The organism is Longimonas halophila (assembly GCF_002554705.1).
Classification (GTDB): domain Bacteria; phylum Bacteroidota; class Rhodothermia; order Rhodothermales; family Salinibacteraceae; genus Longimonas; species Longimonas halophila.
The window spans coordinates 345708-403378 of the sequence record NZ_PDEP01000001.1 but is presented as its reverse complement, the minus strand read 5'-3'; the positions used below and the strand labels follow the sequence as shown (position 1 = coordinate 403378).

46 protein-coding genes (1 of these 46 only partly in view) are annotated in these 57671 nt (G+C 60.7%); 15 read left to right on the top strand and 31 right to left on the bottom strand.

Going from position 1 to position 57671, the window contains the following annotated elements:
* The first annotated feature begins 439 nt into the window (after positions 1–439).
* From CRI93_RS01605 to CRI93_RS01585, 5 genes are all read left to right on the top strand, one after another.
* Positions 440–1780 carry a quaternary amine ABC transporter ATP-binding protein gene (locus CRI93_RS01605; RefSeq protein ID WP_098060847.1) on the top strand — a complete coding sequence of 447 codons (1341 nt, stop codon included), beginning with the start codon at positions 440–442 and terminating at the stop codon, positions 1778–1780.
* Between the two features lie 83 nt (positions 1781–1863).
* Positions 1864–2760, top strand: a complete 897-nt coding sequence (locus CRI93_RS01600) for an ABC transporter permease (RefSeq protein WP_098060846.1) — start codon at positions 1864–1866, stop codon at positions 2758–2760.
* 215 nt (positions 2761–2975) lie between these two features.
* Complete coding sequence (locus CRI93_RS01595; protein ID WP_098060845.1) at positions 2976–3950, top strand: glycine betaine ABC transporter substrate-binding protein; 975 nt, start codon at positions 2976–2978, stop codon at positions 3948–3950.
* 134 nt (positions 3951–4084) lie between these two features.
* Positions 4085–5350, top strand: a complete 1266-nt coding sequence (locus CRI93_RS01590; RefSeq protein ID WP_098060844.1) for a hypothetical protein — start codon at positions 4085–4087, stop codon at positions 5348–5350.
* Positions 5351–5502: 152 nt separating this feature from the next.
* Positions 5503–5823, top strand: a complete 321-nt coding sequence (locus CRI93_RS01585) for a YhbY family RNA-binding protein (protein WP_098060843.1) — start codon at positions 5503–5505, stop codon at positions 5821–5823.
* Positions 5824–5893: 70 nt separating this feature from the next.
* On the opposite strand, the gene CRI93_RS01580 is transcribed toward CRI93_RS01585, so the two are convergent.
* The 7 genes from CRI93_RS01580 to gltX all read right to left on the bottom strand — a co-directional run bounded on the left by CRI93_RS01580 (position 5894) and on the right by gltX (position 12501).
* Positions 5894–6475 carry a carboxymuconolactone decarboxylase family protein gene (locus tag CRI93_RS01580; protein ID WP_098060842.1) on the bottom strand — a complete coding sequence of 194 codons (582 nt, stop codon included), beginning with the start codon at positions 6473–6475 and terminating at the stop codon, positions 5894–5896.
* A 63-nt stretch (positions 6476–6538) separates the two neighbouring features.
* Positions 6539–7114, bottom strand: a complete 576-nt coding sequence (locus tag CRI93_RS01575) for a carboxymuconolactone decarboxylase family protein (protein WP_098060841.1) — start codon at positions 7112–7114, stop codon at positions 6539–6541.
* Positions 7115–7281: 167 nt separating this feature from the next.
* The gene (locus CRI93_RS01570; RefSeq protein WP_098060840.1) at positions 7282–7923 is read right to left on the bottom strand and encodes an AlbA family DNA-binding domain-containing protein; all 642 of its coding nucleotides are present in this window, start codon (positions 7921–7923) and stop codon (positions 7282–7284) included.
* 133 nt (positions 7924–8056) lie between these two features.
* A complete protein-coding gene (locus CRI93_RS01565; protein WP_098060839.1) occupies positions 8057–9076 on the bottom strand; it encodes an NAD(P)H-dependent glycerol-3-phosphate dehydrogenase in 1020 nt (339 codons plus the stop codon).
* Positions 9077–9135: 59 nt separating this feature from the next.
* Positions 9136–9813, bottom strand: coding sequence for a glycerol-3-phosphate 1-O-acyltransferase PlsY (gene plsY, locus CRI93_RS01560; RefSeq protein ID WP_098060838.1), 678 nt, complete (start codon positions 9811–9813; stop codon positions 9136–9138).
* A 126-nt stretch (positions 9814–9939) separates the two neighbouring features.
* Positions 9940–10941 carry a phosphoribosylformylglycinamidine cyclo-ligase gene (purM, locus tag CRI93_RS01555; protein WP_098060837.1) on the bottom strand — a complete coding sequence of 334 codons (1002 nt, stop codon included), beginning with the start codon at positions 10939–10941 and terminating at the stop codon, positions 9940–9942.
* A gap of 63 nt (positions 10942–11004) precedes the next feature.
* Positions 11005–12501: a glutamate--tRNA ligase gene (gene gltX, locus CRI93_RS01550; protein WP_098060836.1), complete on the bottom strand. Its 1497-nt coding sequence runs from the start codon at positions 12499–12501 to the stop codon at positions 11005–11007.
* Between the two features lie 209 nt (positions 12502–12710).
* Here gltX and CRI93_RS01545 point away from each other — a divergent pair, with 209 nt between their 5' ends.
* The 5 genes from CRI93_RS01545 (at position 12711) to CRI93_RS01525 (ending at position 18745) form a co-directional block, all read left to right on the top strand.
* Positions 12711–14381, top strand: a complete 1671-nt coding sequence (locus tag CRI93_RS01545) for a peptidylprolyl isomerase (RefSeq protein WP_176521611.1) — start codon at positions 12711–12713, stop codon at positions 14379–14381.
* 52 nt (positions 14382–14433) lie between these two features.
* Positions 14434–15300, top strand: coding sequence for a peptidylprolyl isomerase (locus CRI93_RS01540; RefSeq protein ID WP_098060834.1), 867 nt, complete (start codon positions 14434–14436; stop codon positions 15298–15300).
* Positions 15301–15467: 167 nt separating this feature from the next.
* Positions 15468–16844 (top strand): peptidylprolyl isomerase, encoded by a 1377-nt coding sequence (locus tag CRI93_RS01535; RefSeq protein WP_425436950.1) that lies wholly within the window; start codon positions 15468–15470, stop codon positions 16842–16844.
* A gap of 68 nt (positions 16845–16912) precedes the next feature.
* Positions 16913–17923 carry an AAA family ATPase gene (locus CRI93_RS01530; protein ID WP_098060832.1) on the top strand — a complete coding sequence of 337 codons (1011 nt, stop codon included), beginning with the start codon at positions 16913–16915 and terminating at the stop codon, positions 17921–17923.
* Between the two features lie 48 nt (positions 17924–17971).
* The gene (locus CRI93_RS01525) at positions 17972–18745 is read left to right on the top strand and encodes a ferredoxin--NADP reductase (protein ID WP_098060831.1); all 774 of its coding nucleotides are present in this window, start codon (positions 17972–17974) and stop codon (positions 18743–18745) included.
* A 416-nt stretch (positions 18746–19161) separates the two neighbouring features.
* On the opposite strand, the gene CRI93_RS01520 is transcribed toward CRI93_RS01525, so the two are convergent.
* Complete coding sequence (locus CRI93_RS01520) at positions 19162–20220, bottom strand: glycosyltransferase (protein WP_098060830.1); 1059 nt, start codon at positions 20218–20220, stop codon at positions 19162–19164.
* A gap of 179 nt (positions 20221–20399) precedes the next feature.
* Complete coding sequence (locus tag CRI93_RS01515; protein ID WP_098060829.1) at positions 20400–21455, bottom strand: NAD(P)/FAD-dependent oxidoreductase; 1056 nt, start codon at positions 21453–21455, stop codon at positions 20400–20402.
* A 142-nt stretch (positions 21456–21597) separates the two neighbouring features.
* Here CRI93_RS01515 and CRI93_RS01510 point away from each other — a divergent pair, with 142 nt between their 5' ends.
* Positions 21598–22188, top strand: coding sequence for an FxsA family protein (locus CRI93_RS01510; protein ID WP_098060828.1), 591 nt, complete (start codon positions 21598–21600; stop codon positions 22186–22188).
* On the opposite strand, the gene CRI93_RS15015 is transcribed toward CRI93_RS01510, so the two are convergent.
* From CRI93_RS15015 to CRI93_RS01415, 19 genes are all read right to left on the bottom strand, one after another.
* A complete protein-coding gene (locus tag CRI93_RS15015) occupies positions 22072–22845 on the bottom strand; it encodes a DUF6992 family protein (RefSeq protein WP_245850253.1) in 774 nt (257 codons plus the stop codon). The two genes, CRI93_RS01510 and CRI93_RS15015, sit on opposite strands and share 117 nt — an antisense overlap.
* A 331-nt stretch (positions 22846–23176) precedes the next feature.
* Positions 23177–23977: a TerB family tellurite resistance protein gene (locus tag CRI93_RS01505; RefSeq protein ID WP_098060827.1), complete on the bottom strand. Its 801-nt coding sequence runs from the start codon at positions 23975–23977 to the stop codon at positions 23177–23179.
* A gap of 14 nt (positions 23978–23991) precedes the next feature.
* Positions 23992–24630, bottom strand: a complete 639-nt coding sequence (locus CRI93_RS01500; protein ID WP_217992484.1) for a thioredoxin family protein — start codon at positions 24628–24630, stop codon at positions 23992–23994.
* Between the two features lie 498 nt (positions 24631–25128).
* Positions 25129–25614, bottom strand: coding sequence for an RES family NAD+ phosphorylase (locus tag CRI93_RS01490; protein WP_176521609.1), 486 nt, complete (start codon positions 25612–25614; stop codon positions 25129–25131).
* Positions 25615–25639: 25 nt separating this feature from the next.
* Complete coding sequence (gene parS / locus CRI93_RS01485) at positions 25640–26104, bottom strand: type II RES/Xre toxin-antitoxin system antitoxin (RefSeq protein WP_098060824.1); 465 nt, start codon at positions 26102–26104, stop codon at positions 25640–25642.
* Positions 26105–26258: 154 nt separating this feature from the next.
* Entirely contained in the window at positions 26259–28391 is a 2133-nt protein-coding gene (gene brxL / locus CRI93_RS01480) for a BREX system Lon protease-like protein BrxL (RefSeq protein ID WP_098060823.1), read from the bottom strand.
* A 264-nt stretch (positions 28392–28655) separates the two neighbouring features.
* Entirely contained in the window at positions 28656–31241 is a 2586-nt protein-coding gene (gene pglZ, locus CRI93_RS01475; RefSeq protein WP_098060822.1) for a BREX-1 system phosphatase PglZ type A, read from the bottom strand.
* Positions 31242–31362: 121 nt separating this feature from the next.
* Complete coding sequence (gene pglX, locus CRI93_RS01470; protein WP_098060821.1) at positions 31363–35169, bottom strand: BREX-1 system adenine-specific DNA-methyltransferase PglX; 3807 nt, start codon at positions 35167–35169, stop codon at positions 31363–31365.
* 65 nt (positions 35170–35234) lie between these two features.
* Entirely contained in the window at positions 35235–38855 is a 3621-nt protein-coding gene (brxC, locus tag CRI93_RS01465; protein ID WP_098060820.1) for a BREX system P-loop protein BrxC, read from the bottom strand.
* A gap of 75 nt (positions 38856–38930) precedes the next feature.
* The gene (locus tag CRI93_RS01460) at positions 38931–39563 is read right to left on the bottom strand and encodes a BREX protein BrxB domain-containing protein (RefSeq protein WP_098060819.1); all 633 of its coding nucleotides are present in this window, start codon (positions 39561–39563) and stop codon (positions 38931–38933) included.
* Between the two features lie 80 nt (positions 39564–39643).
* A complete protein-coding gene (locus CRI93_RS01455; protein WP_098060818.1) occupies positions 39644–40267 on the bottom strand; it encodes a BrxA family protein in 624 nt (207 codons plus the stop codon).
* 210 nt (positions 40268–40477) lie between these two features.
* Entirely contained in the window at positions 40478–41278 is an 801-nt protein-coding gene (locus CRI93_RS01450; protein ID WP_098060817.1) for a squalene/phytoene synthase family protein, read from the bottom strand.
* 107 nt (positions 41279–41385) lie between these two features.
* Entirely contained in the window at positions 41386–43209 is a 1824-nt protein-coding gene (locus CRI93_RS01445) for a hypothetical protein (protein WP_098060816.1), read from the bottom strand.
* Between the two features lie 165 nt (positions 43210–43374).
* Complete coding sequence (locus tag CRI93_RS01440) at positions 43375–43704, bottom strand: Smr/MutS family protein (RefSeq protein ID WP_098060815.1); 330 nt, start codon at positions 43702–43704, stop codon at positions 43375–43377.
* Positions 43705–43829: 125 nt separating this feature from the next.
* Positions 43830–44429, bottom strand: a complete 600-nt coding sequence (locus CRI93_RS01435) for a peptidoglycan DD-metalloendopeptidase family protein (protein ID WP_098060814.1) — start codon at positions 44427–44429, stop codon at positions 43830–43832.
* Between the two features lie 222 nt (positions 44430–44651).
* Positions 44652–46172 (bottom strand): RagB/SusD family nutrient uptake outer membrane protein, encoded by a 1521-nt coding sequence (locus CRI93_RS01430; protein WP_098060813.1) that lies wholly within the window; start codon positions 46170–46172, stop codon positions 44652–44654.
* Positions 46173–46261: 89 nt separating this feature from the next.
* Positions 46262–49150 carry a SusC/RagA family TonB-linked outer membrane protein gene (locus CRI93_RS01425; protein ID WP_176521608.1) on the bottom strand — a complete coding sequence of 963 codons (2889 nt, stop codon included), beginning with the start codon at positions 49148–49150 and terminating at the stop codon, positions 46262–46264.
* A gap of 189 nt (positions 49151–49339) precedes the next feature.
* Positions 49340–50413 carry a lysylphosphatidylglycerol synthase transmembrane domain-containing protein gene (locus CRI93_RS01420; RefSeq protein WP_176521607.1) on the bottom strand — a complete coding sequence of 358 codons (1074 nt, stop codon included), beginning with the start codon at positions 50411–50413 and terminating at the stop codon, positions 49340–49342.
* Between the two features lie 43 nt (positions 50414–50456).
* Positions 50457–51098, bottom strand: a complete 642-nt coding sequence (locus CRI93_RS01415; RefSeq protein WP_098060810.1) for a LolA family protein — start codon at positions 51096–51098, stop codon at positions 50457–50459.
* A gap of 200 nt (positions 51099–51298) precedes the next feature.
* On the opposite strand from CRI93_RS01415, the gene CRI93_RS01410 reads away from it, so the two are divergent.
* From CRI93_RS01410 to CRI93_RS01400, 3 genes are all read left to right on the top strand, one after another.
* A complete protein-coding gene (locus CRI93_RS01410; RefSeq protein ID WP_098060809.1) occupies positions 51299–51847 on the top strand; it encodes an adenine phosphoribosyltransferase in 549 nt (182 codons plus the stop codon).
* Between the two features lie 189 nt (positions 51848–52036).
* Positions 52037–52225, top strand: a complete 189-nt coding sequence (locus CRI93_RS01405) for a KTSC domain-containing protein (protein ID WP_217992483.1) — start codon at positions 52037–52039, stop codon at positions 52223–52225.
* Positions 52226–52247: 22 nt separating this feature from the next.
* Positions 52248–52934: a hypothetical protein gene (locus CRI93_RS01400; RefSeq protein WP_141491517.1), complete on the top strand. Its 687-nt coding sequence runs from the start codon at positions 52248–52250 to the stop codon at positions 52932–52934.
* A 73-nt stretch (positions 52935–53007) separates the two neighbouring features.
* On the opposite strand, the gene CRI93_RS01395 is transcribed toward CRI93_RS01400, so the two are convergent.
* Both CRI93_RS01395 and purD read right to left on the bottom strand, forming a co-directional pair.
* Positions 53008–54018 carry an NHL repeat-containing protein gene (locus CRI93_RS01395; protein WP_141491516.1) on the bottom strand — a complete coding sequence of 337 codons (1011 nt, stop codon included), beginning with the start codon at positions 54016–54018 and terminating at the stop codon, positions 53008–53010.
* A gap of 91 nt (positions 54019–54109) precedes the next feature.
* Positions 54110–55393: a phosphoribosylamine--glycine ligase gene (gene purD / locus CRI93_RS01390; RefSeq protein WP_098060805.1), complete on the bottom strand. Its 1284-nt coding sequence runs from the start codon at positions 55391–55393 to the stop codon at positions 54110–54112.
* A gap of 125 nt (positions 55394–55518) precedes the next feature.
* Between purD and CRI93_RS01385 the strand changes: the two genes are divergently transcribed.
* Positions 55519–56784, top strand: coding sequence for a BamA/TamA family outer membrane protein (locus CRI93_RS01385; RefSeq protein WP_141491515.1), 1266 nt, complete (start codon positions 55519–55521; stop codon positions 56782–56784).
* 182 nt (positions 56785–56966) lie between these two features.
* Here the strand turns inward: CRI93_RS01385 and CRI93_RS01380 are convergent, their stop codons facing one another.
* A protein-coding gene (locus CRI93_RS01380; RefSeq protein WP_098060803.1) for a UvrD-helicase domain-containing protein crosses the window boundary here: on the bottom strand, positions 56967–57671 show its end. Its footprint extends 2418 nt past the window's final position; 705 of the gene's 3123 nt are visible here — the last part of the coding sequence; the start codon falls outside the window, past its right edge — the gene reads right to left on this strand; it ends in the stop codon at positions 56967–56969.

Here is a 57671-nt window from a genome sequence, read left to right as displayed (position 1 = left end):
AGATGCGAACATAAATGAAGAGCCTCGGCAGGCCATGTGGTGGGCAGTCAACGATACAGAAAGCGTGCCCGACTGTCAGAATATGACGACAATGGCTGGCCCTCTTGATCAGGTTTCATCGCAATATACTGTACCGCCGGAGCACATGCTTTCGTATGCGTCCCAAACCTTTCTCTATATGTCTCATGCCTTTAGAAACTGTTTGGGGTTTGGTTTGACGGCGAGAGCGAGCGCCGCTGGAGCGAAACGAGGACCACGATAGAGGTTCGTAGCACCAGAGGCATGACCTAAAGGCCCCCGGGGCTACGGGCCGAGATCGGGGGCTCGTGACTTACAGAGTTATCACATGCAGGCAAAACACCTGTTGGCATGCCTCGTTGGCGCAACAGTCATGTCAAGGTTACCCCTGCTCGTATGCTGCTCATAACCGCTTGCTTACATGCCTGACTCGGATACACCTGCTGCAAACACACCTGCGGCCATTGAGGTGCGCAACCTGTACAAAGTCTTCGGCGACGCGACCGACGAGGCGCTCGACATGCTCCGCAACGGCCACTCCAACGAGGAAATTCTGGAGCAAACCGATTGCACCGTTGCCGTCAATGACGCATCGTTTACGGTAAACGAGGGCGAAATATTCGTCCTGATGGGCCTTTCCGGCAGCGGGAAGTCCACACTGCTTCGCTGCATGAACCGGCTTGTTGAGCCTACAAAAGGCGAGGTGCTTGTGGATGGCGACGACATCACCCAGATGAACGGGGCCGAGCTGCGCGCGCTCTGCGAGAAGGTGTCGATGGTGTTTCAGCACTTCGGGCTCCTGCCGCACCGCACCACGCAATCGAACGTTGAGTTTGGACTGGAGGTGCGCGGCGTAGACCAGGAGACGCGCAGCAAGCGTGCTAAAGAGGCTATCGACCTGGTGGGCCTGAGCGGCTACGAAGACCACACGCCCGATACCCTCTCTGGCGGTATGCAGCAACGTGTGGGACTGGCCCGCGCCCTGGCCAACGACCCCAGCATCTTACTCATGGATGAGCCCTTTAGCGCACTCGATCCGCTCATCCGAAGCGAGATGCAGAACGAGCTGCTCAACTTGCAGCAGGAGATGCAGGAAACGATCGTGTTCGTGACGCACGACCTGGACGAAGCCCTCAAGATTGGCGACCGTGTGGCTATCATGAAGTCTGGACGGGTCGTGCAGATAGGCACGCCCGAGGAAATTCTTACTGAGCCCGCGGATGAGTACGTGCGCTCGTTCGTGCAAGACGTAGACCGCACACGTGTCATCCAAGCCTCTACGCTCATGCGGTCGTATCCCACTGTACACCTGGCCGAGGCCACGTCCGAAGAGCAGCCGCACGGTCCGGCTGTCGCTATTCGCAAGATGCGCAGCGAAGGCACCCCACTCGTCTACGCGGTGGATGCCGACCAGCGCCTCTTGGGCGTTGTGCACCTCGACGACGCCGTAGATCTGCGCACCCAGGACCGCTCCGACTTGCACGAGGCCCTTACCCGCGACGTACCCACGGCCCACGAGAACACGCCTGTGGCAGCGCTCCTGCCCGTCGTGTTTGAAGCCGACCTCCCGGTGGCTATTCTCAACGACGACGATGAACTCGTAGGCGTAGTAGACCGCGCCTCCATCCTGTCGGAAGTCACAACCAACATCGAGAACCTGATGGAATCAGGTGCCCTTAACAAAGACGCCACCCCCGAGAAGGCGCACGTCAGCCGCACACTCGATGGCGAAGCATCTGCTCCCGCAGCCGAGTCTGCATAACGTTTCTCCTTCCACGCATCCCGCTGTGCCAAACTGCCGGATGTTTATGTGTTGTTACTTGCAATAACGAATAAAAATGTGCCGTGATCGAATTTGATATCGGAAAAGAGTTTGAGTCGCTCATTCAGTGGCTCACAGCCAACTTCTCTCCGTTCTTCGACGCCATTACGCAGTTTATTACACTGCTCATTGACGGACTGGAAGCAGTGCTGCTCTATCCGCCCAGCTACGTGATGATTGCGCTCCTGACAGCGCTGGCGTGGTGGATCTGCTCGCGGGGCATGGCTGCGTTTAGCTTTGTAGGCCTGTTGCTCATTGACCAAGTCACCATCCCGCTTCCGTTCTGGGATACCGCTCTCGTCTTTGGCATGGGCTTCTGGGACCTGCTGATGCAGACCGTAGCGCTTACCCTTATTGCTACGCTGCTCTGTCTGGTCATCGGCATTCCCGTGGGTATCTGGGCTTCAAAGAATCAGGCCGTGAATCAAAGCGTGCGCCCGGTGCTCGACTTTATGCAGACCATGCCTGCCTTCGTGTACCTGATTCCCGCCGTGCTGCTCTTTGGTCTTGGCAAGGTCCCCGGCGTCATTGCAACCTTCATCTTTGCTACGCCGCCTGTGGTGCGGCTTACCAATCTGGGCATCCGCGAGGTACCCGAGGAGGTCGTTGAAGCCTCTCGCTCTTTTGGCGCCACCACCCGACAGACGCTGCTCAAGGTGGAATTGCCCGTGGCGCTGCCAACCATCATGGCAGGCGTAAACCAGACCATCATGCTGGCGCTGTCAATGGTCGTCATTGCCGCACTCATTGGGGCGGAAGGACTGGGCGGTCCGGTCGTACGGGGCGTTACCCAGCTTCAAATTGCTGACGGATTCAACGGCGGACTCGCTATTGTCATCCTGGCTATCTATCTCGATCGCATTACGCAGTCGATAGGCGAGCAAGCAGCTACAGCAAACGGAGGAACCGAATCTTCATGATTTCCCGCATTCGCACTCCCTGTACGCTCCTGGTGCCATACAACCGTTATTCATTCGTAACACGCTGAAATATGTGCGGGGATTATACAAAGTTTACGTTATTAGATAAACTATTTGAGGATGCGTTCATTGCGTGGTAGCGGACAAGACGGACGGTCTGCTCTACGCGCCGTGCGTCCTGCTCATTTATCTGTCGCACAGACCCCTTTTTTCGCATGATGAACTCTGCACACGCTTCGCACCCTTCCTCGTCCTCCTGGACGACGCTGGTGGCTGTTTTCCTACTTGCAGGCGGCCTGCTCTTTACCGGATGCAGTAGCTCCTCTGACGGTGATGCCAGCGGCGAGCGCGAATCCATTCGCCTCGTCTACGTGAACTGGGTTGAAGGCATTGCCATGGCCCACGTAATGCACGAACTGCTCCAAGACAGCCTGAACGTAGAAGTCGAACAGATGAGCGAGGTCACCGGTGGCGGCACGGCCTTCACCTCCGTTGCCTCGGGCGGATCCGATGTGTTTGTGGAAGCCTGGCTTCCCACGACGCACAGCGCTTCATGGGAGCAGCACAGCGGCGACCTCCAGAAGATTGGGCAGTGGTACGACCGCACTACCGTGGGGCTTACTGTTCCCACCTACACCGATCTTGAAAGCGTAGAAGATCTGGCTGAACACCGTGAGGCGCTGGACGGGCGCATCCACGGTATTGAGTCCGGTGCCACGGTCAATCAGCAGACGCGTGACGTGCTGGCGGAAAACAACATCGAAGGCTTCGAGGTGCTCGCCTCCAGCGGACCCGCCACCTGGTCTGAGTTGCAGCGCGCCATCCAGAACGAAGAGCCCATTGTCGTCACTGGCTGGCAGCCGCACTGGAAGTGGGGGCGCTACGACCTGCGCTACCTTGAAGGTGCTCAAACCGGCCAGTCTGACGTATTCGGCGAGCCAGAAGATATCTTCGCCGTAGCACGCACCGACTTCGAGGAAGAATTCCCCGAGCGCGTGGTGCAGTTCTTCGACAACGTAAAGGTAAACAACGAGCAGATTAGCTCGCTCATGCAGCCGTTCCGCCCCGACGCGGATACTGACGATCCCTATGCAGCTGCACAAGATTGGATCCAGAACCACCCTGACCTCGTCAGCAGCTGGATTCCTGAAAATGCCGATGCCTCTACGGCAACGGCCTCTGCTCAGTAACACAACACGCCTTGGCCTCTGCTGCTCTCCATGCTCGCGCAGGTGCGCACAGAGGCCTTTGCTTTGTCTTGTTTTTCGTTTCGGCGGCCTCCTGTCGCCGTTTCGTTCTCTCTGTCCCTAACGCCCCGTACTTCATGATTCGACACGTTACCTTTCTCGGCGTCTTCTGCCTCAGCCTCCTGATGGCTCCACTGGCCACCGCACAGTCCACCGACGACGGTGCGGAAGCGGCCTCCAACGAGGCCACCACCGAGGCGTCAACATCCGCTGCGCAGGAAGAGGAACCCAGCCTCGACGTCAACTTCACCGGCTCGCTGCGCTTCAACGCGCTCTTTCGCGCCTACGGTGCCAACACCGGCTTTGAACAGAAGGCCGACCGCAAGCTCGGCAATGGCGGCTTTACCTTCGATACCTTTCGCATCGGCGCGAATGGCTCGTACGGCGACCTGATTTTCGATGCCGAGTACGCCATCTACCCGGATGCCTTCGGCGGACTCTTCATCCACCACGGCTGGGCGGGCTACAACTTTAGCGATGCGCTGCAAGCCCAGGTAGGCGTCAGCCAGGTGCCGTTTGGCATCCAGCCCTACGCCTCCAGTAGCTGGTTCTTCAACAATACGTACTACGTCGGCCTTGAAGACGACTACGACGCCGGCATCAAGCTGATGTATCAAGACGGCCCGTGGGACGTGCAGGCGGCCTACTACATGAATGCGGAAGGATCGACCTTCTACGGCAGCACCAACGCCTCCCGCTACTCCTACGACGTGGTGCCGAACGGAAGCGATGCGCGCGATAACCTGAGCGAAGAAAATCAGTTCAACGGAAAGGTCGCATACTCCTTCGACTACGGCGACCAGGGCTTCACGAAAGTGGGCGTGTCCGGTCAGTACGGACAGTTGCTCAACGAAACGACCGGAGCCACCGACTCCCACTATGCCTACGCGGGTCACCTGCAGAGCCGCTATGGCGGATTCGGCGCCAAGCTCGAAGTGGCACAGCAGACGTTCAACCCGCCGGTAAGCGACGGCCAGAGCGAAGACTTTGTGACGATGGGCGCGTACAACGGCACCTACAACGTATCCAGCGAGCACACCGTGTACTCGTCGAGCCTGTCGTACCGTGTTCCGGTAGATGTCGGGCCGGTCTCGCAGATCAAGCCGTACTACGACTTCAGTCTCGTCACAAACAAGTCCGTAGACAGCTGGAACGACAACGCCTCGCACGTAGCTGGCTTCCTGACCAGCGCCGGTCCGCTGTTCGTATACACCGACCTCATTATCAGCAAGGGCCACCCGTTCAACCAGCCGTTTGATGGCAGCTTCGGCACCATCATGGCCCAGCAGAGCGACAACGAGTGGCGCACCGCCTTTAACGTAAACATTGGGCTCTACTTCTAACGTCCAGTAGGCCCCACACACAGATGCAGCGCTGCCGTGCCATGTGCGGGGCAGCGCTGTAGTTTTTTGTGGAGGGATGCACAGCGTGGATCTTCGCACCCACGCATCGCTTCATCTTCCACGATCATCTTTTATCTCAACATCCGAGTCTTATGGCCGACACCCCTTCGCTCACGTCCAAGCAGCGTGCCTTTTTGCGCGGTGCCTCGCACGACCTCGACCCCGTCGTTCGCATTGGCGACAGCGGACTCACCGACGCTGTCGTGGCTGCGGTCGAGGAAGCCTTCAACACGCGCGAGCTGCTCAAGGTAAAAACGCTCGGCGCCTCGCCCAACGAAGTGCACGCGCTAAGCGACGACCTGCTGGCCCGCCTCGACGCCGACGAGTCACCGGTGCACGTGGTGCAGGTCATTGGCAGCATCATGATCTTGTACCGCCCGTTTCCCGAGGAGCCCGAGCTGGAACTGCCGTAATGGGCCATGAGGGGTGGAAAGGATGGAAGTGAGATCGTCCATCCCTCTATCCTTTCATCCCTCCACACCTCTACACGTTCGTCTTGTCGGGCGCTTCGGCCCAGCCTTCCTGGTTGATCTCAGCCATAATGGGAAAGAGTTGGTCAAGCCCCTCATCAATTTTCGTCTGCGCAACATGGTTGATGTAGTTGCTCAGCGTCTTGAGGCTAATGAGCGCATTGATTTCGTAGAGATGCATGCGGGTGATGCCGCGGTCGTTCAACTGGCTGAGGTCCTCTTCATCCAGCCAGCCGCTCTTATCAAGGATGAGGCGCGTGGCCTGCACGACGGCCTTCAGGCGCTCACTCTCGGGTAAGTGCCCCCGGTTGATGGCTTCGATATCTTCTTTGGAAAGCCCGGCGGCGTATCCCAGTGCCGCATGAGTACGCGCGCAGTAGTGACAGTCGTTGTACCGCGAGATGGCCAGAATGACCGCCTCGCGCTCATCATCGGCCAGTTCGCCGTCCTCCATGAGTTCCATGGCTGCAATGTAGATCTGCGCGACAGCAGGGTTCTCCTTATTCACCACCTTGATGATCTCGGGCACGAGTCCGTAGTAGGCCTCGGCCATTGCAACGGAGCGGTTGTATTCTGTTTCGCTTGGGGCGGGCATATCAACGTTGAGGTAGAGGAGCAGTACACGACAGATCGCAGGCACAGGTAGATAGCAGAGCGCTTAGCCCATAAAGAGCCGCTGGCGCTTGGGATCGGCCGGCTGTTGAAAGCGGTCGCCCATGCGCTTGTCGAGCGGTCGGAGGGGGGCCTCGACCGAGAAATCACTGATGTGATGCGTAAACGCTGTCATCTTCTTCATGCCCGTAAAGGCAAAGATTTCGTACAGGTCGCCGCGCTGCACGCCGCGCTGGCGGAGCTCCTTCAGTTCGTTGGGACTGAACCATGCGCGCCGTTCGCACGATAAACGCGTTGCCTCAACGAGAGCCTGCAGGCGGTCGTCATCTACTGCTTCTCCATCCAGCAGGTGGCCCACGGTCTGTGCGGGTACCCCTGCATCCAGGGCCATGCGTGCATGCACAACAGCATCGTAGCGGCTGTTGTGATAGCGCGCAAGCTCAATCAACACGGCCTGCTGCTCGCGGCGCGTTAGTACGCCCTTGAGTAGCGCTTCATCAGCAATTAGGTATACCGCAGCGGGCGCAGTGGTGTACGAACCTGTTTCCTCGAAAAAGCCCGGCATAAGGCCAAATTTTTCCTGGGCTTCTTCGCGTATCTCTGCAATCGATGGCTTTTCCATTAGATGTGGAGGGAATCATGAGGTAGATAACTATTGTTTTTTTCTACAATCTATGTTTGTATCAGATTGTACAACGCCGGTGGCGAGATGTCAACTGCAGCATCTCTATTTAGGGGGATCACTTAACAGTACGAAGTGTCACCACCAAATGGATTGTGCAGAAAACGTTAATACGAGAGAGTAAAAAAATCCTCATCGCGGTTGGCATGCAGCATGAGCAGATCTGCACGCGTAAGCTGTACGAGAATGGCTGAGGCTTCGTCTTCGGGCAGATCCGCCATACGAGCAAATTCGGCGACGGTGACGCGCCCATAGTCGTTCAGGTAGCTGAGCAGCAGCGACTCCGACTCCCCAAATGACACCGACATGCCGTTGGTCGCGGGGCGCTCTTCCATCAGCCGGACCGACTCGGGGCTTGCTTCTACGCTCATGTCGTCTACGCGGATGTACGCCAGGCCCTCGCTCTCAACAGCGTCGCGCAGCACGTGGGGCTTGCCCGGACTTTCGGGCACGTGCACCACCAGCACATCGCGGCGCGGCGCAATGACGACGCGGTCGGTGTGATACGACACGGGCGGATCACACAGCTGGCTGATGGCGCGGCGCAGCATAAATGCTTCTTCTGCAGCGTCATCCACACCTACGAGGGTGCCGTCGTCATCTACACCAAGCAGGATGCGTCCGCCGTCGGTATTAGCCAGCGCAATAACTTCTTTAGCGATGCGCTCGGCCCGTGGCACGCGGTGCTTAAACTCCAACGTGCGCCCTTCGCCCAGCGAAACCAATTGCTTCAGTTCTTGGAGCGTCATACGCGGTAGATTTGTCCCAACAGGACGTACGCAAACGCCCGCTGCTGGATCGTGTTGTACGACGACGCAAAATAGTAGCTACTTCTGCGCACCAGGGCGGTTGCCGTACAGCACGCAGCCCCCACTCGCAGTGTCACGACGAAGCCGGACGCACTTCGGGCTTGGGCGCACGCGCCATGAGTCGCTCCATGAGGCGATGCGGATCAGCATCTTCGTGCAAGATCGCGTTCACAGCGGCGGTAATCGGCATGTCTACGTTGTGCTCCTGGGCCAGGCGGTGGATCGCCTTGGTCGTGTACACGCCTTCGGCCACCATGTGCATAGCGTCGAGCGCTTCGTCGAGCGTGTGGCCGCGCCCCAGTTGCTCGCCCAGATGGCGGTTGCGGCTGTGTCCGCTCACGCAGGTCACAACCAGATCGCCGATGCCCGCGAGCCCCGCAAACGTCTCTGGCACCGCGCCCAGTGCATGCCCCAGGCGGCGCAGTTCGGCCAGTCCGCGCGTAATGAGCGCCGCTTTGGCGTTATCGCCGTAGCCCACACCATCGCAGATGCCGGCAGCCAGCGCCAGCACATTCTTCGCCGCCCCAGCCAGCTCCACACCCAGGCGATCGGTGTTGGTGTACACCCGAAAGCGATCCGTCATAAACACGTCGCGCACGGCCTCGGCCCACTGTTTATCCGGATGCGCAGCTACGACGGTCGTAGGCGCACTCAGCGCCACCTCCTCGGCATGACTCGGTCCCGACAGCGCCACGCACGGCGGATCGTTCGGCTGCCACACCTGCTCCATCACCTGTGTCATGGTGCGGCCCGTGTCGGCGTCGATGCCTTTGGCGAGCGAGACCGCGCATGCAACGTGCGCAAGATACGGACGCAGCGTCTGGGCCATGTCTTCCACCGCATGCGAAGGCACCGCGAGCGCCCACATAGACGATGCAGTGGCGGCCTCCTCGACATTGGCGGTAAGGTGGACGCCATCGGGCAGGACGGTGCCCGGCAGATAGGCTTCGTTGCGGCCGGTGGTGCGCATACGTTCGATCTGCGCCTCGGCGCGGCCCCACAGGCAGACGGTGCGCCCATTTTCAGCGAGATGCGCAGCCAGCGCCGTGCCCCAGCTGCCACTTCCCCAGATTGTCAGGTCGGCATCGTTCATGTGTCAGGCGGTTCGAGTGGAGGAGAACGGCAGGTGCTGTGGGCTGCATCCCGATGCTGTTACAGCTCGCCCCGCCCGATCATCCCCTGTGCCGGACGAAACGACGAGAACTGGTTTTCTTCGCCATTCATCAGCCGGCGAATGTTGGAGCGATGCGCAATGACAATGCCCAGCGCAAGCAGCACGCCCACCACCAGCACACTCAGGTCAAGGCCGGTGCCGAACACAAAGATTTGCACCGCCACGGCAATGGGAAAGGCCACCGCGCTGGTCATAGACGCCAGCGACACGTATCCAGAGGGCAAAAGCACCGCCACGAAAATCGCCATCACGATTAGCATGGTGAGCGGCGTAACCGCCAGCAGCACCCCGGCGGTGGTGGCTACGCCTTTGCCTCCATCGAACCCCAGATAGAGGGGGAAGATGTGTCCTACAATGGCAGCGAGCCCGGCCAGCAGCATGATTACGGTATCCAGCTCCCATGCTCCAAACGAGGGAACCGCTCCCAGTCGAAGTTGCGAAAACACGCCCGCGGCCAGCGCGCCTTTGCCCATGTCCAGCAGCAAGGCGCTGGAGCCCACCTTCCACCCCAGCACGCGAAAGGCATTTGTAGCGCCCGCGTTGCCGCTTCCATAGTCACGCACATCGACCCCGTGCACCAGCTTGCCCAGCCACACGCTGGAGGGCACCGATCCGATCAGATAGCTGAGAACGAGAATGACGGCAATGGACAGCATATCGGATGCGCGGCGGCGCGCAGACAGTGAGTGGGGTATGCGTAGGACAAACGTAACGCTGCTGGAAGTGCTTTTTGTTCCTTTTCGTTACGTTAAGCCCCTGTTTCCCCAGTCGTCCCAATGAGTTTAGTTGGCCTGCACCGTCCCAATGCGCACGGGCGCTACATCGCCGGTCGTCAGCGCCTGTGTGGCGTCGGCCACGGCGCTCGGGGGCACCGCCACGACCAGTCCGATGCCCAGGTTGAACGTGCGGCGCATGTCGGATTCGGGGACGTCGCCTACGTCTTGAATCAGGTCGAAGATCGCGGGGCGTGTCCACGTGGTGTAGTCGACCTGCGCGTGGAGTCCGTCGGGCATGATGCGGGCGAGGTTGCCGGGGAGTCCGCCGCCGGTGATGTGCGCAATGCCGTGCACCGGAACGGCCTTGCGGGCTGCGCGGATGGCGGGCAGATACGACCGGTGCACCGTCAGCAGCGCCTCGGCAAGCGACGTGCCGCCCAGCGCGTCGATCGGCTCGTCGATGGCAAACGCGTCGAAGAGCACGTGGCGCGCCAGCGAGAAGCCGTTCGTGTGCAGTCCGGTGGAGGGCAGGCCCAGCAGCACATCGCCCGCCTGCACCGCCGAGCCGTCGATGATGTCGGCTTTGTCGACCATGCCCACGATGGTGCCCGCCAGGTCGAAGTCGTCGGCAGCATAGACATCGGGCATCTCCGCGATTTCGCCACCGATGAGCGCGCATCCGTTAGACTGGCAGGCCGCTGCGAATCCCCCAATAAGCGCTTCGGCGTGGTCGGGGTTCAGCGTGCCGGTGGCGTAGTAGTCCAGAAAAAAGAGCGGCTCGGCCCCGCACGATGCGATATCGTTTACGCAGTGGTTCACGAGGTCCTGCCCCACCGTGTCGAAGCGCCCGGCCCGCTTGGCCACGAGCACTTTGGTGCCCACGCCATCGATGGAGGACACGAGCACCGGCTGTTCGTATCCCGACAGATCGGGCTCAAAGAACGCTCCGAATGCGCCGATATCCGCCAGCACACCCGGTGTAAAGGTTTTGCGCACGGCGCCCTTAATGCGGTCAACGCTCTCATCAGCGGCGTCGATGTCTACGCCCGATTCTTTGTACGTGGCCATGAATCCGTAAGTAGGTGGATGCGAAGCAAATACGTGTGGCAGCAGCGGGATGCAGCGCCAGGGCTACTCAAGCGCGTCGATCACCGCGTCGATGCGGCGTAGCGTCGTCTCGCGTCCCATGAACGCAACCAGGTCGAAGATGCCCGGTCCAGAGGTTCGCCCCGAAATCGCCAGGCGCACCGGGTGAATTACAGCCCCCAGGCCCACGTCGTGCGTCTCGGCCACGTCGCGCATGCCCTGATCCACAACATCGCGATCGAAGGTGGAGGCTTCATCGTACACCTCAGCAAGGGCCTGGAGCAGCTCAGCCGACTGATCGGTCCATCCGCTTTCGACGTCGTCTTCGTCGTATGCGGTGGGATCTTCAAAGAAGTAGCGGTGCTCGGTCAGCACATCGCCAACTTTCGAAACGCGATCCTGCGTAAGCTCGGCAATGGCCATCAGGCGCTCGTGTGTGATGGGCAGATGCTCCTCGGTAAGCTGTGTGCGCAGTGCCTCCGCAAAGTCCTCGGCGTTCATAGCGCGCACATACTGCTCGTTGTACCAGTTCAGCTTGTCAAGATCGAACTGCACGCCGCTCACGCCCACCCGGTCGAGCGAGAACGCCTCCACGAGCTCCTCCAGGCTAAAGATCTCCTGCTCATCGCTCGGATGCCATCCCAGAAGCGCGAGGAAGTTGATGAGCGCCTCGGGCTGATAGCCCGCCTCGCGGTAGTCCGTCACAAACACAGGAATACCCAGCTCATTGCTGTCGCGCTTGGAGAGCTTGCCGCTTTCCGGGCTCATGATGAGCGGCAGATGCGCAAACGCAGGCGGCGTCCACCCAAAGGCGTCGTACAACAACACATGCTTCGGCGTTGACGGCAGCCACTCTTCGCCCCGAATGACGTGTGAGATGCGCATGTGATGGTCGTCGACCACGTTGGCCAGGTGATACGTAGGCAGGCCGTCGGACTTGAGGAGCACCTGGTCGTCCAGGCCCTGCGTCTCAAAGGTCACAGTGCCGCGCACCTCATCCTCAAAGCGCACGGTTTCGTTGCGCGGCATCATCAGGCGTACGACGTGGGGTGCGCCATCGTCCAGAAGCTGCTGCACCTCATCGTCGTCGAGCGAGAGGCTGTTGCGCATCTCCATGCGCGTGTGGGCGTTGTACGCTGGCGAGGGGTTGTCGTCGGAGGCGTGGCGCTCACGCATCGCCTCCACCTCGTCTTCGGTATCAAAGGCGTAGTACGCGTGCCCACTGTCGATAAGCTGCTGGGCATAGCGCTGGTAGAGCCCCGAACGCTCCGACTGGTAGTACGGCTGATGCGGACCGCCGGTGCCCGGCCCTTCATTGTAGTTCAGCCCCGACCACGAGAGCGCCTGCATCAGGTCGGCCTCCGCCTCCTCCACATAGCGCGACTGATCGGTGTCTTCGATGCGCAGAATGAAGTCGCCGTCGTGCTTGTGCGCAAACAAGTAGTTGTAGAGCGCGGTGCGCAGCCCGCCAATGTGCAGACGTCCGGTGGGACTCGGGGCAAAACGTACGCGAACCGGGGCGGAGGAATCGGAATCAGCCATAAATTTGGACGGGAGCCGTGGTGTAGGAACAGAGCATGTGGAACAGTCGATGAAGCAACCGCTTCGTGCGAATGCTTCGTTGATGGTAGACCGCCTCAAGGAGGCAGTTCCGCGCATGGGCCGCAATGCAACAGAGCCTCACACAAGCCCGCTCGGTGCAACGCGGCTGCTCTGCTTCCCCCTTTACCCACTTGCTGACTACTTATTTTATGCGTCCCGTTTCGTCTTCGGTCGTGGCTGGTGGACTGCTTCTGGCCAGTATGTTTCTGCTTAGCGCATGCCAGCTCCTCTCGTCCTCCACGCAGTCCGCTCCGCCGCCGGTCGCCGCGTTCAATGGGCAGGCCATTCACTACGACGAGCTACGCGCTGCGTGGGAACGCCAGCAGGTCGAAGATGCCCCCGCAGACACCACCCAGGCCCTGCTCACGTTCTTGAACCAGTACCTCAACTACCGGCTGAAAGTCCACGAGGCCACCCAGGCCGGATACGAGGAGCAGCCCAGCATCCGCCGCGAGATTGCAACGTACACCCGCGAGCGAGCGCGTCCCTTGTTTATGGATGCGCACGTTACGGGGCCTGTTCTGGACACGTTGCTTGCCCGTCGCACGCAAGAGGTGCACAGCCGCCACATCCTAATTCGGGTGGATGAAGAGGCCGCGCCCGAAGACACCATGCAGGCGCATGCACAGATTCAGGCGCTTCGCGACTCCGTGATAAACGGCGCCGACTTTGCCGAGTTGGCGCGCGCCGAATCCGATGATCCCTCCGCATCCCGACAAGGCCAGCGCGGATTCGAGGGCGATCTGGGCTACCTGAGTGCCGGGCAGCTCGTGGGCCCGTACGAAGACGTCATGTACCAGCACCCGATTGATGCCCCGCCTACGGTGGTGCGCACGCCGTTCGGCTACCACCTAATCGACGTACTCGACCGCAAGCCGCGGCTTCCGCGCACGCGCATCGCACATCTGCACATACGTCCCGATGACGCCAGCCCGGAAGCCCGCGAGGCCGCACGCGCCGAGATCGACTCGCTGGCCGCAGCCCTCTCGCCCGACAGCACCGCCTTTGCCGAAGCTGCCATTGCCCACTCCGACGACGCCCGCACTGCCGAAAACGGCGGCGAGCTCGGCTGGCTCTCCATCGACCAGTACGTGCCGCCTGCCTTTCGCAACGCCGTGCGCCCGCTCGACAGCGACGGCGCTATCTCTGATGTTGTGGCTCTGGACCACGGCTTCTACCTGATTCAGCGCCGCGAGGCCGAGCCGCTCCCGTCCGACAGCGAGGCCGAAGCCACCTTTCGCGAGCGCCTCGACGACCTGCCCCGCACCGAAGCGCGCCGCAACGCGCTGTATGCTTCGCTCCGCGACACCATCGCCGTCACGGTCGACTCCAGCGCCGTGGAGCAGGCACTCGGCATCAGCGACTGGTCCCGCCCCGTAGCCGGCACGCCGCGCAATGCGCCCGACACCGCCCTGGCTGTTGTAGGTCCCGATACGCTGCGCACGCCCGACTTTGAAACCTACCTGCAGGCCCACAGCGATCTGCGGGGGTCGGCCCTGAACGACGCCCTGTACGAATGGGTCGACCAGCGCCGTTTAGACCATGCGGCAGTGACCTGGGCCCAGACTCATGCGTCGCTGGACGACGAACTCACTGCCTTCACGGACGGCCTGCTCGTCTTTGAACTGATGCAAGATTCGGTATGGACCGACGGCGCCTCGTCTCCCTCCTTAAACGATGATCCTCAGGCTACAGCGTCGCCTGCATCGTCGCCATCCAACGATCGCGAGCAGGCCTACGTAGAGCGGCTACGGGCTCGCTACGGAGCCGACTTGTTTCCGCAGCGCCTTCGGGAGCAACACGCCGCCTATCAGCCCTAAACACGCCGCCCCCTGTTTGCATATGCCATCCTCGCCTGCTACGCACATATCCATGATGCGTCTTTTTAGCGTTGTCGCACTGTGCCTTGTGATCGCAGGATGCGCCGATGAATCCCCCAGTGAACCGTATGCGGCCCGTGTAGGCGACACCTACCTGACAGAGGCCGAGCTTAGCGACGCGATGAAGTCGATCGCGGTCGGGGGCGATACGGTGGAGGCCCGACGGCAGATTGTGGATCAGTGGGTCACGCGCACGCTGCTGCTGAACGAGGCTGAGCGCCTTAACCTGGAGAGCGAGTCCGACGTGCAACGACAATTGCGCGAGCAGCGCCGTTCGGTTCTCATCAACGCGCTTACCAGTCGCATTTACGAGACCGCTGAGGTCGAGCCCAGCCGCGAGGCCGTGACGCAGTACTTTGAGCGCAACCGCGATCGCCTGCGTCTCCGCGAGCCGTACCTACAACTTCGCCACGTGCGCGTGGCCGACGCCTCTACTGCGAGCACGCTGGCTTCTGAACTGCGCAGCGCCCCCCAGTCCTGGACCACCGTATGTCAACGCGACGCCTCGGACCCTGAACAAGCCTGCGCAGTGGGTACACGCTTCTACCCCGAGCGTCAGCGCACAGCCGACGCCCCCGCACTCCGCGACCGCATATCCAACATGAATGCCGGTGAAGTGACTACGATTGAAGGGGAAGACTGGCACCACGTCTTGCACCTGGTAGAGCGCATTGAGGCGGGCCAAGAACCTGAGTTGGAGTGGGTTGCGCCTCAGATTGAGCGCCACCTGAGCACGCAGTCGCGGAAACAGATGTATGCGCGCGAGGTTCAACGGCTACGTAACGAAGCAGAAGCCCGTGGCGCCCTTGATGTGCACCTCTCTGCGCCCGCCGGTAACGATACGACCACTGCCGAGTAAGCCTTATGGGTTTCCTCGGTTTGCCCTCTTGCACGCGCCCTCTTGCATGCTGCTTTCTACAACCTGCTTGGGGGCTCCGCGACTTTTTGTATTTCGGTACGAGCAGGACGCCTATGTTGCCTCCTGCCCGTAACCGCCTCTTTTGCACAGACGTTCTGGGTTTTTCTATGATGCTACGCTCACTTTTCGCTTCTGCACTTTTGATCGGCTTGGGCCTGATAGGTGTAGACGCCTATGCGCAATCGCACGAGAATAGCCGCGACCTGGTCGACCGTGTGGTTGCCGTCGTCGGCTCTGATGTGATCTTGAAGTCTGATGTCGATCAGATCGCAAACACGCTGGTGCAGCAGCAAGACCAACAAGGCGACGTGACCCCAGAGCTGTGGCGCGAGGGGCTTGACCAGCTCATCAACCAGCGGGTTATGTCAGAAATTGCTCGGCGCGACACCAACATCACGGTCCCCGATGAACAGGTGGATGCACAGCTTGATCGCCGAATCCAGCAGATGGCTGAGCAGGCCGGTGGCGAGGAGGCACTGGCTGAGGCCTATGGGCAAACGCCCGCCGAGCTGCGCGAATCGCTCCGCGAAGACTTTCGCGATCAGTTGCTCGCCCAGCGTGTGCGCCAGCAGCGGCTGAACCGCGTTCGCATCACGCCCTCTGAAATCGAGGAGTGGTTCAACGAGATTCCAGAAGAAGAGCTGCCTGTTCTTCCCGCTTCGGTACGCCTCTCGCACATCGTACGCTACCCCCAGCCCACCGAAGAAGCCCGCGCTGAAGCGGAGGAAATCATTACCACCATTCGCGACTCTGTCGTTACAGGAGGCGCCGAGTTCGAGGAAATGGCTCAGCAGTTTTCGGAAGACCCCGGCTCGCGAAGTCAGGGCGGACGCATCAGCGGCATCAGCGTGAACGACTTTGTACCCGAGTTCGCGGCGGTCGCCTCGCGCATCGAAATTGGCGAGGTGTCGCAACCGTTCTACAACCCTACGCACACCGGCTACCACATCATACGCGTCAACGAACGGAGCGGCAACACTGTCGACCTCAACCACATCCTCATTCGGGTCGACCCCCGCGGCTCCAACGAAGAAGCAGCCATTGAGTACCTGAGCGCCGTGCGCGACTCGGTCGTAAACCACGACCAGTCGTTTGCACGCATGGCCAGCCGCCACTCACAAGAAACCCGAAGTGCCGAGATGGGCGGACGCGTAGTCGATCCGCGCTCCGGCATGCCCGACCTGGTGCTGGACCGCCTGGGTGCGTCGTGGCAAGAGAGCCTGCGCGGCCTGGAGCCCGGCGACGTGAGCGAGCCCAACCGCGTACGCCTCCTCGATGGCGACCGCGGCTACCACATCGTGCAACTGCACCGCCGCACACCTGAGCATCGCGTGAACCTGGACATGGATTACGAGCGGATTCGCCAGTTTGCGCTGCAGGAAAAACAAACCCGCGTACTCGAAGAGTGGATCGCCGAAAAACGGGAAGAGGTCTACATAGAGGTCATGGTTGAGAACCCGGAAGACATCATGGCTGCGCAGTAACGGCTCTCTCCGCCTGCGCACCGTCCTTCCATTCTCCATGCCGCCCCTAACCCAGCCCCCCTGCCTGTATGTCTACTTCCTCGGCCCCGCCTGCTGACACCGACGCTCCTGTTGACGCTGATGCCGTTGCTGAAGTTGGCGCGGCCTACGACCGCCTCCACAACGAAATCAGCCGCGTTATTGTGGGGCAAGACCAGATCATCACCCAGGTATGCGCCAGCCTCTTTGCCCGGGGCCACACGCTGCTGGTGGGCGTACCCGGCCTCGCCAAAACGCTCTTGGTACGCACCCTGTCGCGCGCGCTGAACCTGTCATTTAGCCGGATCCAGTTTACGCCCGACCTGATGCCGAGCGACATTACAGGCACCGACATTATTCAGGAGACGGACGACGGCAAGCGCCACTTTGAGTTTGTTCAGGGGCCTATCTTCGCCAACATTGTGCTGGCGGATGAGATCAACCGTACGCCGCCCAAGACGCAGGCCGCGCTGCTGGAGGCGATGCAAGAACGCCACGTTACCGCCGGTGGCCAAACACGTCCGATCGATGCCCCATTCTTTGTGCTTGCCACGCAGAACCCCATCGAGCAAGAGGGCACCTACCCGCTACCCGAAGCGCAGCTCGACCGCTTCATGCTGAACCTGTGGCTCGACTATCCCTCGTTTCAAGAGGAGGTCGACGTGGTACGCACCACCACCGCCGATGCGCTGCCCGAGGCCGAGCCCGTCCTTACCGCCGAGGAGGTCATCCGCTACCAGCAGATTGTGCGCCAGCTTCCGGTGACGGATAATCTCATCGAGTATGCTGTGGGCCTGGTAGCACAGACGCGCCCCAACACCGAGCGTGCGCCGCAGTACGTGAGCGACTACCTGGAGTACGGGGCTGGACCTCGCGCCTCCCAGTACCTGATCCTGGGTGCAAAGGCCCTCGCGGCATTCGACGGACGCGCGACCCCGCTCGAAGAGGATGTGCGCCGCATTGCGCTCCCCGTGCTGCGTCATCGCATCGTGACCAACTTTAATGCGGAGGCCGACGGCATCTCCACACAAGACGTGATTCAGCGGCTCCTGGAGGCATAAGTCGTTGTGCGTGTTCGGCTTTCACCGTGCCAGGTCCTGCTTTTTCCTATGCCCAACCTCAACCCCGAACGCTACCTTCGCCTCACCCTTACGCGCCGCGAACTCTTTACCGACGACGTGGGCGTGCTACATGTGGAGGCCGACGAACCGATTTCCTTTACCCCCGGCCAGTACGCCACTCTCGGCCTTGCCGAAGACGACCAGCCGCGCCCGCTACTGCGTCCGTACTCGGTTATCGGCACGCCCGGCGATACGCACCTGGAGTTCTACTTGGAGCGCGTCGACGATGGGCAACTCACCTCACGCCTGTGGACGCTGCAGCCCGGTGCAACGCTCTGGATGCGCCGCAAAATCGTGGGCCGCTTCGTCCTCGACACCGATGTGCAGCACCACGTCATGGCTGCCACCGTTACGGGCGTGGGCCCCTACCTCAGCATCCTGCGTACCTGGTTGGATACGCCAACATCGGAGCGACGCAACGACCGCTTCCTGCTGATCCACGGCGGCAGCTACGCCGATGAGTTGGGGCGCTACCGTCGCGAAATGGCCGAGTACGCCACCGAGCACAACGCCATCACGTATGTGCCCACCGTGAGCCGCCCGCACGAAGACCCCAGCTGGATGGGCGAGCGCGGACGCGTTGAGGATGTGCTTCGCAAGCATTGGGATGCATCGGGCTTTCCCCTGCGCAACACCGCACTCTACACCTGCGGCCACCCCCAGATGATCGACAAGGCACAGGGCATTGGCGCCCGTGCCGGACTGCCCGACGACCGCATCCATGAGGAGAAGTACTTTGTGGAGCGGCACACGTCTGCGTAGGCTGTTGCTCAAGCGCGTTTGAAGACACCAGCTGGTTGCGCCTGGAATTATACCACAGGGTATGATGGCTGCATGAGCCCGTGTCTTAGGACGCGTTGTGCTATACATGTATTTGCCGTTGAACGTGCAGAAATGCGTGTTTATGCCCCTACACGGTCATCCCAGACGGATGCCGACAGCGGTCGGTAGACGATCTGGGATCCATCCTCCAATGGATGAATGTGCATCGGATATGAATGCAACTCTCAAACGGCGAATGGATTACTTCGTGCGTCGCTTCGCTCGGCTCCGGGTCAGCGACGCCAGGGGCGCGCCTTGACAGGACGATGGGGAGCTCTGCGCCTTCTGAACCCATGGCACAATCCATTCTTAGCCCCTTGTATGTTTGACTGGGTCCTGAGATTATAGAGTTGGAGCTATGACCGTAGCGATCGATAGACCTGCCCGCCTATTTTTCGCAACTCGAACAGAGACGGCGGGCTTGTTGCCATATTCCAGCCCTGACGCAGGGGCAGAGGAAGGCGCTGCGCCCACCGACGCGTGGGGAGCCGTTCCAGCGCGGGTACATGCTCAAAAAGCACCTCAGCCCAGCGCTCGGCAATGCAGGTTGGCGTGAACGCCTGAGCGCGCTGTAGGCCGTGTGCACGCATCGCATGGTACCGATCGGGATCGTCGCGCAGTGCATCGATGGCATCCATCGCGTCGCGCAGCGAACCCACTTCCACGTAATCGAGCGGATCCTCGCGCAGCTCCCGAAACGCATACTCGGGCCCCACCAGTGCAGGCACGCCTGCCATCCACGCATTCACAAGCTTTGACGCCGGTTTTTCGCAGCGCTGCCCGCCGTCACCATGCAGCGGACGCACAGCCAGCATCAGGTCGGCGTGTTCGTAGTCGTGCCAGCGCGGCACTGCGCTCTGGGTGTGCTTCGACGCAATCTCGAAGGTGAGTCCGCGCTCGTCCAGAAACTGCTGCCACGGCTCCGACCGAAACGCTTTGTCGAGGCTCCCAAATCCGCCTTTGAATGTGATATGCTCAATGCGAGCCCCCCGGCTGGGATCGCGCGGAATGATGCCCGGCTGCGGCCAGTGGGGCACGAAGAAGCTTCGGTGCCCATCAGCAAAGCGCCCGTTTTGGACAATTTCAGCATCGGCCCAGGGCGATCGGAACTCGATCACGTCGGCGCGCACCGTTACAAACGTAAGCGCACGGTGGCTTCGGGTGTACTGCCTACGCAACGCGTGGAGGCTCTCTACCTCTGGGATGAATACGACGATGCCTTCGGTGGGCAGCACGGGCGCAATGTTGACGTGGTAGCCGTGTGCCCGCATGTGCAGGTACGTCTGCAAAATCCAGGCACGGCGACGCTCCTGCCCTTCCACGCTCCACGGACGCGGATCGGTGAGCGACCAGTCGGCGCACTGTGCCAGTTCGTCGGGATATGGATAGAAGAATGTGACTGGGGGGTGTGCCATGCAGGTACGCGAGCTAAGCCCATGGATAAGAGTCAACCTGCAGCCCTATGGCTGATCAAGTCCGCTCCATAATACCCACCGGCGCTGGGTCTACGCATAGGCTTTAGCGTACGCCTCGTGTCGCTTTTAGCGCATACAGTGCCCTGGTCGGCATAACATGGGCAACGCGGGAGCGTGCGTTACGTCCAATCTGCCATGATGCGTTCGGCTTGCGTCCAGCCGCTGTCCATCGCCAGCGCCACGCGGCCTTTGCCCACGCGATAATCGCCTGCAAAGTAGAGGCCGGCTTCATAAGCCGCGTTGAGTGGTGCATCCGGAGCCGCAGCAGTGGGAGCGGCATAGCGCCAGCGGTGCGCATCGGTCCAGGCCAGCGGCTGAAGCGGCACACCCAGCACGTCCGATGCCAGCGCGTGCACGGTATCGGTGTAGGCGGCAGGGTCGTCGTCTACGCGCTCGGCGGTCCAGTCGGGACTCATCTGCGCGCTCACCACCGACTGCCCGCTGGGCACGCGGCCCGGCTTGTCGTCTTCGATGCTCATCCAGGCAATGGGATGCGCACGGTCGGTATTCAAGAGCGCGTGGAACGGCTCAGGACGCGGGAGCGGCGCGGCGAGTCCAAACACGTAGGCGAACTGCGGCGCGTACGTGGCCACCTCCAAGGCTGCGATGCACTGCCGAATGTGTGTCTCGCTCTCTGCATCCGCCGAACTACGTTGCAAAATAGCAACCGTTTGCGGAGATGGCGGCGTGGATAGCACCACATGAAACGGGCCGTGCGTCTCCCCCTGCTCGGTATGAAGCTGCCAAGCGCCGCCGGTACGCGTAAGGTGGTGGATGCGCGTGGTGCGCTGCACTGACAGATTTCCGTCTTCAACCAGCAGCTTGCCCAGCGTGTTGATGCCGTGCGCGTAGGTCCAGCGCGGTGCTGCGTTGGACTCTGGATCGCCCGGCTCGCGATTCCCCGCCTTGTCGAAGGTCCACACCGGCGGGTCGATGGTGGCGAGGGCGTCGTGGGGCAGCGTATCGGTAAGTAACTGGCGGATGCGCTCAGGCGGACGCGTGATGTAGTTGGCCCCGAAGTCGTAGCGCACGGTGCCGTGACTGCGGGTGGCTGCGCGCCCGGTGTATCCGCGGCTCTTTTCGAACACCTGTACCTCGTATGGCGCGTTGCGCAGGCGCCAGGCCGCAGTGAGTCCGGCAGCGCCCGCCCCAATGATGGCAATCCGTTTCGTCATCCGCCTGTTTATGTATCTATGTGGTAGGAAAGCGAGCCCGCGTTGAATCCTTCGTGCCAATGCATGTGTTTAGGGGGATGCAACGCCCCGCAGCCCCGTTCGGCTGCGTCGTGATGTCCGTTTTCTTGCTGCTGTGTGCCGTATGCTTTTCCGTATTGTTCTGCTGTTTCTGCTGCTGCCCGCTATTGAGTTTGTGCTCTTCATTCAGGTGGAGAAGCTCATCGACTTCTGGCCCACGGTGGGACTTATTCTGGTAACGGGTGTGGTGGGCGGCTACCTGGCCCGCCGCGAGGGCGCCTCAACGTGGAAAAAGCTGAACGCGCGCCTGAGCCAGGGCGGGTTGCCGGGCAATGAGATCGTAGAGGGCGTGATTATTCTGGTAGCGGGCGCCCTGCTCGTTACGCCGGGCGTGCTTACAGATGTCGTGGGCTTTCTGGGACTGCTACCGCCCACGCGTCGCCTCATTCGTCGCTTTGTGGTGAAGCGTTTTAAGCACAAACTGGAGACGGGCTCCATGAACGTGCAGTACGGTGTTGGTTTTGGAGGCGGAGGCTTTTCGGGCGGCTCTATGTCCGATTTCGGCCCCGAACGCCCCGATGGCTTCGATCCGGATGACTCAGAAACGCCAGGTGAGCGCTCCGCCCACTGGCAAGGGTCGGGCCGCGAGGTTCCCGGGCATGCCGAGGAAGTCGACGATGCGCCCTCGGGATCCGAGCCACGCAATGGCGTCTAACACAAACAGTCCGGCGCCTTGCAGGATGAGCGCGCTGCCGTGCCCCCGCCACGCGGCGGCCTGGTCTACGTTGTACGTGCTCGCTACGACCATGGCGGTGCCCACACTGGCGTAGCCCACATTGAGTCCCAGATTAGCCAGCAGGATGTCGTGGTACCGGCGCTCGGCATTTACGGCGCTGCGCCACGTGGTGGGCCGGTCGCGTAAACTGAGTAGTCCTGCCGCCGCAATGCCCACGTTGACCGCGCCCCAGGTTGCCGATTGGAATCCGAAGGCGCGGGTATCGGTAGGGTCGGAGGCAAGGCGTAGCGCCAGCCCGCCTACCATGTTCGCGCTACCCCACGCCGCCACGCGCCACAGGTGATTGCGCTCGGCGCGTACGCGATCGGTTACCAGCGCCTCAATGCGTGTGGGATCGGGGGACGGTGCCTCAGTGCGGAAGGCATTCGCAGTGCCGTTTTCAGTGGGATGAGCAGGCGCTGCTTCGACAGATGGGGATTCGCGATGCTCGACTGGCGCGGGGTCGACATCTGGAGGCGGTGGCGCCGTTGTCTGGGCGGTGGCGGTTTGATAGAGCGCCCATCCGCCCGCGGCCAGGAGTCCGCCAGCAACCCAGCGTGTGGCAGCGTGGGTGGCCAGGGTGTGGATCCAAGACATAGGGGCCTGCGAGGATTTTTTGAGAGGGTCACGACCATCAACGACCAACGCACGGCTTCAGTGCGGCGATCCGCCCTGTGAAGGGTGTGATGGAACTGTTGCATTGGGCGCTTTGCTCTGCTTCCCCCCAGCTCCATATGTACTTGCAGGCGCTGCTGCTCCCGGACTTAGAACCTGTTTGGGTTTTGGTTTGATGGCGAGAGCGAGCAGCAATGCGGCGAAAATTGAACCACGATAGAGGTTCGTAGCCGGGGCTACGGGCCGAGATCGGGGGCAATTTGTAGCCCATTGAAGCCGCTCGCAGCCCAAATTAAGAAATCAAAACAGGTTCTTACTTGCAGCGGGGCGACAGGCGCACCTGCACATCCCACGCAGAGCCGAGCGTATCGATAAGCGACTCTTCGGCATCGGTGACGGGGCCGTCGGCGCGGGCCATGCAGTAGATGTCGTCGAGCACGGCCAGGAGCTGTACATCGGGGAGCGCCTGCTTGAGCGTTTCGACCACGTGCTGGATGAGGTCTTCGTCAGCATCGGCGTAAACGCGTAGCGCAGTGCGGATGACATCGTCAATGCCTTCTTCGCCAAGATCGGGATGCCACGGCTGCAGGCGCTTGCGCAGCATGGCGATTTCGTCGGTGTTGAGTTCGTTGTTGCCTGCGTGCGCAATCGCGATGAACAGAAAGGCAAGTTCGTGGATGAGGCTCCAGTCGTCGGAGGTACCTTCGACCTCGGCGGTGGTGTTGTCGAGCAGCGACTCGCCAAGGGCTTTGTGGCCCCAGGCAGCGGCTACGTGGGCAATGAGACCCTGTTCGCGCTGAAGCAGCACGCCGTCGGCCTCGGCGATATCGACAAGCCCTTCGAGGATGTCGGTGTGATGGTCGGCGCTGAGCTCGTTTGAGAGGCGCTCAATGGCCTGGTCGACGGCTTCGTCGGGCGAGTCGGCCTCGGTGAGGCGCGTTACGCCTTCGATGAGCGTGGGGCGCACCTCCAGGTTGTACCCCGCCGCCCACGGGGCCAGGGCCGCCTGCACCGACACCCCCTCTTCGGGTGAGAGATTGTGGTCGGTGCCGTAGGCGGCAGCCATATAGAGCAGAGCAATGTCGTGTGCGGGCGTCCAGGTCGGGTAGGCCATGTGGAGTGCGGAAGTTACGAGGCAGAGGGCGTGGCGGCGTGCAGCGTGTCGATGAGTTCGCGCTCTACATGCTGCCAACCGCCCTCATCATACCAATCGAGAAGGGCTTTCACAATTGCCATCTTGTCCTTTCCATCGGCATTTAACGCGTCGTAACGATCTTGCGCCACATTGGGACGCGGGCCCCAGGTGAACAGCACGGTGCCGTTTTCGTCCAGCGCGGCCAGTTTGGGGATGCTCCGGGAGCCGCCGGTTAGGAAGCGGTCCATGAGGTCCAGGTTGTCGTCGCGCAGCAGAATGCGCAGGTCAATGTCGGAGTGCGTCTGCGCTGCCTCGGCAATAATCGGCAGAATGAAGGCCGAATCGCCACACCAGGGCTCGGTGAGCACCATCCACGTCTGCGGCGTGTCGGCAGCATCAAGGGCATCTTTCAGCTCGTCGGAAACCATATACGCATCGTGCACCGATGCCTGACGCTCATGATTGTAGTTCAGATAGTGCATCATGCGGCGGTCCGACGCGTCCGCATTGTCGGGCAGGTCAGCCGTGCGCTCAGCCTCCCAATGCGCTTTGTAGTCGGCATAGGTCATCCCATCGGTGCGGATACGATTCAGATCAACGGATTCGCGGGTCGGAGCGTCAGTTGCAGACATACGGAGGTCGGATTGTGGAAAATGTGTACGAAGGGATGCGCGGCATCGTGGCGCAGCCGGGTGTCTGTGTTGTATCACGGATGACTGTTACGCAGGTTGTATGCTTACGACATCCGAGCCGTTGCGCGTCCGATGTATGTTTGCAGATACACCTGGGCGGGAGTGTCTCTGCTGAATCTCGAAGTCGATTATCCGGGATGGATTGGGGAGGACAAGCAGGCCACCGATTGGCATCTGCCCCAAAAGGAAACCGCTCAGATGGTAGCGCCTTCCGTCGTGGGGTTCCCTTTGTCGTGGTATCTGTTTAGCGTGGTTCAACAACCGCCCGGGACGTCTTTCCGACCGCTGTCGGAATACCAGTCCCGGGCTACAAATCGCTAAACATGTACGGAAGTCCGTGGGTTTGGGACCAACTTTTTTGGAAATCAAGCAGGAAAGAGAACGCGTGCGAGATTGGCAATACGATCCTCTTTATCATCAAACGCACAGGACCTGGCATCACAACGAGGGGGAGTCTGTCGCCAGACGCGTGTCTACAGGAGATGGTGTTGGACCGTCAATGGTAAGCGCCGTGAACTGAGGGTGCTGGATGTTCAGCAGCATGTTGCGTTGCATAGGCACGACCGCTGATGGAACAGAAAGCGCCACCGACCGGTGCTGCTCGTGCCAGAACGTACCAATCTGCTGCGTGGATGCGGGCCAGGGCCACGCCTGCCAGTTGCTCGGAAGCGATTCATCGGGAACGGTGAGCACATGGGCATCTTCGTCCAATTTGATCCGGAAAAGCACGTAATCGGTGGCGACAAGATCAGCGCGGCCCGTATGCACGAGAGTCTCAAGGAGCGCTGTGGCGGGCTGGTCGGCAGCATACACCATAGGAATGCCCTGCTCGTGCCAGCGTCCTCGTCCACGCGAGCCTCGGAACGCTGTATCGGCGTAGGCGGCTTTGGTGAGGCGGTAGACCGTCATGCGTTCGATCAACAATCCAAAGACAAGGGATGCACCGGTATTACGCCGCGCCCGTTTCATCGATGGTGGTCAGCAGATCTTCCACCTCGCGCAGTCCGGGCTCGGTATCCAGACGCTGCAGAGGCGTCTCTCCACCGAGTAGCCCATGCGGCGTTTTAAGCCAGGTGCGCGCCGCGTTGTCAGAGGCAAAGGCCCTGCGGCTACGCTGCCAGATATGCAACAGCCGCCAGAGGCGATCTGATGCCGTTGGCGAAAGCGTTTTCCCCTCGGCGCGGCGGCGCTGTACTGTACGGCTGGATACGCCGAGTACGTCTTCCAGGTCGGTAAGCGCCAGATCCAGCGCTTCGGCTACAGCGTCAAGTTCAGCCAGTCCCAAGCCCTCTCGCACGTGCTCCATATCGGGCGTAGCCGCTTCGGGGGGCGTCGTCACCTGGAATGCATGCAGCGCCTCTTCGAACGCGTGCTGGTCGGCCTGAGGCGAGGTCTCGGCAGAAGAAGCGGACATAGCGTGGAGGCTCGTTAGGGCTAATGCATTACAAGATGTTTAACGCGACATCTGTCGCCCCTGTTTCTGCACATGGCGGCTCATTGGTGCAATCTGGGTCTGTTGATGCGGTCTGGAAGATACTCATCGTTGGACTGTGCTGTCATCTCTGCCGTTATCCTTTTTGTAGTGACACATCCTCATCACGCAGATACGTTACCTCGAATGGCTTACAGCGGCGAGCTTTCTGGTTGACGCGGCCCCGGTCGAAGCGATTGGTTGGCGGTTGAAAGATGTCCAGCCCGCGGTCTAAGCTGATCTTCCACCCTGTGTCGGTCTTGATCGAGCGGGCGTGCATGCTCTCCCACGAGATCTCGTAGGTGAACCGAACGCCTGTTCCCGCGAGACTGTCGGACAGCTCGTCTAAGAACTGCTCCTGCTCGTCCTGGTTGTCGGTGTCAGCGCCGGTGATGAGGTGGACATCCACCTCGTCCCCTTCCGGGCGAGTGCGGAGAAGCATGTCGCAAAACTCCATTACGTTCTTGACCTGGTGATAGGCCCGCACGTACGGGTCGATGATCTCGATCTTGGTGGCCTCGCGCAGGTACGGGGCAAAGAGCGTCTCGTAGGAGATGCCCTTCTGGTTCTCCATCACCTCTACCTGCGTCCCGCTTTCCAGCACCGGAGCAGCCTCTTCGCTTTCACCATCTGGCTTCGTAGGGAGATCGGGCACCAGAGCACTTGTGCCCGTGGCTCTATCCGCGTCGGATTCGTAGGCAGCGACAAGTTTCTGGTGCTGCCGAAACTCCAGCGTATCTACAGCGGTGACGGTCCCGCTCTCACGATCGCTGAACTGGAAGTCGACCACCTCGAACGTCTCGTCAATACGGAGCAGGTGCTCTTTTACGCGCTTGCGCCCTTCCATTGCAAACTCCAGCAGACGCTTCATTTCGTCTTTCGGGCACTGCTTGTTTGGATACAACAGCTTCAGCAGCCCCGAGAGGGTCTTCATCGTGCCGTCGCGGTCGCGCTTGGTGAGTGAGGCGTCCAATTCGAAATGCTCGCGGGCCATCAGGCTGAAGTCCTCCCCGCGTAGCGTGTGCAACGCCTCGGCCAGGTAGTCCACGATCAGGCCATAGCCGTCGGTAAACATCTCGTTGCGCAGCTTGTCGACCTCCCACCCCGGAACGTAGAAGTGCAGGCGGTCGATGAAGGCCGGGTCGTAGTAACCCTTGGGCAGCGGCTCAAACAGGTTCGAGTGCTTGATCATGTAGGGCACCGAGCGGTCGGTGTTGCCGATAAACGCCATTGAGGCTTCCGCCGACATTGTGTCGCGCCCGCGCGAGAAGCTGCGGTTGGCCATGTAGTTTTTCATGATGTCGACCAGTCCCCGGCTTACGCGCTTGTCTTGGCCCGCGAACTCGTCGAATCCGACCACATCCCAGTACCCAACCAGGCCGATATCGCCAGTGTTGTTGTTGACGAAGAGCTTCGCCTTCGTCACGTCGCCGCCTGAAATGAGGATGCCGTGCGGCGAGAACTCGGAGTAGATGTGCGACTTGCCGGTGCCTTTCGGCCCGAGCTCGATCAGGTTGTAGTTGCGTTCGCAAAAAGGAATGAGCCGCACGAGCTGGTAGAGCTTGTTTCGACGGCTCAGGGTGGCCGGGTTCAGCCCGATGCTCTGGATCAGCAGGTCGAGCCACTCGTCGGTGGTGAACTGGCTGCGCGAGGCCCGGTAGTCCTGCACGTCGAAGCTGCCCATCTGGATCGGTTTGAGCCGCTCGATGATCCACGGGGAGCGGCGGGCTTCTTCGGTGTGCAGATACGCCATGTCTACGATGCACCACACGCCGCTGGTGAGCAGCTTCGGGTGCTGCTCGATCACCTCTTCAGAGACTTCCACACCGCGAATCCCCAGATTGGAGAACGCAGCCACATAGATGTCGCGATTCTCGTTCAGCTGCACCGACACCCGGTCGATGATCTTGTGCTCTTTCTGCTGGCGGATCGTGGACTTGACCAGCTCGGCCTCGTCGCGGTGCACGTAGTGGTTACGAACGATCTGCCGCACTTTCTCGACCCCATTCCGAATCAGGTCTTCGTCGTCGGTGGGGCAGTACTGGCCCAGCAAGTATTCAAGCACATACGTGGGGACGACTGCGTTGCCCTTCACCAACTGCGTGAGGTCTTTGCGCACGACTTTCCCCTCTAACGCACGCACAATCTTTGTTTGCAGCGCCTCCAGGTCAGATTCGGGCGATGGCTGATCGACCAGGGACTCGTCTGATTCGTGCATCGCATTGGACATAAGACACAGAGACGTTACGGTAGGAGCATGAACACAACTGGACGGATCTGATGCAAACAGGCCCGTTAAGAACCTGTTTTGATTTCTTATTTTGGGCACCCCAGGAGTACTTCTTCCCTACGGTCAGGGCGCTCCGAGCGGCTTCGCTGGGCTGCAAATTGCCCCTAATCTCGGCCCGTAGCCCCGGCTACGAACCTCGATTGGGGTCCAATTTTCGCCTCAGCGTCCCTCGCTCTCGCCGTCAAACCAAAACCCAAACAGGTTCTAAAAGTCGCTTCCAAAGTGGCGCTGGATGGTAAACGGCTGGTCGATGATCGGGTTGAGCGTGTCTTCAATATCGTGTGCGCGAAGGTGGCAGGCATTCAGGTCATCAGCCTGGGGCATCAGCTCCAGCAGGCAGGTGTGCGTGCGCTGGCCAGGATCATCTGGGGCGACGACGTCCATCTCCAGTTTTTCGCTGTTGGAGATGAGGGCGTCCTGGTCGTCGTACAGTCCCACCTGGATGGTGCGTGGGCGCACCGTGTTAGATATCGATTGCATCTGCAAGAATTCGGCTTTCAGCACGCCCGACAGAATCGTGTTCTTGCTGGTGAGGAGCCGCACATCGACTTTTTCGGCGATGTCGGTGCGCGTGGTTTCCACTTCGAGCACCGGCACCACCAGCTCTTGCAGACTGGCGCCGCCATGCGCATATCGTTTGCCCGCGCCGGACAGATTGTATCGGTTGACCGCACGCGGCACCACGGCCTGCCAGTCGTCGGTTAGCGGACTCACTGCGGGGACTTCGAACTGATACCCATGCTCAGCCGCAACGGCATCGGCTACTACGCAGCGATTGCGGCGCACCACGTAGCCCTCGGTGCCGTCGGCGCGTGTTGTGGGTGGAAACGGCTCTTGCATGGCGTCGGGGACGCTGTCGTCGTACAGAAAGCCGTGGTCGGCGGTGATGAGCACCCGGCGCACGTTCCAGTTGTTGAGCTTCTGAATGAAGCCCTGTAGCTCGCTGACGGTCTCATAGGCGGCTGTCGGGGTGTCGGTCTCTGTGTCGGCTTTGTCGCCGTATCGGTCGATGCGATCGTGGTAGATGTACACGAGCGAGTGCTCTTTCATGCGAGCGCGTCCCTCATCGGTCGTCAGGCCATTCAGATCGTCGAAGCGAAAGACCTCCGCATCCGACCGACCGGCTTTAAGCAGTTTACTGCGTTGGCGGGTGCTGTTGGCGGTCGTCCCATCCACCTGGATGCCAGCGGCGTCGGCATCCAGCGCAAGGGTGTGGTGGGGCAGCAGGCAGGCTTTGCCCAGCGAGGTAATCGACGGGATGGGAGCGAGCGTTGCGTCCAGCGTGGTGTGCTTGCGGCGCGTGCTCTGCAATGCATTGTCGAGGGCCGCGGCCACTTCGTAGCGTAGTCCGTCGGAGATGATGACGGCGGTCTTTTTCTCAACAGACGCCACATATCGCGTATAGAACTGGTCGAGCGGCGGGATGCGTAAGGCGTCGCGGATGGGCTGGGACGCCGCCTCGGCCTCCAGCTTCTGCTGCCAGGGAATGTTCATCGCCTGCACGAACTGGTCGGCATAGGCATGCAGGAAGGATTCGTAAGCATCGTCGATGACGCTGCGGTAGGTGGACTGCTCGCGCCGAATTGTCTGCATGATGCGCACGGCCTCGCGGTAGTGCGTGTCGCAGCGGTACAGGTCGGTGGTGTAGGTGTCGACGAAGGCGTCGAGGGCACCGACGTCGAGGGTGGCGTGGGCGTTAACATGGCGGTAGAACGCAGCCATATGCCACACCACGTGTGCGGCTTCGGCAGCGGCCTGGTCGTCGCTGCTACGGAGCGACTGCACGGTTTGCTGGCTCGTTTCGGGCTGCTCGGGCAACAGTGCGACGGCCTGGCGCAGACGCTCACGGCGCAGTGCGGGTGTCAGGTAGCCGAACGAGGCTTCGGAACCGTAGGCTTGCATGAGCCGGGCTTCGTCGACTTCCGGAGCCAGTGTATCGAGCACCTGCTGGTACGAGGGCGACAGCCGGTTGTGAGCGTCCCATTCGTTGACCAGGTCGCGCATGCGGGTGAGCACACTTGTCTGCTCAACGCGCAAGGTGGTGCGGTACGGATCGTCGGCAGAGACGGTGTCGAGTGGCTGCGTGAGCAGATTGTACTTGAGGCGCTTCGCCGCGGTCTTCACCATCTCGTGCGAGAACGCAACCCGGTCGAGCGCAAACCGCTGCGCCATCTGCTGGCCCAGCCAGTCGTCGAGGTCGCGGGCGGCGCAGGCTTCCTGGTAGTCGGCGAAGCCCTCTTCATCACGGGCGCGGATAAACACGCCGGCAATCACGTGATTGGTGGACGAAGGCGCGGCTGCACCGAACAGGTCGAGGTAGTATGCGGCCAGCCCGCGCTTCAGTCGGTCTTCGGTGAGGCGCTCGCGGCTGAGCGTGCTGCCCAGGAACCGGCGTCGGTTCTTGTAGCGCAGGTCGCTGTCGTAGTACTGCTGCACGAGGCGACGCTGCTCAGGACGCAGGTCGCGTTCGTCAGCCAGCTCGGCGGCTTCGTCGACGGTAAGCTCGGCATTGGCGATGAGCAGGTCGGCCAGCGGGTAGCTGCTCAGGTCGGCGGTTGTCGGACGCCGACGGGGGGTATACAACAGCACATTGGCATCGGCCCCTTGCTTTTCGATGTGGTAGATGGTGCTGAGTCCCGGCTGCGTGGCCTCGATGCACTCAATTTCGGGATGATCCCACGTGCGGATCGCCTCGCGATGGTCTTCGTCCGGATCAAACAGGAAGAGCACCCGCAGGGCACTGCGGCGTTCAAAGTGCTCTTCGGCGCGCGTTTCGAGGGTCTTGGGCATGGAATGCGAACGGTGTTATTAGGGATGCAAGGGCGTGCGCTGTTTTGTCGCTGTCAATGCTGGTGTAGACCTGACAGGTTTCCAAAACCTGTCAGGTCTTTTCTTTTGCGTTACGCGGGCGCTACAGGTCGGCCAGGGCCTTGCCGAACTTGGGGTAGTTATGCTGCACGCCGTCGTCAAGGTCGATCTCGATCTGCTGGTTGGCCACGTCTTTCAGGATCTCGTCGTAGGCGGTGGCGTCGGCGGCTTTTTCGTGGAGGCGGTCGAGCTGCTTCACGTCGGCGGCGGTGCGCTCGCTTTCGGGGATCGCCTCCAGCGCGTCGATGGCGCTGCCCAGGTGGTCCTGATACGTGTGCAGGTACTGCCGCCGCACTTCCTGAGCGGTGAATTTGGTCATGCGGTGCATGTAGGCCAGCACCTGAAAGTGCCCTTTCGGACTCTGAAACAGCCAGTAGATGGGCTTTTTGCCGTAGTACGGGACGCTGTACTGCTTCTTGTGGTAGTCGTCGTAGAAGTCGTTCACCAGCCACTCGTCCATCGTTTTCTCGTAGTCGCGCTTCAGCCCGCGGCTGCGCCCGATGGAGAGCGCCCGGTTGATGACGTTCATGCTGTGGGTTTCTTCGTCTTCGCCCCAGAGGAGACGCAAAATCTCGCGCATGCGGTAGGTGGCGTCGTCGCTGAAGGGGCTGTCGGGGCCCATAAGCGGGACGATGCCGTCGTCGTCGATCTCGAACCGGGTCGTGCCCTCGGGTTCGGACCCGCAGAGCGGTGTGGGCACCTCGTACGGGGCGACTTCGTCGCCAGACGGGTTGGGGTGGGCGATGTGCAATCCGTCGTGCCCCAGGCGGTAGCGGCCCAGCATGACGCCGATGCTGTAGCTGAGGAGCTGCCGGATGGGCACTTCCATCTTGAAGAGCGCCTCATCGGGGTCGTCTTCGAGGAAGCGGGCGCGCAGTTCATTGTCGGTCAGGCGGTCGCGCTCGGCATCCAGCGCGTCTACGGCGTCCCAATCGAGTTCGTCGTCCAGGATGGTGATGTCATCGAGGGCGACGCGGGGACTCAGTTCGTCCTGCAGCCCGTAGAGGTCGATAAATATCTCGTTCAGTTCTTCTTCGTTGGCGTGAAGCTGCAGGAAGTCGTCGGTAGCCTGCTCCTGCCAGGCGGTGTAGGCGGCGCGGAGCGTAGGCGCGTTCTGCTGGATGAGCGGGTGCTGGGTGAAGTCCCAGGAGGTTTCGCGGGAGTCCCAGTCATGTTTAGATTTCGAGATACAATCTGTTGCAAGTGTTTCGATATGCTCTCTGTCTTCAGAGCCTGCTTCCTTGACTGGCAAACTTCTAATATTTCCGACTTGGTAGTGCATTGTCGGATTCATTGCGTGAAGAATATATTCAACAACTGGGGAGTTCAAAAATGCAAGTAGAACCCACAAGCTCTTCTTGTTCTCGAATATTGAATGGCCTGTCGCGTCAAACAGTGATCCTTCAGGTGAAAACCTAACTCCAAAGTTTCCTGATGATATATCTGACCAAGTAAGGCTCCGATAAAAGAAGTAATCGGCACCATCGTGCCTGTGGCCTGAAAGGCTTTTCATTGACTTACGAGAATCAGAATCATAAGCTGCGACAAATCTCCAGTTGCCATACCATTTTCTAAACTCACCTCCCTTGTCGTAGGGTGCCCATTTTGATCCACTACTTTCAAATTCTTTCAGTGAGGAGCTGTTAAGAACTATGTTACTACGTGATGGCTCATGCCAAGCGCGCAGAAATTGCCTATTCTTTCCTGTCGTCATACCATGCACAACATCATAGACACTTCCAACACGCTCAGATTCTTCAAAAACCGATACTATTTGGGCAGGCACCCAATATGCAATCGGCGCCCCCGGAATCTTCTCAAAGTCCCGCTGATCGACGTCGGGGTAATAGAGTTGCTGGCCGTCAGGATCGGAGGTTTCAGGAATCGAGCCGTCCTTATTGTACGTCGAAAAGTCGTAGCGAAAGTCCGGGTTGTCCATCACGCGGCGGAACAGGTCGTGGAGATGACGCGCGTGGAACTCTTGGAAGGTGCGCTCAATGAGTCGGAAGTACGTGCCCGTGCGGCCCTGCTGTCCGGCTTTCTGCACCGCCGTCGCCACCGAACCAAAGTCTGCCCCGAAGATGCCCCGGCTGAGATGCAGCAGGCTGTCAAAGAAGTAATCGTCAATGTAGTGCGTGCGCAGGTCCTCGTACGAGCTTAAGAACATCCACGAGGGCGGCGTAATGAACGCAAAGCGCCCCCCCGGCACCGTACGGTCTGGCAGCACCTGCATGAATGTCGCAAACAGATCTTTCTTTGCACGCGGGTAGTGCTCCTTCAGATAGTTCTTGAGCGGCTTATTGATATTGCGGCTGCTGGCATACGGCGGGTTCGTGGCCACCGCCGGGTAGGTGCCGGTCATCAGCAGGATGGGCTTCAGGTAGGCGTTTAGCTCATGCACCAGTTCCTGATCCGTCAGCTTGGTGATGGCTTCGCCATCGGTCTTGGTATCCCAGTGAGCAACTTCCTGGGCAATGGCGGTGCGGGCCTCGTCGGGGAGATCGAATTGGAGCGCGGAGCCTACGTTTTGTCCGTGCTCGGCCAGCAGGGTGAGCGCATTCTTAATGCTCTCGCCGTGGGCCTCAAACACCGCATCGTCGAAGTAAGTGCGCAGGTCCGGATCCGAGAACGAGCGCGGTTCGGGCATGGGGTAAACCTGCGGGCGCACGTCGCGCTGTAGCACGCGCGGGTCGTACTCGGCGGCTTTCATGAGCAGCGCAAAGCGGGCCAGTTGCGCGGCGCGGCGGTCAATATCGAGGCCCTTCAGATTCTCGGTCAAGATGTGCGCCACCGCCTGGCGATCGGTATAGCCGCGCTCGCGGTACATGGCCATGAGCAGGTCAAACCCCTCCACCAGGATGTGTCCGCTGCCTGCCGCCGGGTCGAATAGCTGGAGCGATTGTAGATTTTGGATTTTGGATTTTGGGGGTGCGTCCGATGCTTTGGTTGTGAACATCTCGCTCTGGGGGCTGCTGGCGCCATTGCTGCTGGGCGCGGCCTGCGTATCCCCCTGAACCAGATATGCCATATCATCGCGAAGGGGGCTATCGGGCTCGGCCTGCAGCCATTGTTTCCCGATGGTGTTTTCCACCAGGTAGCGCACAATCCAGTTGGGGGTAAAGATCTGCGTGGCGGCGGGGATGTCTTCGGGTTCGAACTTGCCGCTTTTGTCGTAGACGGCGTCTTTTTTCTCCGAGATGTAGAACTGGTAGAGCCATCCGATGAGCTCGACCTGCGCGTAGTCGTCGTCGGCAATGGCCTCGGTGGTTACAAGCTGGTCGATGGGGCCGTCCTGGTCGAGCAGGTTGGCGGGCAGCAGCAGTTCGGTGTAGTCGCTCACGCGGCCAAACACATCGTTGAGCAGGGTGTGCTCGGCGTAGTAGGCCAGCAGCAGGGTGCGGAAGGCAGCGTTGTCGTCGGGTTCTTGCAGAGCGGCTTCTACCTGCTTTTTCTGGCGGTCGGTGCCGTAGGGCACGATGCCCTGGCGCGCGTTGTAGAGCAGGCGCGGCTCTTGGGTGTCGGGGGCGTAGCCGAGCACCGTGCTTTCGTAGCTGTTCATCTCCAGGATGCGCAGGGCCATCAGCCGGTTGAACCAGGTGGCGGCAGCGGCCTCTTGCACCGCGTCTACCCCGTGGTTGCGCACCGCTTTTTTGAGCGCCCGCCACTTTTTGGGCACGGTGGGGTCGTTGCCGGGGGTGTTGCGGAAGAGGTAGCCGCCCTCAATGGGCTCTACGGTGTGCGTAGGCTCGGCCCCGTCGGCAAAGCCCCAGTACCGAAGGCGGTTGGCCACGCCGTCCATAAGCGTGGTGCGCATGCGCTGGGCGAACGGTTTGAGAGCAGAGGTGTCCATAGAGCGATGGGGGGTGGATGCGTGAGAAGGGGTTGAAGATGGCGGCACGTGCGGGATGCGCCTGACTACCGCACGATCATGATGACGGTGTCGTCGCTCACCTCTTGCATGAGCTTGTCACGAAGCGATTGCACGAAAGCGTCGACATCGTCCTCGTTTTCGAGATCGGGCGTCCCCACGGCGTCGGCCACCGAGAACGTGACGGTCTGGCGCGGAGCAGGCCCTTCGTTGGGCGCAGGTTCGAGGTCGGGCGCGGGTTCATCGCCTGCAGGTGCATCATCTGTCGCGTCGCTGTCTGCACTGTCGGCGCGTTGCTGGGCGTCCTGCTGCTGTTTGGCGCGTTGCTGCCGGGCGCGCCGCTCTTCGGCAGCCTGCCGGATCTGTGTGCGGTAGCGGGTCTGGAAGTCGCTTACGGAGCGTTTCTCCAGTTCGAGTTGCTGCACGCTATCGTACTGCTCGATTGCTTGCAGCACCTGCTCGCGCTCGGGCAGGATGTTGTCCACATCATGCTCGTCGCGGTAGGATTCAAGGGCATCGAGCGCCTCGGCGTAGGTCGACTGCACCTCGTTGCGCAGCGTGTCGATCTGCTTGCTAAGCGCCTCTTGCACCGATTCGTAGAACTGCTTCATCGTGCGGAAGTCGGTGTCGGGGCGGTCGTTCTGCTCTACGTGGTGAACGAGCTTCTCGGCGTAGGCGCGGTCGCTCTCCTGCAGCGCCTCGAACTCCCCTTTTTTGCGGGATACGAAGGCGCGCATTTCCATGTAGGGTTCGCCATTGGTCTTCACGAACTGCTCCAGCTGCACGGCGGTGTCGAGCTGCTCGCCAAGCGCATCGGCCTGCTGGATGATCTGCTGGAAGCGCGCTTCCGTGCCGCGCACATCGAGCACGTCGTCGAACGCGTCGCGAATGGCCGCAAAGTGGTGCGCGAAGGGCGCATCGCGATACTCGGTTGCGAGCTGGTCGTACGTCTGCCGCTGCTCCGTAAGTTGCGACTCGATGGCCTGGTTGAGCGCTCGCGGATCGGTTTCTTGTGGAATCAGCGCCTTGTTGAAGATCGTGCGGTTGATGGCCTCGTGCACGTTGTGGAGCAGCGCCGGGTCGATCGACTCTTGCTCGTGCAGCGTGATAGACGCCTGCTCGCTTCGGTTCACGGCCTGCTCGGCAAACGTGTCTGTGTTGATCTCTTCGCTGTTCCACTTAAAGCGCCACTTGTTCTTCTTGCGCAGGTTTAGAAGCAGATGCAACGTTTCGGTGTCTTGCCATCCGTAGGGTACGCCCGAAAAGTGATTGATCACGTCGCGCACGTTCGGGATAGCCTGCCGCATCAGGTGGCTGTGCACCTCCTGCTCGGGCGTCGTCAGCGAGTCGTTGAGATCGCCCGGCTCGGCCACTTTCTTTTTCAGTGCCCGGCGGCTGTCGGCATAGCCGTAAGCCATGTCGCGTTTCTTGTAGATGCGACGCAGGTGCGCGTCCAAGATGTCGTTGTAGCGTGCCTCGGCGGTGCTGCCGGTATGGTCGGATGCCTGCTGCACCTGCTGCGCGGAGATGTAGGTGCACGAGAGCAGCGCCTCCTCAAACCAGTTCTGCAGCGCCTTGAGCTTCGCCTTGCTCTGCTTGGCGAAGGTATCGATGGCCTTGCGGCGCTTGCCCGAGGCGCTGTCGTAGTTGGCCTGCTTGAAGAGATCCACCTTAATGACCTCGCGCAGCGTGGCCTGCTGCTCCGGCCCAAACGCCTCACTTACGCAGAGCACCAGGTTATTGCGCCCCCGGTCGAAGGCGAGCTGGTTCGGATCGCGGTTATTGGTGATGAGCACCTGAACCGGAATCGTGCCGCTGGAGCCGATTTCTTTGCCATCGACTTTGCGCTTGAGTTTGATCTTGGCCCCATCGAGCTGAGCAGTGCGCTCCCACTGCAGTCCTGGCGTTACGACGTTCTTCTCCAGGAAGTCGAGCTGACTGCCAGGGCGCACCTTCGTGTTGTCGATGCGCTTCTTGATCTGCATCTCCTCTTCCTGCAGGAAGCGGTACTGCCCATCCGACTTGCTCACCACGTTCTGATTCACCAGATAGTCGAGTGCCTCTTGCACCGAGCGCTGCAGCCTCGCCTTGTCCTGATCGACCTCATCCATCAGCACAAACGAGATGTTTTCGACCGTGGCCGGGAAGTTGATCTGCTTCGACTCGACCAGGTGCGAGAGCAGAAACAGCGCCTTCACCACGCGCTGCCAGAACGGATGCGCCTGCACGTCTGGAAGGTCGAGCGCGTCGGTGATGAGCTTGCGCGCATAGTGCTTCAGGCTGTCGCGAATCTGCTTGTTATAGAAGGCATCAAGCGGGACGATGTACCCGAGCGCTTCGTCCTTACAGTTTTTGGCTGTTTCGTGCGTGATGCCAATGAGCGACCGCTCGGTCCCGCTCACCCCCGGCATGAGGAAATCCTCTTGCACGAACGAGTAGATGATGTTCTCAATGAGCGTAAACTGATACGGGACAAACGGATAGCTTTCGACAAACTCCTCTTTGGTGTTGATGCCCCGATACACGTCGTTGTCGCGTGCAAACTGGTTGCGCAGCACCCGCTCGTTTTCGGCGTAGAAGTTTTTTAGGGTGCGTTCGCTATCGTCATTCTTTTCGAGGATGCGCTTTTTGGCGATGCGGTCGGCCTGCTGCGCCTCCAGCGGAAGCGGCGTAAAGCGCGCAATGATCTTTCCGAACGCGTCCTTGATGTCATCGACATCGGCTGTATCGAGCAGTTCCTTGAGTTCCTGCTGTGCGGTACCCGCCACCCATACTTTGTTGCCACACCGGCTCCCGATGGATTCCACAATCGTCTGCAGATCCACAAGCATGTTCTCATTGCCCGCCATGAACTGGCTGACTTCATCGACGAGAAACACGAGCCGGTAATTGTCGGGCTTGTCGCTCAAGAACCGATTGAGTTCGTCGATAAACGCATCGGTAGAGGGCGTGACCTCTCGCTCCAGCGCCTTGCGGGTGGAGGCCGGGTCGAGATCAGAGACGGTTTTCACCGCCTCAATGACATCCGAAAGGTGAAAGTCGACCGCCATGAGCGCACTTGCCTCCCAGTCTTCCCCTTTCTGATCGGCATAAGCTTGCTTGAACGCCTCCAGCTTGCCGCGTTCATCGAGCTGCTGCTCGAAGCGGGCAATGCGGAGATCGGACTTATGGTAGCCCCGAAACTGGTTGAAGCGGTTGTAGAACGTCTGCGTAACCGTGTGCGTGTTGGTCTCGTCTTGCTGCGCAAATGCGCTGATGTTGAACATGATCGGCGCAATGTCGAGCGCCTCGGTCGCTTTCCGCAACTGCACGGCCTCTGCATCCCGAATGGGCTGATCGAAGGGATCGCCCTCGTAATCGCGGATGCTCCCGATGAAGTGATCAAACGCGGCCTGTTGGTGGGCCGGGGCCATGAGGTAGTACAGAAACTTCAGGAAGTGCGACTTTCCCGAACCGTAGAAGCCGTTGATCCAGAACCCCGTTGTTTGCGTGGGCGCGCCGGTGAGCGTCTCCAGAAATGTCGTCACATGACTCAGCAGCGGATCGGTGAAGAAGTACTCATCGATCTCTTGCTCGATGAGCTTTTCATCCCGGTTATCCACAACCGCGACCGATTCGACATTGCGCTCAATATCGCGCTCGTACAGCGTATGAAGCGGAGTAGGCATAGACAGTGGTATGCTGGTGCAGAAGAAAAGAGGGATGCGGGAAGCAGCGCGTTATACAGCCGGGGGCGTATGAAGCTACGTGGTCATTGTCGCCCGTGATACATCCGATTCGATCTGTGCGTTGAGGGATTGCGCCCGGTATGGCCCGCGCCCGTCTACACGCCCCAGAAATTGAAGGCGGTCGTTGTGGTAGGTGCCCGGATAGAAAAGAATCAGCTTGTAGTCATTTACGAGTGGCTCCATACATCCCATAAACTGGTGCGCGGTCAAGTACGGATGGATACTTCCCCACCCATGCACGAATGCATACGTTCGTTTTTCCTTGCCGGTGGCCTTCTTCTGGTGCGCACGCATCGCTTCGTGAATCGACGCATAGAACCCGCTTTCGCTGCCGAGCACTTGGTTAATCAGGCGACGGGTTCGCTTGGGCGTGTCTTGCTCATGCTCCAGAATCGTGTCCAGGTAGGGCGTGTCGCCGTAGGTTGTTGTGCGGAGAGCCTCAACAAAATGATCGAACACATTGAGGATGTAGGGCACCTGATGCACGGGCGGGCGCGCCAGTTGCTCCTTGAGCCGGGGGAGCGCCTCTCGAAAGGCGTACTCGTTTTCTGCCGGGTAGGCGTACAGATATGCCGGGAAGTTCATGTGTCCCGACGCAGGGTTTTGGAAGTCCTCGTCTTTCAAGAAGCGGAAGAGCTCGTCAAGCATGTAAGATATCGAGCGAGACAGAAAACAGACCGGGTGGTGCGATTTCGTATGGGGTTGTAGCGATCGTGCTGTTCAGGCGCTTAGCCGACGGAAGCGTTCCCCGACATCCGCGCAGCGTTGATCGCAGCAGCACGCTCCTCTTTATTTAACAACATCGCCTCCAGAAACCAGACATCTCCCACACGGGCGAACCGTGCCCAGAACGCGTACGGAAGTCGGATGCGCTGAAGCTGCCCCCCCTGAAGCAGCCCCACGTCGCTCAACATGCGCCGCACAACTTGCTGAATTTTGTCGTGCGTCTCGGGGCTCCAGTCGTCGATTTCCGGATGGTTGTCGGCTTGCGTATCCAACACGCGCTGGATGTCAACGGCGCCAAGCGATTGCGCGATGGACCGCCACGCCGGAAGCACTGCATTCATGTGGATGTCGCGCACCAATGCGTAGGTCTTCATGCACACGTAGTAGAGCACAACACGCTGCTCGGCCGGAGACAGCGTAAGCAGGTCGGCCCAGATGCGCTGCTCTACGTTCTGGAGCCGACGTTTCACTTCCAGAAAGCGCCGTTCGCGCCCGGCTGCCGAGTTGATATCCAGCACCTCGGGCGACACGTCGTCAAGCGACCCATCTGATCCTGCCGCGCGGAGTACGCAACGCACCTCGTCGTGGAGAAGCGTTCCAGCGGCAAACGTCGTACGATACGGCATGGCACAGCGATACGCTCGTAGGAGGTACGATAGGAAGTACTTTTACACGGCTGACCTTGCAGGATTCTGGCATCCGCTAAATTCACATACCAGTTTGATCGGGATTCTCTCTACACCTGGTATATCCCGTGGGTGCCGATCTGTAAACAGCCCCTTCAGAGCGCCGGACAATGTGTGTCCGGGCCACCTCGGAAGACTCCCCAGAACACGTCACGACATCCGGGCCGTTGCGCGTCCGATGTATGTTTGCAGATACACCTGGGCGGTGCGCCAGCGGTTGAGGGTGATGGGCGCACTCCACACGTCGAAGTCGCGGCGCTCCACCTCGTTGAGTAGCTCCAGCGCACCAATCCACCAGAACTTGAGGCGCCACTTGGCCCGCCACGTCAGTCGGGTGAGGGCGGTGTGGCCTCGGGCTAAGGCATCGCGGGCGCGGATCATCTGCTTCCACAGCACCTTGCGCGCCGGCTCGGTAGCCGTGCCCTGGCGGAGCGCATGCAGCGACAGGTCTTCGTGGCGCAGGTCGTCGTGCGGCAGGTAGAGGCGGTTCGCCTCCAGGTGCGCGGGGAGATGGACTACGGTCGCTGTGTAGAAGAAGCCGCGGCTCAGATGATCGGTTGCGCGCTTGAGCCGCTTCATGCCTGGCACCAGCCCCGCCAGCAGGCGTCCATGCGATACGACCCAGCGGTCTACGAAGCGCTCCAGATCAGCGCCGGTGTCGAATCGGACCGGCGGCTGGTGCTGGGGAAGGGCGCGTACCTGTGCCGCCAGGTAGTCGCGGTTCAGGTTGTGACGGGCGCAGGCGTCGTACGCGGCGGTGCTCACCTCGTGCGGGACCATTCGAAGCGGCTCCCCAGCTTGTGCCTGCTCGTACGCTGCCTGAATCTGCGCGTCGGGAAACTCGGGCGCTGCAGCCAGCGCGTCGTGCCAGTTCCAAAATGCCTGGGCTGCCGGACGCTGGGGCGATGACCAGCCGGTTTCGTAAGGCCGCGCATACGGCGTGGTAGGCATAAGGCGTGCATGCAGGTTAGTAGAGAAACGGTGTGTGGTCTCTACAACCGTATACGGCGCACGTTTTATGCAATATGCGACAACCTCGGCTCGTGTCCTGGCACAGCTCAGTTCTCAGGGGCTGGGCCTGCTGGAAGCGTCGTGGGCGGTCGATCTTCAATATCGAATGGATGCAGCGCCTGTGGCGTAATTCGCGTGAGCTCCGTAGCGGCGGTGGCTGTCCGCTCCATCTCGTGCCAGTACGACGCGCCCCACACGCGCCAGTGCGTCTCGATGATACGCAGCTGCATCGTTCGGTAGTGCGACGGATTCTCTTCTGCCAGCGTCCGAAACCGGTCACGAAGGGTAATCAGTTGCTCGCGGTTTTGATCGGTAAACCCAAACTGTCCGATACGATCAACGAGTTGAGCGTAGGCCTCATCGGCTGCGGTGCGGGTGCCGTTGCGGGGGCGCGTGTAGGTGTTCTCATCGAAGATGAACGTAGCTTCTGCATCCAACTGAACGCGACGGCTGGTTTCAAGCAGTTCGGGCCCGCCCAACGGGACGAAGAAGCGCACCGGATCGCCCCCGGAAGCGGAGGTAAGCACGATGTTGCCGCCCTGCGGGATGCCATCACCGTCGGCAGCGGGCAGATCGATGTGCGGATTCAGGTGCCGAAACCGCTCGTACATCGACATCGAGTACGTGTTAGGGCCCCAGTTTAGACGTTCGTCGGCCAGCGCCCCCAGCAGGTCGGCGAGCGTGGTGCGTGTGCCAGCCGCCAGTTCGACACGTGCAGCTCGCTGGGTCTGTGACGGGTCGATGATGTTGGGGTTATACGCACGCATGGCGCCCATGACGGCGGGAATGTAGCCACGCGATCGCGTTTTGAAGGTCGATTCCTCGCTCACGGCGTCGAACCCATCGGTGAGGCCCCAGACAAACGCATCCACCACACTGGTGGAGCGCGTAAGGCTGCGGCTTTCGTTCATCAGAAACGTACGGTAGACATGAAAGATGTTGCGCGGCCCCGTGTGGTACGCCGAAAGACCCGGCAGCTCGTGCCCGACCGCGTTGATGTAGCCTCGCATGAGCGTGAAGGCCGGTTCCATGGCCATGAGCGGGTGCTGCTCCTCGCGCACCTGCACCGTGGGGCCGTTCTCGGTACGCAGGGCATACGTGTTCACCCCAAAGCGCTCTAAGACATACGGCATCATCTGGTAGCGGCTGCGTGCGCCTGCGGTGGACACCAGGTCGTCCTGGTTGAAGGTTTCCACCACGCCCAGCATAGTCGGCAGCAGGCTCATGTCGAGATACTGCGCAAGGCGGATCTCGTATTCAGCAAACGGACGGTCGCGCTCGTACGCTTCCTGCAACTGATTGGCGCGTCCCCACCGCACGGCAATGTCCTCACGCGGGTGGCCCTGGTCCTCATGGTAGTCGACCATGCGGCGTGTGAGGCGGCGGCGTTCGCTATCGACCTGTGCCCAGTCCATCTCCGCACCCGCCTGCCACTGCTCGCGCAGGTGATCTACGCTGTACACGCCAAGCACCTCATACGTCTCGCTGTCGAACACGCGGATGGTAAAGTTATCGTCAACGCCCTGACGCTTCGTGTACAGATCCAGAATGCGATGGAACTCACTCAGGGTGCTCTCCTGCTCGCCCGCGAACACGCTGGGTAGCAGGTACGACGGGTAGCGCGCATCGGGGTGATTGGGATGGTTCCCCACGGTGAAGGCGGCTGGATTCATGACCTGCGTGGTCGTGTCGGGCGCGGCGGTTACGCTGCGCAACAGCGGTACGCGACTCAACACCTGATGCCCCAGGGCCGTCCACTGCCCCATGCCCACCAGCCCAACCAAAAACAGCACGACAAGCACGCTCCCCCAGCGCTGGCGATGTGAGATGGACGAATCAGACCGGTGTGACGTGCGAAATCGAGCAAACATAGGACGACTGGCTAAACTACATGGAAAGACCGTGCGCCACTTACAACGTAACAAACGGGAACGCACGACTGCAATGCTATTCTGTGCAAACAGACGTTTTGTGTAAGAGAATCGATCAGCGGACAGCCGTAAGGCATGGTACACTACTGCAAAAAGCGGTCCGCCTCAGGGCGGCCAGACCTCAGTAGAACGAATCCGCTCGGCGGTATTCGTCTGCGCCACGCCCAGCGACAGAATGAGCGCCCCCTGTTGCCGGTGATGATTCGACTGGTAACGCTGCAAAAACCCTTGTTCGAGCGCATTATACAGCGCGGTTTTGATGGTCCGCTGCCCCGGTGTGCCCGAGGTCGAATGCCCATGAATCACTTTCAGCGTAACCCGACCGCGCGCTTCGGCCAGATCGAGGGTGCGCCGCGTGACGGCCAGGGCCTCGTCAACGGTAAGCCCGTGCAGATCAAGGGTTACTGTGGTTCCGTCGTCATCCAATTGAATCATGGGTGCATTGCGTTGCCGAAAGCAGGCGTGAGGTTACGTGAAGAAAGTTGGTTTCGTAAACGTGCAGATTTCAGGAAGGTTTTCCCGAAGCCGGGTAATTTCGGGAGGATGCGGAGTTTTTTCCGTCAGTACACCGGGCCCAGCACCCAGCGTGGATCGGGGTAGCGCTGTACCGCCGCGGCGCGCTCATCAAGGCGCACCACACCGGGGTAGTCGGCCTGCTTGGGGGCGTGCCATGCCAGTTGGATATGCAGGTGCGGCACCCACCCGCCGTTTTCATGCGCATCGCCAAGCGCGCCGATGATTGCGCCTGCGTCAATCGCATCACCGGGCGTGTGCTGCATTGCACTCTGGCGCGCAAGGTGACCGTGCAAGATCCAGAGCGGTGCATCGGCCAGGGTGTCGTGGCGGGTGATGACCGTGCCGCCGTAGTTGCCGGGCTCGTCGTGATACGCGCAGTCGGCAATCACACCCTTGGCACAGGCATGTACCGGTGTGCCCGCGGGCGCCCAGATGTCGATGCCCATGTGCACGCGGCGCGCGGCATCGTATTGCGGAGTGCTGTACATGGCCTGCGTGCGCACCTCGTTGTAGCGTCCAATGGCCCACGTCATGGCCCGCAGTTGCTCACGGTCGTACGTTTCGGTGAGGTCCACGACAGGCGACGGGGTCTCCTCTGGGAAGTAGATGACGGGGTGCAGCGTGTCGGGGGTGCGACGTAGCATAGGCACGTGCAGCAACTATCACGGAACGACGCAGCATGTGCTTTTGGCTACGCACAGCGGGGGTAGGGGGATGCGTAGGGGAGGACGCCGCTCCTGCGTATCTATCCAAGAAAAAAAGAGATCCCTCGGCTACGCTCGGGATGACTGCGTCACAAAAAAGCGCCCGCTTCGGTGATAGAAACGGGCGCTGAAGGTTGAGCGATGAGGCCGCACCGGGGTTCATCACGGCAGGCGCGGGTTCTGCATGACGAGGCCGCGCTCCTCGGCCAGAATGCGGTTCATGTCGTGCAGCATCGTGATCTCGTCCTCGATGGTGACAAAGATCGTATTTCCGTCTTCATCTTCCTGCTCCTCGTAGATCTCGACAGGCGTGTAGAGATCCATCTCGTTGGCGGGCGGGATGTAGGATGGGATGATGGTTTCCGTACCCAGGTCACCCCGCGAAATATTCGAGTTCTGCTCCAGCTCGGGCAGCATCATAGGCAGGCGCAGACCCAGGTCGTGCAGGCGACGGCCCTCCAGAAAAAGCACCTCCTGGCGCATCTGATAGAGCAGGCGCACCAGTTCATCGCCACTGGCTGCGTCGATATCGTCTTCAGTGATCGAGGTTGCCGACACGGACGGCGTTTCGACGGTGCCAGGGCGATCAAGCACGAGGCCCTCTACAAATGGTGCACCAGGCTCAAACGCAATCTTGATGTCGGACGTCCGAGGGCGTGGATTCAGATTATTATCAAAGCGAGGATCCTCATCCTCAAAGATGGTCAGCTCGCGGTTTTCGTTTTCTTCGATGAGTGTGAGCACGTCGCGCAGGTGGTTGCGGGCCGTTTCGGGGCTTCCCTGAACGAGTGCGGCTTCGGCCAAGATCAGATGCATCTCTTCCGCTTTGGCTACCACAATGCCATCGCCTCTTGTGGTATACTTCGGATCCAAGAAGTCGAGGCGCGGGAGCGGCTGCATCTCTTTTAGCGCACGTGTAACCAGGTACGTGTGCGGCGCATTCACCAGATTCTGATCGTCGAAGCTCTGGGCAAAGAGGAACGCCGGATCGCTGTTGAGCACCACCCGAGCGCGTGCAGCAGCCTCAGAAGCGTTGCCTTGTCCCCGATAAAGGCGTGCGAGGGCAGCTTCGACGCGAAGCGCGAACACGCCGCTGCTACTTAGAGCAAGGGCCTCTTGGAAATCGGCTTCGGCTTCTTCATAAAGCGTACCCGAAGGACTTGGAGTAGCCTCCTCAACAAGCGGTACGGCAGAATAATTTTCTGCCTGCATTAGCAAAGCCATACCTCGGTAATAATGAACCGCAGCAATGTCGGCGTCAGTGGCGTCTTCATCTGTTGGACGTACCTCTTCGAGCACATAGTCGGCCAGTGCCCGCAGCTCTTGCAGGTTCCAGTAGCTGCCGGTGTCAGCGTTGCGGTTGTTGATGACAAAAGTAGTGGGCGTAATGCGCTCGGGGAAGTCCATCGCGGTGCCGCCCAGCCCGGTGCCATTGATGGAGTAGTTGTCGGAGGCAATTTCGATGGTCACGACGGTGCTACCCAAGGCACGGGCGAACTGGGCTTCAAGCCCGGGCAGGAAGACGCGCACCAGTTCGGGCGTGCCTTCGAGGTCGTCTTCGGTGGCCTGTGGGTTTTCGACTTCGGTCGGGTCAAGGAAATCGCATCCGGCAGCGGTCAGGCCAAACCCTACAAGGAGCATAATCAGAGCCAGGGATGCGAGTGAGTGGTTCGAGGTCAACATAAGCAGTACGAGGGGATTGCATAAGCAAGAGAGCACCAATGCGCCGGGCCGCCGTAGACCCGGCGCACATCAGACGAAACCGCACGCGATTAGAGCGTCACTTCGAGGCTTAGTCGCACCTGGCGGGGAGGCGAGAGCGTGATGCTCTGGGCTCCACCCAGTTGCAGGCCACCACCGCTCGTAATGCCAGCCAGCTCCGGATCCACCAAATCCTGGCGTGAAAACGTGAACAGATTACGCCCAGCCAGCGACACGGAGGCTGAAGACAGCCTAAGCGGTTCGAGGAACGCGTCGGGCAGGCGGTAGCTAACTGAGACCTCGCGGATCTTCAGGTAATCGCCGTTTTGCAGCAGCGAGACGCCGTCTTCTTCGGTGCTAAAGAGCCCAAGTTCGTTGCCGTCTTCGTCGTACTGTGTGGTGCGCTCGGCCCGTACGAGGCCGTTGAACTGGGCCCAGTGGCTCCCCCAATCAAAGACTTCGGCCCCGGTAGCCCAGTCGGCCAGCGCAAAGATGCTGATGTTTTCGTTGATGGTGAGGCGCGATGTGAATGCGCCAGTGTGGTTCGGGTACGGCGTAGAACCGGTGAAGCGCCGCTCCGATGCATCGGGCAGACCGTCGCCGTTGCTATCGAAGGGCGTAGCGGCGCGCCAGGCGCCGACAGGCTCCCCCTCGCTGATGCGCTGCTGCGCACTTACGGTGGTACTCAGGTTGAAGTCGGGCACGCCGCCCATGTCAGTGATTTCGTTCTTCACGTAGCCGTACGAAGCGCCGAGTGCCCACCGCACGTTATCGCGGGCGAGGATTGTGGCATCGGTATCAATCTCGATGCCGCGGTTTTGGATCTCGCCGATATTCCGAAGCTGTGTGCCCAGCCCACTGGTAGGCGGCTCGGGAACGTCGAAAAGAGCAGCGCTGGTTCGTGAGGCATACACCGTCAGGTTCAAGGCAAAGCGATCATCGAAGAACGCGCCTTCGAATCCCCCTTCGAGCGTAGCCGTACGCTCCGGGCTTAGATCTTCGTTGCCCGGGTTGAAAAATCGCGGCGCAGCGTTACCTCGGAAGGCTGTGGATTGAAACGAGAAGTCGCGTGCAAACGGCTCGGGAAACTTACCCGTTTCGCCATAAGCAGTGCGCAACTTCAGTTCGGTGATGACTGACCCAAACATGTCTCCCCAGAAGGGCTCATCAGAGATCGTGTAGGCTACGCCCAAACTCGGATACGCTTGCAGGCCAATATTGGCCCCGAAGGAGCTATTGCCGTCGAGTCGCAGGCCCGCGTTGATGAATACACGGTCATCAATGCCGATCTGCTCGCGGACGAACACCCCGCCGTTGAAGATCTCACTTTGCGTTTCTTGTGCGATGACACTTCCCGCTTCGCCGAAGTTTTCTGAACCAGGAATGAGCGTCTCGCCCTCTCCGAGAATAGTACTGATATCTTCCCGGAAACCCTGCACACCGAACGTAAAGTCAGAGATAATGCGCCCCTCACGGGGGTAGCTTACTGTGCCTACATATTCGAGCGTGACCGATTTGTAGTTACGGTCGAAGCGTGTAAGCAAACCATCCTCATTTCCAGTTAGCGGGTCAGCAGCCGACGGGTTGCGGCGGCGCTGCTCATTCACGCGGCTGTCGATGCCCGCCGTCAGCTTCGAACTAAAGAGGTCCGAGGGCGCATACGTGCCCGACGCCGAAAGCGTAAAGCGGTCTACGCCTTCTTTAATTGTGGGCAGCAGGAACAGCTCCAGCGCTTCGTCGAGCGTGCCCTGGCCCGAGAAGAACTTTGCATCGCCCACTTCGAAGGCTGTAAGTGGATCGGCGATAGCCGTGCCGTTATTCACTCGCGAGAAGTTTGAGCGCGTGTAGGCACCCGAAAAACTGACATTTAAGTCACTGGCTACCTCAGTCTGCACATTGCCACGCAGCGCGTAGAGCGTGTTCTCGTTGTTCGGCTGCACACCCGTCCCATTCTGCGCGCGCCCGCTCACATTGTATGTGACGGATTCGCTTCCACCTGATACGCCGACGTAGTAGTTCTGCGTGTAACCGGTGTCCAGAATCTCATCGGCAATGAAGCTATCGCGCCCAAAGTCGGGGCTATCAGGATCTTCGACCGCACTGGCAAACGAGAATCCGGTGTCGCGAAAGAACTTCGTGACCGGGAAATCCGCACCCTGCTCCGTCCGGAACGTGACGCGCGGTTCCCCTTCCTGGCCACGCCGCGTAAAGATCTGGATGACGCCGTTAGCGGCGTCGGATCCGTAGAGCGTGCTGGCGGCACCGCCTTTGGTGATCTCGATGCGCTCAATGTCGTTCGTGAGCAGGTCGGAGAGCGCCGAGGTCGATTCGCCGCCGAAGCTGAGGCTGGTGCCCGAATTGTTGTCCACACGCACACCATCAATGTAGATGACAGGCGTTTGGCTGCCAAATACGCTGGTAATGCCCCGGAAGTTGATGAGCGCACCCTGCCCCGGCTGGGCCGACTGTGCCCGAATCGAGGAGCCCGGTACGCGGCCTTGTAGCAGCTGGTCGATTGAGGAGACTGGCGCTTCTTCGATGTCATTCGCCGAAATCACGCCGACATCCGCAGAGAGCTTGCGCCGCTCTACGCTCTGGCCCAGCCCGGTTACCACGACCTCGTCCATCTGTACGAGGTCTTCGCGCATCGTGAAGTCCTGAACGGTTTCTTGCCCGGCTTCGATGGTGACGGTGGTGGTTTCTGTCCGAAACCCGACAAACTGCGCTTGCACCTCGTAGGACCCTGGAGAGAGTCCCTCAATTCGGTATCGGCCCTCCGCATCGGTGGCTGCGCCCTGGTTTTCGGCAGGGATGAGTACGTTGACGCCCGGCAGCACATCTCCGCTGCTGGAAACCACTTCTCCGACGAGGGTGCCCGTTCCGCTCTGGGCCTGAGCTTCGGTTCCTACCACGCTGCAGAGCAGCGCCAGCAGACCGATCAGATACCAATACGAGTTCATAGCGCGAGGGTCTAAGTCATAGAAAGCAATGCGTGAATACGCAAATACACCTCGAAATCTGTGTAACAGATCGATAACACGCAACCGCTGCATCTGCTTTCTATGAATAGGAAGCGCTTACATATTATTTGTTAGTTGTTTCTTCACAATAATAGACGTTATGTGTCACACCACACGTGTTGGTTCTTGCTACTCAGCAGCCTCTGCCGCTTGAGCAGACGCCTCGCGCAGTTCGCGGAGTCCGGTGCCATAAAATGCCAGACAGAGCGCCCCGGCTCCGGTGTAGAATATGAGTTGCGACGCATGTGTGAGCACCGCGTACGACGCCGCAGGGGCCTCGGGCATCTGGTACAGCGTGGCCAGCGCCACAATTGTAATGTAGTGAAACGATCCGAGTCCGCCCGGAGCAGGCACGAGCAGCCCCAGCGCCCCAATGGCCATGAGCGCCCACGCGTCTGCCAGCCCAATGCCGTAGGGTACGGCAATATGCAGCATCCGGAACGGGATGTACGCCATGAGCAGGTAGCCGCCCCACATGCCCACGGTGGTGGCAATCACTGCCCACGGATGTGCAGTGGTACGCACGGTGTCGAGCCCGTCCCAAAAGTGGCGCAGCACCGGACGCACCACCAGCCGGTACCACGCCCGCAGTCTGCGCGCCACATGCGGAAAAAACCATGCGCCCAGCATTGCCCCAAGCGCGGCAATGCCAACAACAACTGCGCTCCAGAAGGCTACGTCTTCTGTCCACGGGGGCACCCGAAACGCGGCCTCCTCAGCCAGCGTGCCCAGTCGATCGCGCACGTACCAGAGCCCGCTGCCCAGTGCCAGCAGCAGCACCGCCGTATCCAGGATGCGCTCTACGACGACCGTGCCCAGCACGCTGCTGAAACGAAGCTGCTGTTTGAGCGCGAGGTGCCCGGTGCGCGCAAACTCCCCGGCACGGGGGGCAATGTAGTTGGCCATGTAGCCGATCATGGTGGAGGCAAATGCGGTCATGAATCCAACAGGCCCCGGCGTAGCCCCCTCGCGATAGGCGCGGTCGGGCAAGGTCTGCAATAGCAGTTGCCACCGAATCACGCGCATCACGTTGCTCAAGATGACCAGCACCACAAGCGGGATGAGCCACCAGTAGTTCGCCTCTTGAAAGGCGGTAGCAAGCTCCTGCATCGGAATCCCACGAAACGCCAGGTACAACAGCGCAGCAGCTAACGCCAGACTGCCGCCATTGAAGAGCCACGTGCGGATGCGTTGTGCGTTCATGGGCAACACAGGAAGGATGCAAGGAGCAGACAGACGGAGCAGGCTACGCATCCTCGCGCAGGTCGACCACTTCGGCCTCAGCAGGCGGCTCGAACGTGAACAGATCGTCTGCAAAGTCGGGGTTCAGCGCAATCGCATTCAGGCGGATGCGGATATGCGTCCCGCTGAAGTCGGTCAGCTCCAGCTGCGTAATGACGGTGTCGCGCTCGCGCACCCACAGCACAAGCGTTTCGTAGTCGGCCTGGTCATCGGCCGCCTGCAAGGTGAGGCGGTGTGTGCCGTTGCTCGCCGATTCGCTGGATTCGAGGGTAAACGCGTCGCTAAACTGCGCAAACAGGGTGGTGGGACGCGCCCAGTCGCTGTCGTTGGCCTCGGCATCCGATACGATGACTTGCCCCCTCATCCGGTTGTACACGTACGTGGTGGTCGGATTCGATACAATGGTCTGGCCGTCGCCTTCTACGCGAAACGACTCAGGGGTGGCGTAGAGCATGCCGGTGCGCTCGGTGGTGCCGTCGTCAAGAGGCGAGGTCACCGTTTGCTCGTACTCCGCACGCAACCCGTCTAACGTATCGTAGCGATCTTGCACGCGGGTCAGCCAGTCGGTCTCTGACTGCGCATGTAGGACAGACGGGAGGCCAAGCATCAAAGCCAGTACAAACAGAGGGATAGATCGGCGCATCATACAGGCAACACCAAAAAAATAAAGAGGAAACAGGGATGCACAAAACGCAGCTCGGCATGCATCTCGTATGGGACCGGGAACGCACGCTCGCCTTATATATTGGCGGAGGCGTGTGCAGTTGCCTCCTGCCCCACGGTTCGCCGATGGTTCGCACAGGCCCTGCCGTACTCGCTCCCTTTCGCCTTGATAACGCGGTTCTTATGGCTTCCGTAGATCATTCTGCAGATGCGCTGCGCCGTGCCCTGCGCACCATTCCCGACTTTCCGAAGCCGGGCATTCAGTTTCAAGACATCACCCCGCTGCTGGCTGATCCCAACCTGCTTGCGCGTGCTGCGGATGTGCTGGCAGCGCCGTTTGCTGATTCCGGCATTACGCAGGTGGTGGGCATCGAGTCACGCGGGTTCATCCTGGCGCCGCTTATCGCCCGGCAGCTTGATGCTGGATTTGTGCCGGTGCGCAAGGAAGGCAAGCTGCCTCACGATACCATTGCGACCTCCTATGAACTGGAATACGGCACCGACACTGTTGAAGTGCACGCCGACGCACTGGATGCCGATGACTGCGTCCTGATCCACGACGACGTGATCGCCACGGGCGGCACAGCAGCCGCCACCGCCCACCTGGTGGCACAGACGGATGCCGCACTCGCCGGGTTTTCGTTCCTGATTGCGCTTACCGACCTGAACGGACGCGATGCGCTCCCTGCAGATGCGCCGGTGCATACGGTGCTTCCGGTGGCAGGCGCATAGGGCCACATCGTGCTCATAGCCAGGGGTCTTGGGCCAAATGCTGCTGGTGGTCCCCCTGACATCCCCGGCAACGCTATCACGACAAGCTCAGAGAACGTCTTCAGCCGACTGTAATATGATGAATGGGAAAAGTGCCTAACTCTGAACAGATTGAGGGTTTTCATGCAATTGACTACCGTTGAGTCAAGTATGATCCACGCTGTTGGATACGATGACGATGCCAGTGAGTTGGAGGTAGTATTCAACAGCGGAGGGGTTTATCGCTATCAAGAAGTTGACAAAGCAACGTATGAGGAATTGCTCGATGCTGAGTCGAAAGGGCAGTACATGCGTGCACGCGTGATCGACATGTACCCATATTATAAAGTGAGTTCGTAGAGACGCAAAAAGATAACATGTTATGGCTCAAAGAAAACAGACGAAGGGAAAATGCACCTTTTGTGAGCGAGAAATGACAAAGGGTGGACTAACGAGGCATCTGCCTTCCTGCACAGCGCGGCAAGACGCGATCGAGGAAGCGGCTCAAAAACAGGAGGAGACCAAGCAAGACCTGTATCACCTGCAGGTCTACGCTGCTCGGAGCACGGACTTCTGGCTTCATCTGGAGATGAGAGGATCCGCAAAACTGCAACATCTGGATGCCTACCTGCGGTCCATCTGGCTGGAATGCTGTGGGCATCTAAGCCGGTTTTCGAGAGGCGGTTGGGGAAGTGCGGAGATCTCGGAGAGCAAGCGGGCCGGTCAGGTCTTTGAACCTGGAGTCGAGCTCACCCACATCTATGACTTCGGCACGTCGTCGGAGACGAACATCAAGGTCTATGATGTGCGCGAAGGGTATGCGCTGAGCCCACATCCCATTTTTCTGATGGCGCGGAATAATTCGCCTGAAACGGAGTGCATGGAGTGTGAGCAATCAGCCTCGTGGCTGTGCATGGAGTGTATGTATGAAATGGATGCGCCCGGAACGCTGTGTGATGAGCATGCCGATGCCCATCCGCACGATGATTATGGAGGGCTTACCCCGCTGGTCAACTCTCCACGTGTAGGGATGTGTGGATACGACGGCCCGGCCACCCCACCGTACTGATTGCTCTGCACTCCGAGGTACTGCGCTGTTGGAGCGTTGCACCTGGAGCGCGATGTAACGCATTACGCCGTTGCTACTGGCGCGGCATAGCCAGCAGGTGCGGACCGGCCAGCAGGTAGAGGGAATCGCGAGAGGCGGTCGCTGATTGCAGAGGAGCCGCGGCTGTGGGCCAGCGCCAATGGCGACGCGGCTGCTGCGTTTCGGCGTCTACCAGCGCAATGGCATGCGGCTGCACCAGTCCAACGGCGGCTCCCGAAGCAAAGCCATCCACGAAGCCGCCCTCGGCGGGGGCCTGCAGTTTGCGGTGCGCAATGATGCTGCCCAGCGCATCGGTGATGAGCACGCGGGGCTGCTCGGCCTCCAGCACCCACAGTGCACCCAGCCCACTGCGCACCAGCGTCTGTGGACGCCAGTCGCGGAAGCGGGTATCGAAGGCGTCGAGGCGACGCACAACCGCGCGATCACGGTCGAGGTACCATACGGCGGGCGCGTCGGATTCGAGGACGACAAGCCCGCTGCCAGCGGTAGACTGCACAGCGCGGGGTCGTCCGCTGCCTGTGGGGGCGTCGTCGGAGCTGCTCGGCGGGTACACGGGAGTGAGCGTTTCCTCGCGGTACGGAATGGGAAGCACCTCCAGCGCTCGCCCCGACGCGTCCAGGCGCTGGATGCGTCCGTTGCCGGTGTCGGCAAGGAGGAGCGCTTGCCCGTTGGTCGGATCGAATCCGGCGGGGCGGCGCAGCTGTCCGGCGTTGGCACCCGCTCCACCTATGGTGTGCTGCTCCGCGCGGTTGGCGCTCAGCACGTGCAGACGGTGACGCGACGGTTCGAGCACGTAGAGGCGTCCGCGGGCGTCACGGCGTACGGCAGTGGGAGCCTCGAAAGTGGAGAGCGTGTCGACGGCCGCAAGGCGGATGTGCAGCGTGTCGACCCCGCGCGGCACCGGCTTGGGGGGCGTGCTGGAAGCGTGGGCGGCGGGCCACATCAACGCTGCAGCGAGCAGCGCGCCCATGAAAATGACCACCGCCCCTAACCCGGCGAAGCTGCTGCGTATCCCTCTAAAAAACAGTGTGTATGAGCAAGGCATGCGGGTAGGAGATTGAGAGGGCGGAGCCCTTAAACGGCCACGTCACGAGGCGGAGCCTCGCGACGAGATGGCAAAGCATGAGGATTCGAAATCAGGCGGCCATGAGGCCACTGTGGGCGATGTCGCGGCGCAGGGTTTTGCCGTCGAACTGGATGGCATCGGCCCCGTCGTAGGCGCGCTCGACGGCGGTTTCGAGGTCGGGGGCGGTGGCTACGACGCAGAGGACGCGTCCGCCATCGGTGACGAGCGTGCCGTCGTCGGTGCGGCGCGTGCCTGCGTGAATGACGTGGACGCCCGGCATCCGCTCGGCTTGGTCGATGCCGTCGATGGGCACGCCGGTGTCGTAGCTGTGCGGGTAGCCCTGCGAGGCCAGCACGACGCCGACGCAGGATTGTGCGCTGGCGCGGACGTGCACGCCCGAGAGCGTCTGTTCGGCGACCGATTGGAAGAGCGTGGCAAGGTCGTTGTCGAGCAGCGGCAGTACCACCTGCGCTTCGGGATCGCCCCAGCGGCAGTTGTATTCGACGACTTTGGGGCCGTCGCTGGTGAGCATGAGTCCGACGTACAGTACGCCTTGATAGGGCGTGTCGGCCTCGCTCATGCCTTTGAGTGTGGGCTCGACGATCGTGCGGCAGACGGCGGTGAGGGTACTCCCATCAACGAGCGGCGTAGGGGCGTAGGCGCCCATGCCGCCGGTGTTGGGCCCGGTGCCGCCTTCGCCGATCGCTTTGTGATCTTGCGAGGGCGGGCAGACGACGTACTTCTCGCCATCGGTAAGGACGAACACGCTGGCTTCGTCGCCCTCCATAAACGCTTCAATGACGACCTGATCGCCTGCTTCGCCAAAGTCGCGGTCATCGACGATGCGGTCGAGGGCGTCGTGCGCCTCCTCGCGAGTGGTGCACACAAGCGCGCCTTTGCCGCCCGCCAGTCCGCTGGCTTTGACGACTACCGGCACGGGCCGGTCGGTGATGTAGGCGTGGGCCTCGTCGGCCTCATTGGCGGCGAACGTGCGAAACGTGGCGGTGGGGATGTCGTGCTCCGCCATGAACGCCTTGGCGAAGGCTTTGCTGCCTTCAAGGCGGGCGGCGGCAGCGCTCGGGCCCATGACCGGGTGCCCGGCAGCGCGCAGGTGGTCGGCCAGCCCGTTTACGAGCGGCGCTTCGGGCCCGATGATGGTGTAGTCAATGTCGTGCTCGTTGACGGCAGCCTGAACCGCATCAGCGTCGGCAGGGTCGAGGGTAAGGTTGGTGCCGACCTGTTCGGTACCCGGATTGCCGGGCGCGGCCATAACGCCGTCGCACGAAGGGCTATCAGCCAGTGCACGACAGAGCGCATGTTCGCGTCCGCCGCTTCCGATGACAAGAACACGCATGGAACGGGGCTTTTGATGAAAGTAACACAATGCGGTGCGTTCAATTTGCTAATATAGGATTGCGCGTGCATTTGTGCAGGGACGCTACCCCGCACGCGGTTGAAGTTCTCTGAATATGTGCTGATGTGCCTGTGCGTACTTACGTGATTGTTGTACTTCTTATCGGGTGGATATGCAGCAGCGGCGTTCACCCGCCGGTGTATGCGCAGTCTACTGAGCCGGATGCGGGGGAGCGGGAGGCCTCGGTCTGGGTCAACCCGCGCCCGTACCCGGCTAATTTTTGGGGCCCGCGTACCGGCATCGGACTCGGCGCCGGGCTGTCTGTCCACAACCTGGGCCGCGCCAACAGTCAGGGGCTTGTTACCGCGCTGGTGGGACGCTATCAGCAGGTGGGCACCGTGGCATGGGCACCGCAGTGGAGCCATGACCAGTTGGGCTTCACGGTGCTGGAGGGCCGCGCCTTTCACACGACCCGCGACTGGTTCTACGGCGTGGGCCCGTTTCCGGAGGACGACACGCGCCTGGAGCTGCATCGCACCCAGCTGCGCGGCGGTGTGCGCGGACGATATCTGCCCTTCGGATCCGACCGGCTCCGGTTGCACGTCCAACTCCATGTGGTGCACGACCGCCTCTACGATCAGCGCAACGATGACGACGCCGCCTTTCGGCGGCTGGATGCGCGGTCGCAACTCTACCTGCAAGCATTCGGGCGCACCCGCACCGGCTCCGTATCCACCCGCAGCCTGACCGGTGTGCGTCCGCAGTTGGGCCTCTCGTACGACACGCGCGACCAGGAGCACGGGCCGCACCAGGGGCTGCTGATCCATGGGCAGACGGGGCGCTACCTCGATATTGAGGGCGGCGCGTCGTTCTGGACGCATGAGGTTGACCTGGCCGGGCACGTGCCCGTTTTGCCTCGGCACACACTCGACCTAACGGCTCATGCCCGCATATCCCGCAGCGTCAACAACCGTCCCATTCCGCCGATGTATCTGTCGCAGCTGGAGGCCTTTCGTATGCCCGGCGTGGCCCGCGGGCGCTTTGCCGACCGCGACCGTCTGCTGGTGGGTGCGCGCTATCGTATCACTCGCACCATTGGCAATTTGCTGGATGTAGAGCCCTACATCGGCGGGCATGCGGGCGCCGTCTACACCGATGTGTTTGAGCAGTTTACGTGGGACGCGACGACCGAGCGCACGCCGCCCCGTACTGCTGTCGTGCCACCACTGCTGAGCGCGCATGTGGGCCTGCGAATCGCCCCGCGGTTTCGGGATACGACGTGGATCGATGTGGCTGTGGGCCTGGGCCCCGATGGCGTGACGGGCGTGCGTCTCGCCTTTACGCCCACGTTTCATCGCCTGCGCCCCGCGCATCACCGCGACCGGTGGTAGCGGGCTTTACCAACGGGCCTAAGAGCCTGTTTGGGTTTTGGTTTGACGGCGAGAGCGAGCGCCGCTGGAGCGAAACGAGGACCACGATAGAGGTTCGTAGCCGGGGCTACGGGCCGAAATCGGGGGCTCGTTGCAGCCCAGCGGAGCCGCTCGTAGCCCAAAATAAGAAATCAAAACAGGCTCTAAAACGAGAGGCTATTCTTGGCGGCCTGCTCGTTTTCGTGCTGCATACGGGCCGATTCGGCGTGCGGCTGCAGGGCATCGGGGAGGCGCGCGGTACCCTGTACTTTTTCGTGCTGCACCCCGGCCTCGGCACTCCATGTCGCCACTTCGTACCAGCCGCCGCCGTTGTACGTGATGGCATAATCGGTGCCGTTCGTTTGGAGAACCGGTGGACGCAGCATCGCCTCCGGATCGCGCTCGGCGCAACGTAGGAGCCAGGCAGCAAGCAGCGCCGTGTCGGCCTCTTCGTGGAGTGCCCGCTTCACCAAAAACGTGGCGACGGGCGCGGGAATCGGATCGTACCGGTGTCGGAGCGTGCTCAGCACGGCATCGGGCGTGTCGTGGGTGGCTAGCGTGGTGCAGACAAACGCCCAGGTCGAATCCCCTGCCGCCTCGTAGCAAGTCGCGGCCCGGTTCCACGCATCAATACGACGGTAGCACTGCGCCGCCGCGCGGTCGTCGCCCGCCTCGCGGTAGCACTGTGCCGCATTCGCCCACGCGCCAATGGTGCGGTGGCAGGTCGCGGCTTCGGTCCAGGCGTCGGCCTTGGCATAGCACGCAGCCGCCTCTTCCCAATCCTTGTTTTGCCGATGGCACTCCGCCGCATCGAGCCAGGCGTTGGTGCGGCGATAGCACTGAGCGGCGCGGGCCCACCGCTGGCACGC

Excerpts from the sequence above, each read along its gene's own strand:
- CRI93_RS01605 (WP_098060847.1), top strand. The coding sequence starts at position 440 with ATGCCTGACTCGGATACACCTGCTGCAAACACACCTGCGGCCATTGAG.
- CRI93_RS01595 (WP_098060845.1), top strand. The coding sequence starts at position 2,976 with ATGATGAACTCTGCACACGCTTCGCACCCTTCCTCGTCCTCCTGGACG.
- CRI93_RS01590 (WP_098060844.1), top strand. The coding sequence starts at position 4,085 with ATGATTCGACACGTTACCTTTCTCGGCGTCTTCTGCCTCAGCCTCCTG.
- CRI93_RS01585 (WP_098060843.1), top strand. The coding sequence starts at position 5,503 with ATGGCCGACACCCCTTCGCTCACGTCCAAGCAGCGTGCCTTTTTGCGC.
- CRI93_RS01580 (WP_098060842.1), bottom strand. The coding sequence starts at position 6,475 with ATGCCCGCCCCAAGCGAAACAGAATACAACCGCTCCGTTGCAATGGCC.
- CRI93_RS01575 (WP_098060841.1), bottom strand. The coding sequence starts at position 7,114 with ATGGAAAAGCCATCGATTGCAGAGATACGCGAAGAAGCCCAGGAAAAA.
- CRI93_RS01570 (WP_098060840.1), bottom strand. The coding sequence starts at position 7,923 with ATGACGCTCCAAGAACTGAAGCAATTGGTTTCGCTGGGCGAAGGGCGC.
- CRI93_RS01565 (WP_098060839.1), bottom strand. The coding sequence starts at position 9,076 with ATGAACGATGCCGACCTGACAATCTGGGGAAGTGGCAGCTGGGGCACG.
- plsY (WP_098060838.1), bottom strand. The coding sequence starts at position 9,813 with ATGCTGTCCATTGCCGTCATTCTCGTTCTCAGCTATCTGATCGGATCG.
- purM (WP_098060837.1), bottom strand. The coding sequence starts at position 10,941 with ATGGCCACGTACAAAGAATCGGGCGTAGACATCGACGCCGCTGATGAG.
- gltX (WP_098060836.1), bottom strand. The coding sequence starts at position 12,501 with ATGGCTGATTCCGATTCCTCCGCCCCGGTTCGCGTACGTTTTGCCCCG.
- CRI93_RS01545 (WP_176521611.1), top strand. The coding sequence starts at position 12,711 with ATGCGTCCCGTTTCGTCTTCGGTCGTGGCTGGTGGACTGCTTCTGGCC.
- CRI93_RS01540 (WP_098060834.1), top strand. The coding sequence starts at position 14,434 with ATGATGCGTCTTTTTAGCGTTGTCGCACTGTGCCTTGTGATCGCAGGA.
- CRI93_RS01535 (WP_425436950.1), top strand. The coding sequence starts at position 15,468 with ATGATGCTACGCTCACTTTTCGCTTCTGCACTTTTGATCGGCTTGGGC.
- CRI93_RS01530 (WP_098060832.1), top strand. The coding sequence starts at position 16,913 with ATGTCTACTTCCTCGGCCCCGCCTGCTGACACCGACGCTCCTGTTGAC.
- CRI93_RS01525 (WP_098060831.1), top strand. The coding sequence starts at position 17,972 with ATGCCCAACCTCAACCCCGAACGCTACCTTCGCCTCACCCTTACGCGC.
- CRI93_RS01520 (WP_098060830.1), bottom strand. The coding sequence starts at position 20,220 with ATGGCACACCCCCCAGTCACATTCTTCTATCCATATCCCGACGAACTG.
- CRI93_RS01515 (WP_098060829.1), bottom strand. The coding sequence starts at position 21,455 with ATGACGAAACGGATTGCCATCATTGGGGCGGGCGCTGCCGGACTCACT.
- CRI93_RS01510 (WP_098060828.1), top strand. The coding sequence starts at position 21,598 with ATGCTTTTCCGTATTGTTCTGCTGTTTCTGCTGCTGCCCGCTATTGAG.
- CRI93_RS15015 (WP_245850253.1), bottom strand. The coding sequence starts at position 22,845 with ATGTCTTGGATCCACACCCTGGCCACCCACGCTGCCACACGCTGGGTT.
- CRI93_RS01505 (WP_098060827.1), bottom strand. The coding sequence starts at position 23,977 with ATGGCCTACCCGACCTGGACGCCCGCACACGACATTGCTCTGCTCTAT.
- CRI93_RS01500 (WP_217992484.1), bottom strand. The coding sequence starts at position 24,630 with ATGTCTGCAACTGACGCTCCGACCCGCGAATCCGTTGATCTGAATCGT.
- parS (WP_098060824.1), bottom strand. The coding sequence starts at position 26,104 with ATGTCCGCTTCTTCTGCCGAGACCTCGCCTCAGGCCGACCAGCACGCG.
- brxL (WP_098060823.1), bottom strand. The coding sequence starts at position 28,391 with ATGTCCAATGCGATGCACGAATCAGACGAGTCCCTGGTCGATCAGCCA.
- pglZ (WP_098060822.1), bottom strand. The coding sequence starts at position 31,241 with ATGCCCAAGACCCTCGAAACGCGCGCCGAAGAGCACTTTGAACGCCGC.
- pglX (WP_098060821.1), bottom strand. The coding sequence starts at position 35,169 with ATGGACACCTCTGCTCTCAAACCGTTCGCCCAGCGCATGCGCACCACG.
- brxC (WP_098060820.1), bottom strand. The coding sequence starts at position 38,855 with ATGCCTACTCCGCTTCATACGCTGTACGAGCGCGATATTGAGCGCAAT.
- CRI93_RS01460 (WP_098060819.1), bottom strand. The coding sequence starts at position 39,563 with ATGCTTGACGAGCTCTTCCGCTTCTTGAAAGACGAGGACTTCCAAAAC.
- CRI93_RS01455 (WP_098060818.1), bottom strand. The coding sequence starts at position 40,267 with ATGCCGTATCGTACGACGTTTGCCGCTGGAACGCTTCTCCACGACGAG.
- CRI93_RS01450 (WP_098060817.1), bottom strand. The coding sequence starts at position 41,278 with ATGCCTACCACGCCGTATGCGCGGCCTTACGAAACCGGCTGGTCATCG.
- CRI93_RS01445 (WP_098060816.1), bottom strand. The coding sequence starts at position 43,209 with ATGTTTGCTCGATTTCGCACGTCACACCGGTCTGATTCGTCCATCTCA.
- CRI93_RS01440 (WP_098060815.1), bottom strand. The coding sequence starts at position 43,704 with ATGATTCAATTGGATGACGACGGAACCACAGTAACCCTTGATCTGCAC.
- CRI93_RS01435 (WP_098060814.1), bottom strand. The coding sequence starts at position 44,429 with ATGCTACGTCGCACCCCCGACACGCTGCACCCCGTCATCTACTTCCCA.
- CRI93_RS01430 (WP_098060813.1), bottom strand. The coding sequence starts at position 46,172 with ATGTTGACCTCGAACCACTCACTCGCATCCCTGGCTCTGATTATGCTC.
- CRI93_RS01425 (WP_176521608.1), bottom strand. The coding sequence starts at position 49,150 with ATGAACTCGTATTGGTATCTGATCGGTCTGCTGGCGCTGCTCTGCAGC.
- CRI93_RS01420 (WP_176521607.1), bottom strand. The coding sequence starts at position 50,413 with ATGAACGCACAACGCATCCGCACGTGGCTCTTCAATGGCGGCAGTCTG.
- CRI93_RS01415 (WP_098060810.1), bottom strand. The coding sequence starts at position 51,098 with ATGATGCGCCGATCTATCCCTCTGTTTGTACTGGCTTTGATGCTTGGC.
- CRI93_RS01410 (WP_098060809.1), top strand. The coding sequence starts at position 51,299 with ATGGCTTCCGTAGATCATTCTGCAGATGCGCTGCGCCGTGCCCTGCGC.
- CRI93_RS01405 (WP_217992483.1), top strand. The coding sequence starts at position 52,037 with ATGATCCACGCTGTTGGATACGATGACGATGCCAGTGAGTTGGAGGTA.
- CRI93_RS01400 (WP_141491517.1), top strand. The coding sequence starts at position 52,248 with ATGGCTCAAAGAAAACAGACGAAGGGAAAATGCACCTTTTGTGAGCGA.
- CRI93_RS01395 (WP_141491516.1), bottom strand. The coding sequence starts at position 54,018 with ATGCCTTGCTCATACACACTGTTTTTTAGAGGGATACGCAGCAGCTTC.
- purD (WP_098060805.1), bottom strand. The coding sequence starts at position 55,393 with ATGCGTGTTCTTGTCATCGGAAGCGGCGGACGCGAACATGCGCTCTGT.